Consider the following 57,671-nt stretch of genomic DNA (forward strand, 5'->3'; position numbering starts at 1 on the left):
TAGACTCTAATATCAATAGGTTGGTTTGAGTTTGACCAAAACTGCTGTCGTTATACATGCTGATTTCTGCTGTCACTGTATCCCCTGCAATGTCAGGGAAGAAGGCAACACGAACCGCACCAGTAAATGGCATACCAATCACAAAGATAAACAAGGCGATAAAACTAAGTACAACGGCATATCGGAAGTTAAGCGCCTGCTTGATCGCACGCTTGTACACTCGATGATTAATCCACTCTAGACCATTGTCTGCGCCCTGTTGAATTCGATTCCAGATGCCTTTTTTATCACTGCGCTGCGTGTTCACATGTGCCAAGTGTGAAGGCAGGATCAGCTTTGACTCCACCAGTGACAGCAACAAGCAGACCGCGACAACAGTACCAAACTGAGCGTAGATCTGACCCATTTTTCCGTCCACCATCGCAATTGATACGAAAGCCACAACGGTAGTCAAAACACCAAAGATGGTCGGCGCTGCAACCTTATGCGTGCCAACAATAGTGCTCTTTAACGAGTCACCTTCCGCGCGACGGGTGGAATAGATACTTTCCCCGACCACAACCGCGTCATCGACCACGATACCCAGTGCCATAATAAAACCAAACGTGGTCATCTCATTAATGGTGAGCCCCATGAACGAGTCGGTCATGAAAAAGAGTGTGCCGCAGAAAACAAATGGCAGGCTCGCTGCAACCCAAAAGGCAACGCGAATATTCAGAAACAACGCCAGTACGATGAAGACCAGAGCAATACCCGTCAGTGCATTTTTTGCTAGCAGAGATAGGCGTTCTTTGATCATAGTACTCTTGTCATACCAGCTTTCAATCTCTACATTTTCTGGCAGTAAGTTGCTGCTTTTCCACGTTTCAACAACCTGCTCTGCCTGCTCAACAATACTGATGACATCACTATACTCATCCATCACGATCTGGATGCCCATTGAGTTGTGCTGGTTGTAGCGAGATAAGCTGAATGTGTCCTCTTCAAACACATCACTGACCTCAGCGATATCGCCCAGCACCACTTGGCTACCATTAGTCGTGGTGAGAATCGGAATGGCACGGAAATCTTCGATGTCGTAAGCCTGCTCTGACACCTTCAATCGAACCGTCTTATCGCCGTTACGCAGACTGGTTGCGATACTGGTGGAAGACTCAGCATTAATCGCGTTAGAGACATCCGTCAGCGTGAGGCTATAAGCTTGCAGTTTTGCCTCATTAACCTCAACAGAGATCATCGGGTCAATCTTAGCTTTTATCTCTAAATCGCGAATCTGGCTTTGACTCAATAAGTCTGCTTTTAGCTGCTCGGCTAAATCCTGTAAGGTCGCGCGGTCGGTATCGCCATACAGCTGAACCCACAGCGCGTGCTCTTGCATTCGCGCTTTATCAATCACTGGGTTGTCCGCTTCGGCTGGTAGGTTATTGATCGCGTCAACCTTGGTTTTCACGTCATCCAACAGTGTATCAAGGCTGTAGTTCGTCTCTTTTTCAATGGAAACATGACTGCCCGACGCGTCTGAAGTCGACGTAATATGTTTTATACCTGAGACCGTCTCTAAAGCCTCTTCGATCTTTATTGCGATCCCCTCTTCGGCTTGAACGGGATCACCACTGTCGTAAGTGACCGACACGGTGACAATGTCCGGTTCAAGGCTCGGAAACGCCTCTTTACGCAGATTGTTCACAGAGAACAAGCCAACAAGAATCACACCAAGCATCAATAGGTTAGCGGCGACTGAGTTTTGTGCGAACCAAGCAATGATGCCTTTAAGCTGGTAGCTCGATGTCTTAGCTTGAGTATCTTTACGACTCGAGTTGGTTTGGTCACTCATATTACCCTTCCTCTGATTCCGCTAGTACTGAAGCTTGCTGGTCATTCGCCGCGTTTTGAGCAACGTTTGACGTTTCCGTTGTTGTCGGTTGAACCTTCATGCCTACCTTGAAGTTACTCAACGGACGCATCACCACTTGCACAGCGTCTTGTGATTGAGTTGGTTGAACATAGATGTGCTGCTGACGCTCAAACAGAGTGATTGCCGCTTCTTTTGCCAATAGACCATGCTCATCGACCGTCCAAACTTCGCCTTGCTGTGAGAGCGCCGAAGCAGGCAACTGCCAAACATTGTCGACTTCTGTGCCTTCAATGGTGGCAGTAACAAAAGTACCGGGAAATAGCGGGTGTTCTTGCTCAAGCGGATTCTCAACCACTAATACGATCGAGCGTTGACGCGTCTCTTGGGCTACATATTGGTAACTGCGCTCTACTTTGGCTTTCCACTCAACACTGCCTGTACTGTCGGTAATGGTTGCACTCCATGCTGCCTGTTGGTCAAACTTCGGAAGGTTTGCCCACTGATTTTCAGACAAGGGAATCTCTACCTCGATGCGATCAATGCTGTATAGCGTAGCCACACCACCACCCGCATTGAGGTAGCTGCCTGGCTGAATATCACGGCTGACCACGACGCTATCGAAAGGCGCGCGAATCTCAGTGTTGGCTAGATCTTCCTGAGCTTTAATCAGAGCTTGCTTGGCGTTGTCTAACTTAGCTTGTGCGCTGGCTAACTGCGGTTCACGTAAAACCAGAGGCGAGCTTGGCTCACCGGATAGTCCGGAACGAGCCCACTCAGAGCGAGCTTGCTCACCCTGCCTTTGCTCTTCCAATAACTCTTGGTTCGCTGTTGCAACATCAGATTTGGCTTGTGCGACCGCTTGTTCGTATGCGATCGCATCCAATCTTGCTAAAAGCTCACCCTGTTTAACCGTTGAACCTGCATCAAACGTATTTGAAAGCCACTCAACGCGGCCGCTTACTTCACTCGCAAACGTAAGTTCGTATCTAGGCTTAGTCTCACCATAGCCCACTACCTGCGCTCGATAGCTGCCCGCATCGGTCACTTGAACACCCACCTGTGGCAGAGCAAGGTTGTGTGTTGCTTTATCTGCAACCTGTTCCGTTTTTTGATTTGGCTTGGCCTGCGCAGCTTGTGCTATCTGGCTGCCGTTGTATGCCACTACAGCAAAGATTGAACCTGCTGCCGCTAAGGTGATAGCGAGTGAAATCGCATTCTTTTTTAATGTGTTTTTCATGCTTTATTCCCTAGATTTTCAACACCTAGGCCCAGAGCTAAGCCTAAATCAATTCGGTTAAGTAAACGTTGGTAAGTGGTGCTAGTTAGCTGAGACTCGACATCGTAGGCTTGCTGCTGAACTGTGAGTAGGTCAAAAATATCCACCAGCCCTTGTCGGTATTTCTCTTCATAGCTGACCACGCTGCGTTTCGCGCTGGTTAGCGAGGCCTTTAAGTGAGTTTGTTGCTGAGCCAATGAACTCTCTTGGCCTATAGCGTTTTCCACCTCGTTGACCGCTGTCAGCAAGGTCTCTTGATACGCCCAGTAGCTTTGTTCGGTAGTAAGCTCTGCAATCTCTGCCGTCGCTTTTAGACGACCGCCTTGAAACAAAGGGGCAGACACTTGACCAAGAGCGCTCCACAAGGGATTAGTAAACAGCGCTTCACTCGGTGTTTCAGCCATATCTTTTAAGCTCGCAGAGAGGCTAAACGACGGAAGCATCGCTTTATAAGCGGCGTCAGTTCGCAGACTCTCGGCTTCAATATTGAAGAAGGCTTGTTGCAGATCTGGACGACCTGCTAGGTTTTGAACCGACATACTTTCAAGTGGATTTAAGACTTCAGGAAATGCTTGCGCGACATTGACGTCAGTGACATTGGTATTCAGCTCGCCTGTTAGCAGCAATAGGCTTCGTTTGCTCTGTGCTAGGTTTTCTTGATACTGAGCGACAGTAGCGCGAGTAGAAGCTGTGCTGGTTTTGGCATTGTCGAGCTCTTCTAGCGTTCCTAACCCAACTTGATAGCGATCTAAAACCAGCGTTTCATTGTTTTCGAGGATCGCTAAACGTCGCTCCTCAACCTCTAACAGCTGTTGGTTCACACTGATTTCAAGCCAGCCACGCATAATGTTTGCAGCTAAAAGGTTAGTCGCGTTTTGTAGGCTCGCTTGAGTTGCGGCAACGTCTTTACGAGAAGCTGCTGTGACATCTGCTAATCGCTGCCACAAGTCCAGCTCCCAGCTCACCGTCACATCGGCGGTATAGCTCTCTTCGCTGCCTTCTGTTTTCTCACCCGACACGTTAGCGTTAACCGTTGGTAGTTGATCAGCAAAGCTCACGCCCTCATTGGCATAAGCAATTTTCAGCGCCACAATACTCTGCTGAAGGCTCGGGTTATTGCTCATAGCCGTTGATAAATACGTATCCAGCTCCGGTACATTAACCAGATCGGTAATAAGGTTGGTTTGCTGCTCTACTTGGCTATTTTCATTGGCTTCTACTCGTTCAAGCAGTTGCTGAATAGACTCATTTTGTTGCTGTGTGGCTTGTGATGAAAAGTCCGTCTCACCGGTTGTCGCACAACCCATAAGACCGGATAACATTATCGCAAGCACTGAATATCGAAACGTCATTGGCGCTCTCTCCCACTTAGATGCGCCAAAGATAAAGTAAGCAGGGTTAAGGCGGGGTTAACGTGTCACAACCATTGATAAAACAAATGAAAAAAGAGCCCACGCTGAGAGGGGACGTTGGGCTCTTGGAGTGATTAAACCATGCTAGAACTGGTCAAATATCAACCTAACTTATAATGCTAGCATATAGGCAGTTTGAACTAATATGCGAAGTCCCTGAGATTAACTGGCAATCTCTAACTCTCCTGCCCCTTGAATGGAGCGCTGGCTGTTTTCCACTAAGATGGCCGTGGCTGTCTCTTTTAGCATCTGCCATTCAGAATCTTCCACTTCAATACCATCTCGCCATGCGCTATCTAGTTTCTCCGTCAAAGAGTCGGATGTTATATGAGTCTCGTAACCTTGGCTCAAGCTATCGATATCGAAATCTCGTACCGACAATTCAATCGTCATCTCATGGTGTGAACCAATATCGTCTAAGACTTGTTCCGACAAGAACAGCTCGGGGGCAACACAGCCCTTATTGAGTACATACAGTGTGCGTTTAGGGTTTGAACCATTACTCCAACTCGCGGAGCACGCGACGCCTTTAGCAGCAAGTTTCACCAGTTCGCTGTATGCCAGCCAGCGGTTGTGGCAGTTGCTCAGTTCAATCATCAACGCCTTTTGTCCGACCATTTTCTCTAGCGCGTAGTCCAGAACCACAGGTAAATGGCACGCGACACTGCTTTTATGAAGATCGACCTGAATGACGTTATCTTGTGTGGTACTAATTTGTGCCGGTTCATCTAACTCTAAGCCGATGAAGCTAGACGCGTTGTTGAAATGCCTTACCCCATCAAGACCCACCATTTGAAGATCAGCCACCATATTAGCGATCACATCAGCTTCACCACAGCAACGTCGCATACCCAGAAAAGCTTTGTTCACCGCCGCGACTAGTTCATTATGAGAAACGATCATCAGTGATTCCCTCCTTGGTTTTCAATTGAATTGCGTTCTTGGTTCACTATTTGTGGTGCTTGCTCTTGGTGTGATGCCTGCTCTTGCGGTGCGGTGTTCTCTTCGGGCAACAAAGGGAATAACCACTCATCGGTACTGATCTCATCAAGTAGCGGTGCCCCTTGGAAGAAAGTCACGCGAACCCAGCGATCAGAGCGAGGGTCAAACTTGGTCGCACCAAACACCGCCAGTTTGCATCGCAACAGATGCATAGGAAGCGATGATTTGTGCAATACGTTCATTTGGATATCACCCATGTCACGATTGCCTAGTGTCCATACACGTCTAGCAATCGCTCGGTATTGTGGCTGTTGGACCAAAAATTCAGCCAAAGACATCTCTGGTGGAAATTGCAGCAATGCATGATAAAGGCGATACGCTTGTCTTCCGATATCAAGGGGCAACTCACGCTCTTCTCCCGGTTCTTCGCCGCGCACTCCTAGCCTTGGTTCTTCTTTATCTTGCGAACGATACCAAAACCAGTAGTTATTCTCGGCAAGCGTATAGTCAGTGCTAATGGCCCAGCGATATTTCGCCTCTAATACCACCAAAATATCTTGCAGCTTCTTACCACTTGGAAGTGACAGTGTCTCGTTACAGTTCATCTTGTCTTGATAAGCGTCTACGACCTCTGGATAAAGCTCCATTACGCATGAGATCAGGATTTCTTGGGCTTCCAAACTCATGCTATGCGTGCTGTTTACCACTTGCTGCCACGTTGAGTGTCGCTCAACAGTATCGTTCAAGGTTTTATTAAATTGGCGTAGTTCGTCAATCGCCACTCGATTAAGGCAGTCTTGATGCTGGTTAATGGTGATCACTTGTTGTAGATGCAATACACCTTTGTTCAACAAGTTTGCAAGAGGCTTAACCAGCTGAGGATCGGTTGATAGCGCCAATACTTGTGCCAACGCTTGCTCTCGTGTTGTCATCCATTGATCAACAATACACGGATGGTTAATTAGGTAAGGCGCCATACCTAAACCTGTCGCATTGCCGACGCCAAGATAACGCTGAAGGCCTCTGTCTAACTCTACAGCTTGTCCGCCACCCTGTTGCTGCGCCAAGTAATGAACCCAATCAAGGCTGAATTCACGTAACAGGTAAACAGCGCACATTTGAGCACTAAATGACTGATTAAAATCTGGGTTTTCTTCTAACACCTTAAAATCAGCAATACCAAACTTACCGTTGCCGTAGACTGCTGTGGTGCGCAAAATGTATCCGACTTCCGCTAACTCCTTAGCGGTTGGTTGAACGCCTTTAGAAAGATGGCTCACGATATGCTCAAACACTCGTACGCTCTTGTTGGCACGCGCTAACACCAGCACATTGTTAGGATTTCTTCCCGCTTCTTGGAGAGGGACATTAGCACGAAGCTGCTCGAGCAGAGTGACATCTACGTCCCCTAAAACCAAGGCAAAGGTGACATCCCATTTCTCAGCAATCACGCGGTCATTGCGCTCTTCATCTGCGATCTCATCACAGAAAACAACCAAGTGATAAACATGAGTTGGGGTCGTCAATTTGTATATCACATGACCAAAGCCTCTCGGACACAGTTGCCAATCATGCTTAGTGACCTGCCATTGCTGTTGTGCCATTTTTCGAATCAGTGTTCTCACAAAGCTGATACGTGTTTGGTGCATCGCGCCTAGCCTTTCTGGCGCCATAACACACTCTGCGTTACGTAGTTCGGATTCAGTGTAGGTTGAACGATGTGCATCCATTTTGCTCACCACCTTTATAGTTATTTAGTATCACTAACCGTTCCCAGCCGAGGGTTAGTTTTCACGTTATTGAATGAATGGGGCGAGTTTTCCGCCCCTAATTATTATTATTTTGCTTATAGCCCTAGTTATTTCGCTAATAACCCTAGCTGTTGCGCTTATAACCCTTGCTCTTTTGCCATCTTGATCGCGATTTGAGGCGCATTCCAAAGCGAAGGTAAAAGAATCAGCGAAACCGGTACTGCAGTGATGACAATGAATGATTGCAGTGCCGATATACCGCCAGAGCCCAGCGAAATGAGGATCAAGGCAGTCACACCCATCGCCACACCCCAGAAGGTACGGATGATGGCATTTGGCTCTGTCTCACCACTGATCACCACACTGATGGTGTAAGTCATTGAGTCACCCGTCGTCACAATGAAAATCGTGGTTAGAATCAGGAACAAGATGGACACCAACATTGGCATTGGTAGCTGTTGCGTTACCGCCAGCAGAGCCCCCGGCAAGTTAAACCCTTCAAATGCCTTACTGACACTGCCTGGGTCAGCAATTTCAAACGCTAGACCAGAACCACCGACGATGGTGAACCAGAAACAAGTGACAAGCGGAGCAATAACACTGATTGTGGTGACAATTTGGCGAATATTACGGCCTCGAGAGATACGAGCGATAAAGATTGCCATCATTGGTCCATAACCTAGGAACCACCCCCAGAAGAATACCGTCCACCAGCTCAACCAGCCTTCATCACCACGATATGTCGCCATCGGAATGAAGTTATCTAGCATGCTGCCCACACCCTGAATGTAACCATTGAAGATGAAGTTCGTTGGGCCAAACAATAGGATGTAAATCATCAGCGCCATCGCCAAAATCACGTTGTAGCGACTCAGCATTTGCATACCACGGTTGAGGCCACTCAAAGCAGAAAGTGTGTATAGAGCAATAGCAAACAGAATGATGATCAGTTGTGTCGTGAAGCCATCAGGGATCTCAAACAAAACGTTCAATGCATAGCTCACTTGCAAGCCCAAGAACCCGATCGGACCTATGGTTCCCGCGGCAACCGCAACGATACAACAAGCGTCAATCAGTGCTCCTGTGTGACCTTTTAGCGCTCGCTCACCCAACACCGGGTAAAGTAAGATGCGTGGTTTCAGCGGTAAGCCTTTATCGTAATGAAGGTGCATCACCACAATTGAGGTCAAACTGCCGACAATTGCCCACGCTAAGAAACCCCAGTGCATGAAAGATTGCGATAGTGCGTTAACCGCACCTTGCTGTGCGCTCTCTTGCGCGCCGTATAAAGGCGGAGGACTCACATAGTGCGCGATAGGCTCTGCAGCTGCCCAGAACACACCACCACCGGCAAGCAGAGTACAGAAGATGATTGCCATCCAGCGGAAGCCGTCCATTTCAGGCTTATCCGCTCCCCCAAGAACGACCTTGCCTGTTCGCCCTGCCGCCAAGCCAAGACCAATAAGAAAAGTAAGCAGAAGAAGCAGCTGCCAATATGGGCCAAAGACTTTCACTGACCACGCAAAGCCGCTATTTACAAGGCTAGATAGAAGCTCTCCATCATAAAGCGCCAGTGCAACAAACAGTGCGATGAACCCGCCGCTGTACCATAGAGCGGGGTTACTCAGCCCCAGTTTGTCGTTGTTTACGTCCTTACTATTGTTCGCTGTATTCGAATCTGACTTCTGTTTGTCTTTCTTCGACGAAGCATTCATGCTCGCCGCTTCCAGACCATTCGGTTTCACGCTATTGGTTAAATCAGACATACTCTGACTCCAGAGGTTTCTTTGCAGCTGTCATAACAATGATGACTGCAAGAGGTGTATTTAACACCTGCCCTGTTATTCTTTTAGTGGGCAGGTTAGTCCATGTTTAGGTCTATCTGGTATAGGGTTTCCTTTGTCTTCGTCCTACTCTTTAACAAGTGGCTCTAGTCCGTCTTGTAAAAAGTTAAACCAGTTTTCGCCTAGTACTTTTCCTGCCTCGGCTTCACTAAAGCCGTGGCCGATCAAACCGTTGTAGATGTTTTCCATGCCGGTGCTGCCACAGAACCATGGCAGTGCATCGGGCCAACCAGAATTGCTAGCAGAGCCTTCGCCGTAATCCATCGCCTTTGACCAACGCCCATTACGCATCCACTCCAGCACCGACTGAGGTTGGTTCAAGCACAGGTCACTACCGATACCCAAGTGCTCAACGCCCACCATGTCTGCTGTTTTCGCGACCATTTGGCAAAAGTCATCAAGCGTACATTGGCTTCCGTTTGGTAAGTGGAATGGATAGAGGCTGAAGCCAATCAAGCCACCGCGAGCGGCTAGCGCTTTGATCACTTCGTTGGATTTGTTTCGCAATGCATCGTGCGCAAACGTTGGATTGGCATGGCTGATACAGATGGGACGCGAAGAGAGATCGATCGCTTCAAGCGTTGAGCGCTCCGCGCTGTGTGACATGTCGATGATCATACCGACACGGTTCATCTCTTCTATCGCCTGCTTACCGAAGCGAGTCACGCCCGTATCATGCTGCTCATAACAACCGGTCGCTAATAGACTCTGGTTGTTGTAGGTGAGCTGCATGATCAAAAGCCCTTGCTGGCGCATGACTTCGATCAAACCGATCTCGTCATCAATTGGTGAACAGTTCTGCGCGCCCATGAAGATGCCAACCTTGCCGAGCTGTTTGGCTTTTTCGACATCCGCCATTGAGTGGATTGGCATGATGAGGTCAGCATTTTGTTCAAACCTAAGATTCCATTCGGCAAAGCGAGTCAGAGTTTCACGCGCGTTCTCGTGATAGACAATCGTTGCGTGTACCGCAGTAATGCCGCTGGCTTTCAATGTTTGAAAATATTCTCGATCCCAATTGCAGTACTGTAATCCATCGATAACTATTCGTTGCTGGTACATAACCACTCCTGTTGAATAACTCAAAATCGAACGTTTGACTCAGCCCGAGCCACTCTCGGGCTTCATCCTTGTTCAGTGACACACACGTTAGTAAGGGCGCTGATACGCAGTTTTAACTACTGTGTAGAACTCTTTAGCGTACTGACCTTGCTCACGAGGACCAAAGCTAGATTCTTTACGCCCACCAAATGGCACGTGGTAATCCGTACCCGCTGTTGGTAGGTTGACCATCACACACCCGGTTTGCGCCTGCTCTTTGAACATCGCGCTAGTACGTAGACTTTGAGTAATGATGCCGCCAGTTAGGCCAAAGCGTGTATCGTTGGTCGTAGCGATCGCTTCTTCTAAATCTGCTACGCGAATAACGCTAGCCATCGGAGCAAACACCTCTTCTTGGTTCACTTCCCAGCTGTTTTGTGTGTTTAAGAAAAGCGTTGGCGACATGTAGTAGCCTTCGTGTTCTAGGTTTAAGCGCTCTCCGCCAAAGGCCAACTCCGCGCCGCTTTGACGTGCCTTTTCTATCCACTCGAAGTTCGCTTCCAGCTGTTTTCCATCAACCACAGGGCCCATGAAAATGCCATCTTGAAGTGCGTGGCCTACTTTAAGTTCACTCATACGCTTGATTAGCGCTTCAACGTATTGATCGTGAATGCTATCCATCACCACAAGACGAGAAGAAGCCGTACATTTCTGACCTGCACCAGAGAATGAACCAGCAATGGTTGCTTCAACCGCCGTCTGGATATCGGCATCGTCTGCGATAACCAGCGCATTCTTTGAGCCCATTTCTAGCTGGCAACGTACGAAGTTTGGCGCTGTCGCAGCAGCAACTTTACGGCCTGTATCAACCGAACCGGTGAAGCTCACACCGTTTACATCTTTCGAATGAATCAGTGCGTCACCTACTGTTGAACCACTGCCCAGTACAAGGTTGAACGTACCTGCTGGAATGCCTTGGCGATGGATGATCTCGGTTAATGCCACTGCACTTGCCGGTGTTAGATTCGCAGGCTTCCATATAACGCTGTTACCAAAAGCCAATGCTGGCGCAATTTTCCAAGCCGCCGTCGCGGTTGGGAAATTCCAAGGAGAGATAATGGCGATAACGCCTACGGCTTCACGAGTCACTTCAACGGAGACCCCTGGACGGACGGAAGCTGCGTTATCACCAATTTGACGAAGTACTTCAGCGGCGAAGTACTGGAAGAATTGACCTGCACGATAGATTTCACCACGGCCTTCAGCAAATGGCTTACCCTCTTCACGAGAAAGTAGCGTGCCTAATTCATCACAACGTGCAATCAGCTCATCACCAATCGCTTGTAGCACAGCTTGCTTACGCTCAATCGGTGTTTTTTCCCACTCAGGTTGGGCGTGTTTTGCTGCCGAGATAGCCTGCTGCACTTGCTCTGAGCTTGCTTGCGCGAAATCACCTAGATTCTCTGAAATGTCAGAAGGGTTAATATTCGAAACAGTACTCACGCCCGCTTGCCATTCACCACCAATATAGAGTGCGTTTTCTGCTTGAACATTGTTTAGTTGAGTCATCATTCTATCCTTGTCACGTCTTAGCGACTGTTGAGTCTGGTCGCTCTGTATTGATTCAATAATTGAGTTGTGTTCGGTTTACTTACTCATGACCTATGCTTTACGCCTGCTGCGGAGCTGACGCATAGACTACAAATTCCACTAACATCTCTTCTCTTGCGAGCCCTGCCACAACCATTGCTGCGCGGTTTGGGTATGGCGCTTCGAAATGCTCAGCGTAAACAGCGTTAACTGTTTTCAGGTATTCACGGTCGGTAACGTAGATCAGCACCTGAAGCACAGAGTCCATCGATGTGCCTGCGCACTCCAAGGTATGCTTCAAATTGTTAAAAGTTTGTCGCGTTTGAGCTTCAACGCCCCCTTCAACTACCGCACCCGTATCATCAATTGGGATCTGAGCAGTATAGAGAGTACCGTTGTTAACAATCGCCCACTCCAAAGGGGCTTTAGAGGCAAAAAGTTCGGTTTTTACTGGCTGTTTTTTAGTTTGTACGTTCACGTTTCAATCCAACTTTGTAACAATTTTGTTTCAAGATGGTTAAATACTGCACCTTGACGCCTGATAAATCTAACGGTAAATTTCGTGCATTTGATAAAAAAAACTTATCACCTTACGCAAAGTAAGGTGAAACAAGGGATTGAGAAGGATTCAAACGGATGAGTATTAAATTGCAGCAGCTAAAACATTTCGTTTTTGTGATAGAGGAAGGGGGATTTCGAGCCGCAGCGAACCGTGCCAACCGTTCTCAAGCCGCTCTATCGACATCAATCAAAGAGCTAGAAAAGATACTTGGTCAGCCTCTGTTTGAAACAGGCAACAAGTCAACGCTGACGCCATTTGGAGAAATATGTCTACCTAAGATCATACAATTTCTGAATGTTTACAAAGCACTAGATAATGACTTACGCGCCGCGGCGGCAGGTCAACAAGGAAGAGTAAGGATTGCCAGCGTTCCCTCCGTAGCCGCAAAATTAATCCCGAGTGTGCTGGGAGCCTTCTGTGAGCAATACCCAAATGTAGAAGTGAGTTTAATTGATGATAATGCGGCTGGCGTAGAAGCAAGACTATTGTCTGGAGAGGTTGATGTCGCGCTAGGCAACAGCTCAAGCCTCGATGAAGACACTATCGATTTTACTCCATTGATCTCAGACCCGATCGGTGTCGTCTGTTTGAAAGACAATCCAATCGCCAGTCAACCAGAAGGTATAGAGTGGCAAACCTTACTCCAACAACCCTTTATTCGTAATGGGACCTGTACCCTACTCGACCCAACGCCAGCTCGCACGCTCAGTGAACAAGCTCTCTATTCGGTAGAGAACATCACATCCCTATTTTCAGTACTCGAGCTCGGGATTGGAGTGACAACCCTGCCAAAACTGGCCTTCCCGACCAACGAAACCCGTTTAACTTGGATTCCGTTAATTGACCCGCCGTTAAAGCGTCAGATTGGTATATTCAGATTGTCAGACAGGACTATTTCACCGCAAGCACAAGCTTTTCATGACCTGTGCGTGCAGTATTTGAAGATAAACCAATAACGGTTTGCTTATTGGAAAGGTTGATGGACTGAAACGATTCGCTTAATCGCGGTTCAACCAATCGCCTGAAATAGAAATAGAGTGCTGATCGAAATCTATCTTACAATCTGAGCCTAATGGCAGCGTGAACATTGGGTGCGTATGACAACAATCAAAGCCCGACAAAATTGGCACATCTTGACCATTTAACACCTCTAACAATACGTCTAGTGGTGTGCGGCCTGTTCCTCTGTCATTAAACAGCTCATGCTTACCGAGCACAATAGCAGACACACGGTCGAAAATGCCACACGCCTTGAGTAGTGAGAAAGAGCGCTCAACTGTTTCAATTCCGAGCATGCAGTCTTCAACCAACAGGATATCGCCCTGCTTAATCTCTGGCATGTATTCGCTGCCCCAAATCGCTCCCATAGTATTCAGGTTACCACCGATAATACGCCCTTCAACAACACCAGTGCCTAGGTATTGCCATTCGTTCTGATAGACAGGTTTTGCTTTATCTTGGGTTTCCCACTCGGCGCGGAAATCTGTCCATACTGCAGGCATGGTGTAAGTATGTGTGTCGAGATCTTGGCAGAGAATTTGATGGAAGGAAGAGAAAGTCTCATCCACCAGTGGTGCAAACTCACCAAACGAAGCAACAAGCGCTGGACCATAGAAAGTTGGGATACCCGTTTGAGCATAGATCCCCATGAGAAGTGCCGTCACATCGGAATAGCCAATGATGATTTTAGGGTCGTTACGCAGAGCTTGGTAATCAATGTAAGGCAACAGCGCATTACTGTTATTACCGCCAATCGTTGACATAATACAACGCACACTAGGGTCTCGAATCAAGGCATTCAGTTCAGCCGCGCGCTCTTGAATCGACCCAGAACGATAACCGTCTGATTTACCTGTGAGCTCCCCTGCCACAAGCTCAAAGCCTTTACTCTCTAGATACTGTTTAGCTCTCGCGAAACGTTTTGGGGCAAAAACCGTTGCAGGAGACGATGGCGAGAAGAACGCAATCTTATCGCCGCGTTTTAGAGGTTTTGGTAATAACATGCCGATATCCTTATTCTTTTATTGACTAGCCAACCATTTAAGCTATTGAAATATAATCATAATTGCAACAGCTAACTCTTAATTCAATAGACGAAGTCACGTGTAAATATAAGCGGACATTGTCGAGTAATAACGTAAAAACCGCGCTACATAAACTTGAACAAAAAAACCGCAGATTTACCGCTCACATTTTGTACAATAGATATACTTCTGTACTACAATGTATATACATCAACAATACAGAAGAGAGAGATTTATATGAAACAAACACATACATTCAATCACACGGTTGAACAACCAGTATTTGGTTTACTAGAACGTATTGGTATTGTCGCATTAGTGATTGTCGCGACTCTATTTACCATGGCTTAAGCGCTGCTCGTTACCCCAAAAGACGAAGCTTTCAAAAGACTGTGCTCTCAAAAGACAGTTTTCTAAAAAGACAGCGCTCTAAAAACAGTGAAGATTGAGTAAGCTTTAATCAATCATAGTCAAAACGAAGTCGCTAGTTGACCAAATGTGGCAAAGCGTAGGTCGGATAGAAGTAACTGGTTGGTAGAACAGCTTAGATAAAGAATGAGAGGATAAGGATATTCTCGTTGAATTCGAGAACATCACCGATGTTTAAAGAATAAAATGAACGACTGAAGATGGGCTTAACAGTTAACTGCAAAATCGATACTGGCGCGACGTTACTACTGTTATCACTGTTTTGCCGTTAGTAATTATTGTTCCGAGCTTTCATCGCTGTTGGTTTGATTCTCGGCCACGAATTTCTTTATGAACTGGCGAATCTCACGCGCCGCAGACGTATCCATATCATCACACAGCGATATAAAGCTGTCTTTCAACTCGCTATTTATCCGGATGATCAATTGGCTATCTTTCGCGTTTGCTTTGTTCTTTTTGGCGGCCATTACTGCATACCTTAGATACTCAAACTTTTAATAGTTCGATTCTATGACACACAAGCCAAGAGAGCCAATGCGAATCGTATATTCGATGTATATACATGATCCGGCTCTATAATTGGTTACAAATTTAGAAGAGAAAAGCGTTTAAAAATCAACGCTAAATCACAAAAAGTGTTTTCTAACCATACATGTATCGTGACATAAAGAAGTTCACGTTCTCGATTACGGCATCATATTCGTTTTCCGTCTTCTCTACATCCCAAAACAATAATTTGTCGTAGGTTGGCATCGGAGAGACCATTTGAATGGCATTCAAGCTCACCGTGATCAGCAGGTCATAGTGCCCTGCCGTAAAATCACCATCCAATTTATCCCCCCGACCGAATGTCTGCACATTGGCACGATCGCCCACAGCAGAGGTTGGAATCGAGTAACAAATAATATCGAAATGACCATAGCACTTGATATCAAGCTGCTGCGCAGCAAACAAAGCCAGATCATTGCTCGAGTCCCCTAACACGAAAATACGCTTTCGTTTTAGAGGTGCGGTTGTGCGGCGAGTGAAAGCAGAGCCCTTAGCCCTGCTTTCCAATTTGTTGCCTCGCCCAATAGAATTACCCAAAGCGGCCACTGATATAGTCCCTAGTCAAACGGTGTTGTGGGTTATGAAACACTTCCTTGGTTTCATTCACTTCGATCAAGTCACCCAAGTGAAAGTAAGCGGTACGGTCAGAAACACGCAAAGCTTGCTGCATCGAGTGCGTGACAATCACAATACTGAATTGCTTTTTAAGATCATGAATCAACTCTTCAATCACTTCAGTCGCAATCGGGTCAAGCGCAGAACAGGGCTCATCCATCAGAATCACTTCAGGGCTAATGGCGATAGTACGTGCGATACACAAACGTTGTTGTTGCCCGCCTGAAAGCCCTGTCGCTGGATGGTCAAGACGATCTTTCACTTCGTCCCACAAACCCGCTTTGGTCAGAGACTCTTCAACCACTAAGTCCATGTCCGACTTCTTCTCTACCAAACCATGCAAACGCGGGCCGTAGATAATGTTGTCATAGATGGACTTCGGGAATGGGTTTGGTCTTTGAAACACCATCCCCACTTGCGAGCGTAGCTCAACAATTTCTTGATCTTTAGAGTAGATATCTTGGTTATCCAACGTGATGCTGCCGTTGATGACACAACCATCGACGGTATCGTTCATGCGGTTCAAACAACGCAAGAACGTCGATTTACCACAACCAGACGGACCAATCATCGATAGCACTTCGCGCTCACCAATGTCTAAGCTGACGTTTTTGATCGCTTGCTTTTCGCCATGGTCATAAAACACATCCACATGGCGAGCTGACATACGCGCTTGCTCAATGAATGGCAGACCTACTGTATCTCGTGATTCGTCAGCACGGTGATGGACAGAGTTGGTCGCTTGGGCTTCAACTTGCAGTTGGCCAGATAAAGTTTGAATATTTTCAGTCATTTGAGAACCTCTCCTACCAACGGCGTTCTAAGCGTTTACGCAGCATTACCGCGCATGAATTCATAAAGGCTAAGAAGAAAAGCAAAACCATGATTGCGCCAGAAGTATTCTCAGCGAAACCTTTCTCTGGGTTTTCAGCCCACAAGTAAATTTGTACAGGCAGTGCACTTGCTGCGTCGAATGGCCCTTGCGGAACATCAACGATGAAAGCCACCATACCAATCATAATCAGCGGCGCAGTTTCACCCAGAGCTTGCGCCATACCGATAATCGTACCTGTCAGCATCCCCGGCATCGCCAAAGGCAATACGTGATGCGTAACAGACTGCATTTTGGATGCCCCTACTCCCAATGCCGCGTCCTTAATCGAGGGCGGCACTGCTTTAATCGCGGCTCGACTTGAAATGATGATTGTAGGTAGAGTCATCAGCGATAAAACTAAACCACCGACAATTGGCGCTGAGCGAGGCAGTTCCGCTACATTCAGGAAGATCGCCAAACCAAGCAAACCGAACACGATCGATGGAACAGCCGCTAAGTTATTGATGTTAATCTCGATCAGGTCGGTGATCTTATTCTTAGGTGCGAACTCTTCTAAGTAAGTTGCGGCAGCAACGCCAATTGGGAAACTGATACAGAAACAGACCAATAAGGTGTAGAAAGATCCAACCATAGCGCCCCAAATACCAGCAAGTTCAGCATCTCGGCTGTCGCCATTGGTAAAGAAGTTCTGATTAAACACCGTTCTCACTTTGCCTTGATTATCTAACTGCTCGAACCAAGCGACTTGATTGTCTTTAAACTTGCGCGAATCTTCCGGAATCGACGCATCGACATTGCCTTTGTTGAACTGGTTGAACAGATCGCCCGTTAACGCCCAATAAGTGATCTCTGTGCCGACCAAGGATGGATTAGCAACCACCATGTCACGCAAGTCGTACTCCGCACCTCGAGAGATAAACGAGTACAGAGCTTTTCGCTCTTTGCGGCCATTGACTTCAATCTCTTCTTTAAGGGCATTACGCAGTGCTTTCATATAGTTAGCACTAAATAGCTCTGTTTCATTGGGTGATTCATTGATCAAACCAAGCGTTTCATGATCTAAGCTCACTTCAAGCTTGAGCTCCGTCGTCATGAACGCGGTATAGCCCTGAGAAGTGATCGAAGCAATCAACACAACCAAAAATAGGATTGCTGAACTGATTGATACAATGCCATACCAACGAAAACGACCTTCTTTGGATTTCCTTTTCGCTAAACTCGCCTGTACTTTGGCTTTTTTAGTCTTTGATATTTCGTTTAAGACACTAGTCATACTGTTCTCGATATTTCTTCACAATGCGTAGTGCGACAAAGTTAAGCGCCAGAGTCACAACAAACAGTGATAGACCCAAGGCAAACGCGGCCAATGTTTTCGGACTATCGAACTCTTGGTCACCTACTAATAAAGTCACGATTTGGACGGTAATCGTCGTCACCGACTCCAATGGGTTCGCGGTTAGGTTGGCAGACAAACCTGCCGCCATCACAACAATCATGGTTTCACCGATAGCACGAGACACCGCAAGCAATAAGCCCCCGACAATGCCCGGCAATGCAGCAGGCAACACCACATTTTTGATGGTTTCAGATTCGGTGGCACCTAGGCTCAGCGACCCATCACGCAGCGACTGAGGCACCGCAGTAATCACGTCGTCCGACAAAGAGGAAACGAAAGGAATGATCATGATGCCCATGATAAGGCCCGCCGCTAATGCACTTTCTGACGATGCCGAAGTTAAGCCCACAGCATGCGCGGTATCACGAATCAAAGGCGCAACAACTAAAGCGGCAAAGAAACCGTAAACCACCGTTGGAATACCCGCTAGAACTTCAAGTACTGGCTTTGCCACACTGCGAACGCGTGGAGAGGCGTATTCCGCGAGATAAATGGCGCTCATCAAACCAACCGGCGCAGCAATGCACATCGCGATGGCTGAGATCATTAAGGTGCCGACAAACAAAGGAATAAAGCCAAAGGCGCCACTTGCCCCTTGCTGATCTGCGCGCAGAGCTACTTGCGGAGACCACTCCAAACCAAAGATGAAGTCAGTCACCGGAACAATATTGAAAAAACGAATCGCTTCGAACAGCACCGAAAGAACAATACCCAAGGTCGTTAAAATCGCGATCACTGAACAGATGACTAAGAACATCTGCAGTATGTTTTCGACATAAACACGTGCTTTGACTTTTGGTCGCACTAACTTCAAGCCCACGGCCAAGCCAGCGAACGAGATGGCGATCAAGGTAGCGAAGCGAAGGTTGTTACCCGACTCAATCACATGAATGTAATTTTGAGACGCATTGTTTAACCATTCTTGGTCTGTTGTCGTGATGCCATCAGCAACGTGTTTTATTTGACTGAATAACAGTGAAGGATTCGTACCACCCGATAGCACACTGCTCGGCAGGTTTGACATCACCATTGACTCAACAATGGAAGGATAGAAAGCGCTCCAGACAGCAAAAATGAGCAACGCGGGGATAGCAGCTAAAATTGCGGCTAACGTTGCGTAGTAGGAAGGTCTGGAGTGAAGGTATCTTAATCCGCCGTTTGAATGAGCCAGCTGTTTGGAACGGTTTTTAGTTACCACATAGGCAACCGTCGAGATACCAAGCAGCAAGATCATAAGCAAAGAATTCATAGGACCTCTGAAACTAATAACGGGGTAACCTAAAAAAGGCTCCCCGTTCATTCACTATGGATTATAGGTTTGGCTTAAGCTCTGTGCCTGCAGCGCGAACCAGTTTCCAATCTCTTGCAGAAAGTGGGATAAGACCACGGTCAGCTAGGTAACCTTCGTCACCGATAGCTTGTTCAGAAGTGAACGCAGCAACGTACTCTTTAAGACCAGGAATTGTGTCTTTGTGCGCTTCTTTCACGTAGAAGTACAGAGAGCGAGATACTGGGTATTCACCAGAACCAATCGCCTCAAATGTTGGCTCAACACCATTTACGATTGATGGTTGAACCTTGTCTGCGTTTTCTTCAAGGAAAGAGTAACCAAATACGCCGACAGCATTCGGGTTTGCAGCCAGCTTCTGAACGATTAGGTTATCGTTCTCACCCGCTTCGATGTAGCCGCCGTCTTCACGTACAGAGTGACAAACTGCTTTGTATTTCTTCTTGTCAGTCTTTTTAAGTGCTTTGATTTCAGGGAAAGTCTTACACCCGCCTTCAAGTGCAAGCTCAGCAAATGCATCACGCGTACCTGACGTTGGTGGTGGACCAAGAACTTCAATCTTGATGTTTGGAAGAGCTGGGTTCACCTCTTTCCATGTTTTGTATGGGTTCTCTACTAGGTTGCCGTTTGCATCAGGCACCATTTTCGCTACGCCTTTGTAAACGTCTTGTAGAGACAGTTCAAATTGCTCAGCTTTTTTAGAGTTAGCTAAAACGATGCCGTCAAAGCCAATCTTAATTTCAACAATGTCGTTAACACCGTTTTTAGCACACAATTCAACTTCTGAAGATTTAATCTTACGAGAAGCATTGGTGATATCTGGTGTATTTTCACCGATACCCGCACAAAATAGTTTTAAACCGCCGCCTGAACCTGTTGATTCAATTTTTGGAACCGGATAAGAAGAAGTACGGCCAAATCGCTCTGCAACAACAGTCGCGAATGGGAATACAGTCGATGAACCAACAATACTGATATAGTCACGAGATGCAGCATTAGCAACACCACCTGTAGCCATTGTCAGAGCAACCGTTGTAGTAGCAATAAGCGCTTTAATTTTCACATCAACCTCCAAGTTGATAAATGAATTAATGGAGTTAAACATCTGTAATCATTAAGATGCTGAATAATCAGTTCGATTTATGTTTTGAACTGCAATAATTCAACCAAAGGCTTGTGACACATTTATTGCACAAAAATTAATCATAAGTTACACATCTATAAATCATCAAACACATTCATAAAACCAAACACACCCAACACCAACGAAAAAATAAACTATTGATTTTAAAGATAAAAACAAAATGCTCAGTAACAAAACCTAACATTTACCATTTACTTTTGACGATTAAACACCAACAAAAAGTTTGCGTAACGATAGTTCATCAGAATGATTACCTAGAAACATTTAAATAAAGAAAGCAATCTAACAAAAATAAACAACAGAATTTCGATTAAATACATTGAACAACTATATGCATTCATTAAAGGTTCATATACTCCGACTAACCTCCTGAATTTGTGAATGAATAACCTGCGAATAATAATTAAAAAATCGCCATATTATTCATACCTTCAATTTAAAGTTAAATGGAACTAACTATTGAGGTCCTAATGCATTTATCCATTATTCAACGAATTATCATTGGCTTTGGTATCGTTATAACTTTTGTTGTGGCCATTAGCGTTTTTGCTTATTTCAATCAGAGTAAAATGGCACAACAACTTGAACTCGCTTCCGTAAAAATGACTAACCTTCTAGCTCAGTCAAATCTATTAGGTCAGAACTTACAGAATGTAAATCGTGCTGTATTGGTACATGCAAATACTGACTCGGTTGCTAATCGTAATAAGTTGGAGCAAGAGTTTTATGAAGAGAAACAGAGGTATTTGAGTAACTATCAAGAGTTCGACAATCAGATAAGCCCGTTCCCTGCCCTTCAAGCTCACCTCTCTGAACTCGATACCATCGCTCAGCGTATATTCATAGGGGCAGAACAACAGATAGACGTGAAAAACGGGCGCATGAATGCCCGCCTCAAAACCTCGCAAGAACTCAATCAGTTTGATGAAAAATGGAAGTTCTTCGAACAGGACATCAGTGACCTTGCAGCGATAGCCAAATCGAACAATCAGCGTACCAATAATCGCAACCTCAACTATATCGTGGCACAAGGCACAGGTGCAGACCGTTATTTGCAGAAGATTTACGCGATGGAAGATGTGGAAGATGCCGAGGTCGTACGGCAAGAACTCGTCACCCATATCGAACGATTTAAAGACAAGGCAAAGCGCGTGCCTCAATCAATGCCAGAAAGTAAAGACAGCATCACCTTCTACCTAGATCAGCTTAAACGCGCGATAGAGCAACCCGAGGGTGTGTTACAGCAACACTTAACTTACATTCAATTGACCGCTACCAGCGACCAGTTACTTGGGCAACTCGCGGTCGATATGGACGAGGCTATAAACAGCTTTGAGATGATGGGCAACGACATTGGTATCTTGGTGAGCCAAACCGCCGATGAAGCACAAGCCGATTCGGACAAAGCCCTGCTCTTGAACGCTTCGCTGGCCGCGATCTCAACGGTCATCGCTCTTGCGCTCTCTTCAACCATCGTATTTTCAATCAAGCGACCACTGAGAAAGATAGTCGAAGCACTCGATAAGATGACATCTGGTGACCTCACCCATCGTATTGAGACTGGCTTTCAATCCGAGCTTGGTGCAATTGCTATGAATATCAATGCCCTCGGTACTCAATTAAGCGACGTTATTACTCAAGTGCAACAATCCGCCGATACGCTAAGTGATGTTGCTAACGAGAGTCATATTCTAAGTAACAAAACCAACATTGATGTCGCCAAACAGCAAAAGCAGACCGATTCAATTCGTCAGTCAGTGACGGAGATGAAGCTTGCTATCGATACCGTAGCGAGTTCAGCCAAAGAAACCAGTGACGAAGTTGATAAAATCACCGTATTGGCGCACAACAATATGGATAGCATGCAGCAGAACTTAGTCTTCGTTAACCAACTACAAAGCTCACTGGTTGAAGCAACCGACGTAATCCACCAGCTTTCTAACGAGTCTCGACAAATAGGCGATATATTAACTGTGATCCAGTCTATATCAGAGCAGACGAACTTGTTGGCATTGAACGCTGCCATTGAAGCCGCCCGTGCCGGTGAGCAAGGTCGAGGCTTTGCCGTGGTCGCAGATGAAGTACGCTCGTTGGCGACTCGAACACAGAGCTCTGCCAATGATATAGATGGCATGATCAGTAATCTGCAGTCTCAAGCAGAGCGAGCGGTAACTCTCGTTGAAAATAACCTAGAGAAAGCCGCAGCCTCGGTCAATCAAACCAATGTTAGCAATCAGTCGTTAAACTCTATGGTTAAGAGGCTCTCTACCATTAATGATATGAGTCGCCACATTGCAGAAGATTCGATTAAGCAGAGCGCCGTGGCACAAGAAGTGATGAACAACATCGCTTACATATCCAAGAAAGCGGTCAGTATTGCAGAAGAGGTGAATGAGTCAGCGCGCAATAGTGAGTCACTCAATGCCCTATCAAGTCGTCAAAGTGAACTGATTTCGCACTTTGTGATTCGTTAAGTTAGGGAACATCTTCTCTCCGAACACCCTAGAAACATAAAAAGCGGGCTTTTATTATAAAGTCCGCTTTTTGTTTCAATTGCATCAAGTATGACAGCACGAATCTCGGCAAACCTGTCAACGAAACGCAGTCATAGCTTCACAAATCTGTCATACCCCGCCTGTAAATTACCCATCGAACTTCACTTAGCCCTTGATTAGAGTAGATATGTCACAGGCAAAACACCCTTTAGATAGTCAAATCATTGTCTTGCTTCAACAGCGCGGCATGATCAAAAGCGAAGCGAAATCGCAGCTCAAGAAACAGGTTTATAAGTTGCAGGCTTCGGAAGTGAATCAAATCAACAACTATTCCAATCACTTTGGTTTAAATGCGAAACAGAAGTTGATTGATGAGATCTTAGATATTCGACGCGAAGCGATGATTTCAAGCCTCACGTCTGCAGAGCGTAGGATTTAGTTTAAACGAAGACTGAAGTGTTAGGTCTCGTCGAAACTAGTACAAGTTAGAACGGTCTCGTTAGAAAAAGTCGATCGAGTTACGACCACTTTTCTCATCACGTTGTGGTTTTGGCTTGTCTGCCTTATTTGCCGCAGCTTTACCCTTGTTCGCTTTGGCTTTATTACCAGCAGTCTGGTTCTTTTGTTTACGCGGCTCAGCGGAAGCGCTCAAGTTGTGGCCTGAGTTTTGATTTTGACTTGCCGTCTTACCTTTTGATTTGCCGCCACGCTTAGATTTAGTCTGCTGTTTAGGCTCTTCTTTTTTCTTTGGTTTCTCAACCACTTCTTGAACAGGTTGGTCACAACAAACCACGTAGTACTCTTGGTTGAACTCAAAGAAGTCACCATCGTACATCTTGCGACGCTTACGAGTCTCTAGCTCACCATTTACCGCAACGTAACCCTCAGAGATCACATGCTTAGCTTCACCGCCACCACCAACTAGGTTAGCGATCTTAAAGACTTTATACAGCTCGATAGGTTGTGATGAGACGTCAACGCCAATCGCTTCAATCTCAATCTCTTCGCCTTCTTCGCCATACTGATCCACTTCTTCGTAATCAGCGCCTTCGTAGTATTCTTGGTCCATGATGAACTTACCTAAAACTTGTTCTTTATCGTATGCAGCGCAGTGTAATGGCAAACCAACAAAATAACCATCTTCTATTTACCCTTCAACGCGAGGGAAAGAGAGCGCAAAGCAGGCACCATCAAGGTAACTTTCACCTACCGTTACATGCGCCTGATGACGTTCACACACCTGTTTTACTATCGCAAGACCCAACCCATGCCCGGTCTTACCTTTGTTCCTTGCAGCATTCGCGCTATAAAAAGGATCAAACAGGAATGGCCAATGCTCAGATTCGACGCCTTTGCCATCATCATGCACTTCAACCACCACTTCACCATCGTTGTACCACAATTCAATCACAATCTTTGAATCAGCGAATTTAAAGGCATTACGGACGATGTTATCTACCGCACGATTAAACAGCTTAAGATCGACGTGCAAAGGTACGGATTCTTTAAGAGGCACCTTGACGAGATCAAGCGTGGTCTCTTTCTCCCATATAGCGCAGCGCTCATCCAGCCAGTTATTCATATCGACAGGCTGCAACTGCAGCTCAGAGCCACCACGCTCCAGTCGCGAGTAGTAAAGCAGCTCATCGACCATGTCTTCCATCTCTTCGGTGTCAGCGAGAATACGTGCGATCGCTTTCGACTGCTTATCCGTAGGATCTAAATCACTCAGTAGCTCAGCTTGCCACTGAATGCGGAAGATTGGTGTTCTCAATTCATGGGCAACTGCATTGGTCAGTGATTTGTTACTGTTGATCAAATCGCGAATCTTATCCGCCATCACATTAAAACTTCGGTTAAGCGTTCCAAGCTTAATACTGTTTTTCTCAGAGGCACGCTGCATCAGTTCGCCGTTAGAAAACGCAACAGTAACCAGCTCTAAATTCTTCAAGCGACGTTTGATTCGCCAAACTAAGAACAGGCCGCTAAAGGCGAAGCCAGTGATGGCAAATACCCAAATGAATCGGTTCTCTGTCTTTATCTGTTTCCTTAATTCCGACTCTTTATTATCCGATAATTCGTACACACTTTGACTCCCAGGCAACCGCAACCAAAGAAAGTCTTCTTCATGGTAATACACGTTTATATCTGAGTTACTAAACGCTTTCTGAACCAATTTGGGTGCGGCTTCAAACGCCACAATACGAAGATTTTGGCGCGTTTTATCTGCATAGTTCGCCAAAATGGTTTCGGTTTCAGTAATGCCCTTCTCAGCCGCAATGGTGCTAATCAGCTCTTGGTAAGCTTCTGCTTGATGGTCTCGCAGGATGTACTCGTAGTCGGTACCCAACTTAAAAACGACAAAAGCATAGGAATAGATACTGATGAGGAAGATGACCGTTAGGCCCACCAAGTATTCAAAATAGATTCTTCTCATTGAGAAAAGTTGCCTTTACCAGCGTTCAGGAACAAATAGATAGCCTTTACCACGAACCGTAATGATCTTTTTCGGTGGCATCGTGATGTCGTTCAGTTTCTTACGAAGAATCACAATTTTGTTATCGATAAAGCGATCAACACCGTCGTATTCAATGCCTCGAATCTCTTGAGTCAAAAAGTTACGCGATAAGACCTGTTCCGGCGATGACGCCAATAACCAAAGTAGCTCAAACTCGCTCTCTGCTATTGGGATATCTTGACCAGCATGAACGCACGCTTTGGTCGCTTTATTGAGAGATAACTTGCCAAAGCTCAGCTCGTTACCCGCAGTATTTGGCTGCAGGTCTTGAGCTCGGCGAAGCAACATACGCACTCGTGCTAGCAGGACGCGTTGGCGTACAGGTTTACTAATAAAATCGTCGGCACCCGTTTCTAACGCCGCTACATGGTCAAAATCATCGTCACTGGCGGTTAGAATTAGAATTTTGCCATTGAATTGGCTTCGTACCTGACGACAAATTGTGAGTCCATCAACCTCTGGCAACATTAAATCCAGAAGTACAATGTCAGGTTGGATAGTTAAAATTTGCTCACAGGCAGTCGCCCCATCAGATATGGTGACAACATCAAATGATTGGCTCTCGAAATACTCTTGCAGCATTTCTCTTAGGACTGGATCGTCTTCCACGATCACTAATTTAGGGTTGGTCATAAATCCTTCTTACCGTGTTTCTTGCTACCCTTGTGAACCGCTTCCTTGAGTTTGAATTCAGCACATTCTTCTTACATAGCTCTGATTTTTAAAAAATAAGTGTGGTTTCATAAAATGATAGAACTATCTGTATAACATATAAATAACAGATAATGCAGCTAAAAATTCAATATAAAGCATTAACTTGATGAATAAAAAAGCCGGTTAGACTAGAAAGAATAACCGGCTCCAATTAACGACTGAGTTTATGGCTTCCTAGTAGGTATGGCGACGAGGAAACTGTTCGAAGGCACGGCGGTATGTTACATACTCATTCGAACTCCATAGCCTTAGCTCTTCAGGGTCGTAGTTGTACACTTCTTTATGAGCTGCATTGAGAGAACTTGTGTTGTTATCAGCAATTTGGTCACCAAAGATCTGTGCCACATCAAACATATTGTCTAACTCGTCATCTTCAAATTTACCCATTGCACTGTTTTGAGCGGTTTGTAGACGATCTTGAGAGTTACACTTACGCTTCATGTGGTCTTCATCAGACTCACCATCGACTTTAAAGCGCAGACACTTGTTGCCGTCTTCTTCATACTCCTCGAACATGTTGTCAAACATTGTCCAGCGTGCGAAACCAGTCGTATCACGAAGCGCAACCAACGCATCTTTGTCGCCTATCGCAATAATACGAGCTTCATTACGGTCACGTGTGTTTCTAAATACAGACAGTGCATTTCGAACTCGATATGGCAAGCCGTTTAGCTTCTCAACACGGGCTTTTTGATCTTCTTGGTACAAGGCACGTGAAGCAACAGCATTCGCAAGCGAATTACGTGAGTTCAGCGAGTAGTTCACCCCTTTCCATGTAAAGTTAATACCATCTGGGTCAGCAGTTGCACCGTTAGCTAAGTTAATCGCGATAGAGTCACTCAGTCCACCAACAGAGTCACCAAGGCCATATTCATTAGCACGGTTATACTTAGATAAATTCGCTAACAGCGTACCAAAATAAGGAACCACAGTGTCTTGTGCCGAACCTTCAGTCCAATATTCAAAGGCATCTTGACCACCCAATACGAAGTAGCGTTTCATTGGCCATAAGTATGAAGGCACTGCTTCAATCGTTTGAGTTAGACTCGGCTGGTAACGAAGTACGGTTTCAACATAATCACCATTACCATCAACAAAGATCGCTTGGCGCGCTTCAGGTCGGCCCGCTAAATCAGACAGATGTGTGTACAACCCGGTGATCTTATCTGACAGATCAATCAACGCTAGACTTGAGTTTTCTGTCGCGATGTATGGTGAGTCGCGACGAACCAACATTTGCGCAGCAAGCAGTTTATCTGGCCACACACCCAGTAGATCAACTGAATTAGACGCAGTTTGGTACGGGTTGTTAGCCTTCAAGCTTGACCAAATATGACCGTCACGCGTCTCAGAGCGCATCACAATCTCGTTAGCTTGGTTCTTCAGCAGTTGAACAAGTTCCTCATCGAAACAGCTCGTTGGAACGTCTCGGTTTAGAGACATACCACTTTGGTACGTTAGCCAAAGATCAGACAGTTTTGCAAAGCGATAACGGTTCGGCACACCGTCTACACCACTTAGTTCTTCCAACTCACACACTTTGTCTGGCGCTGTAAGTACATCTAAGAAGAAGTCAGCTGCTAGATTTGCCGCATTGTACGTGTCACAGATAGGGCGTAAGCCTGCAGACATATTATCCAGTGATACTGGATTACCACGCCAATCTAAACAGTTATTCTCTGCGATCTCTTCAAACACCTGCCCTTTGTTATTGGTTGTATCAGCACCTATGTAACGTGCGAAAACAAAGTCGATTTCACCAACATTTTCTACAATGTCACGTATCTTCTGGAATTCATGCATACGCTGCCAGAAGTATTCATACTGTTGGAATTGAGTGAACCGATCACGACCATTTCGACGGTTTGCCGTTTCGTAGCTGTCGTAATAACGCTGAATACGGAACTCCGTAATCTCGGTTAGCGATGTACCTTCGTCAAAACGATCACAACTTAAGCTGGTGTAAGTGTGCTCATCGGTACAGAAGCGGTAGCTCGCCAACTCAGGGATACCATCAGTACCTGCGTTGGCACGCAAGTGAGCAATTACGCCCGTAGGATACGCATTGTAATCCTCTGTCATCTGGCGATCGTATTCTGCCAATGAGTATGTCTTGCGAACTTGAGCACCTGTTTTATCACGCACTGATTCACCAACAAATTCGTTGGTCTCAATTTCACGAGCATAAGCAAATTTAAGGGCTGCCTTGTCATACTTACCAAAGACCAACAACTCATCAAAAATTGATGCACCGTAATCCATGATCGAGCTGTATGCTGCAGGTTTGCCTTGGTGACCAAGTTCACTTTTGCCCACCTCTTCGGCAGTGTAAAAGTGCGTCTTATCCACTGAGCCCATAAAGTTGTGGCGTAAGCCTAAGTTATGACCTAATTCATGAATCAAAGTAGACTTAAACATGTGCTCTGAAATCGCTTCACTTGCGAACTTCTGTTGACCCAAGCTCAACTCATTCCATTTTTTCATGGTGTTTTGTTCAGCATCAGCAAAGTAACCACCGTCAGCGTAGTCGATACCAGCGATCAAACCTTTTGCATTGGTACTTAGCCACATCGCGTCTTCACTGTAGACGTTCTGCTCGGAGAAACGCTTTAGCATATCCTGGCGCTTATAAAATGCTTTCAACGCGGCATCTTGATTAGTTACATCGAATTGATGGTTTAGATCAGCCTTCGGTAGTTCATTGATGAACTTACCCTGACCAACAAATTCCATCTCACCTTCGGTCACTTGTGGAACGAATTGGTCTGGGCCACGATCAGCCGCAATCATGTCGTTAAATACATCAACGTCAGTGCGCTCAGCAACAACAGGTGCTGCGTCACCATCAGCTTCGCCACTATCTGTTGCGCTATCTTCTTTTGGTACGTATTTAGCGATTTCTTGACGGTTATAGCGCATCGCCAAGTCGTCCCAGTAGCGACGAGTAGTGGTGCGAATAACGCCTAAGTACTGGTTAACATGAGCATGAATGATCTCACCCGTTAAAGGGTTAGTCGCAGACGGGCCATAACCCAACAAACCATTATCTACCGGCTCATCAATCAAATTGAAAACGTTGTAACGTAAGTCACCAGATTGAATTCCCGCTTTCTCTTTGGGGTTCATAATCTTAATTGGTGGCACGCCAGTGCCTTCAAGTGACTCATTGACCTCATTCATCGTATCGATAGTCAGTTGACGGTAAACTTCGTTACCCTCTTTAAAATAGCTATCGCTTAGGTAGTAATCGATCGACTCAAGATTCGGGTTAAAACGATTGATGTAAGCGAAGCGCGAACCTTGTACATCACTCTCACCTGTGTGGGTTTTTACCGCTTTACTGTCATTAAAAAAGCCGTAGTAAGCACTGTCTTGACCTTGATAGTAAACAGGCTCGTAGTTTGCGCTCGCCAGCTTATCTAGTTTGACTAGAGAGTAGAAAAAGCGAGTCTTGAATGACAATTGTTCTAAGCCGCCAAACTCATACTGATCCTCGGGATCTGCGGTGAATGTGCGCTCCAGCTCAACGTTAATCACGCCTTCTTCCGGATTATATTCGTATGAGATAACACGAGGGTCAGCACTTTCAGACACGTTACTCGCTGTATACCAGGTAGTAAGCGCATCTTCTGATAGTGATTCGATGTTTTCGTAATCAGGAATGAAGTGTGTCGCGGTTGTCCAGTCGACGCTCTCATCCGTGTTGATCTCTTCTTTATTGATACATTCGCCATAGGCATTTTCAGCACAGCGGTATTGTCTGAATTCACCTGGAATTTTCAGTACCGGTATACGGTTGATTTCAGAGTCCCAACGGCTAGGTTCTAGAGAATCAACTTTATCGCGGTCTAGCGCTTCAACGTATATACCATTGGTTTCGTCAAAACGTAGCTTAACTAATTTCGGGTCGCCCTGGAAAAAACCACGCTGCGTTAACGCGTAACGTGGAGCTTCACCCGTTGAAGGCATGTACATCCACAATGATTCTGTATCCAGAGATTGAACGGTCACCTCTTTTGCGGATCTTTCGACTGTGTCATAGGCACGATCCTCGGCCCCACACCCACTGAGTACAGCGGCGATACTCGCTGCAATTATTGCTTTTCTAAACATAATGTCCCTGTATTTATAGTTATATCGTTTAGTAGATAACGATGTTTTTATTAATTAGCTCTCTCGCTAGAACTGATAATTAACCACTGCGTAATAGGTCATCTTTTTTAAATCAATCAGATCGTTAAGCGGATTTTGCCCTTTATCTGGGTTGTAATAATTCACACTGTTAGTCATACCAACTGACATCGAAATACTCTCTGTCATTTGGTAACCAATTTCTTCTCCATGTAAAAGGGTCGGATCAAGTGAGTTACCCAGATAATTCCATGACTGCCTCGGCATAAAGAAAATATTTAGATAAAAGTCGTCTGCAAACGCATAATCCATGGAAACTTGATTGCTCAATCGGTACTCAATCAGTTGATGCCCACCAGCGGTTTTATATTCATGAAAGTTCTTTCTTAGTAGCAGCGTATTGCTCAGCGTTAGACCATCTAACACCTCATCAAATGCAGCACTCCAACGAAGTTTCACACGTGTTCCAAACTGCAGGTCCTCTCTTTCAGAAGTGTCTGAAGTCGGAAATATCGCCCTAATTTCACCACTTACCGAGGACCCTTCAGTCGGATTAAATAATCCGTTACGAGCCCAAGACAAGGAAGTGTCATTCAAGAACTGGCCGCGTGTACCATAAACATCACCGTCTTGTTGGTGATATCCAGATACCACGAGTTGCAATCGAGATTTTTCAGTAACGGCATAACGCAAAACACCCGTTGCTGACGCTACACGACTTGCTAAATAAGCACTGTCTTCAAAACCATTACGTGAGTAATCGGCGCTCACATAACCTGACCATGCACTCTTTTCATCACCTTCGGCCCACTCATCTTGCAAGTTATTTGCGAGCACAAGCGAGGGCGTTGCCAACAATAGAATTGGCAATACTTTTGTTTTATTCATACTGTCCTTCTGCTATTTAAATCCGTCTGCCCTTTTAATAGTTATTCGCCGCCTGAGTTGTTTTGTTTTTTATTCTTTGTGAAGGGTGCGTAATGGGAATCGCGGATAATAACTCCTTGGTATATTCATTCTTTGGTGATGAATACACCTCTTTTGCAGTTCCCATTTCGACAATTTTCCCTTTTTTCATTACCGCTACGTGGTCTGAAATATGTTTAACCACCGATAAATCGTGTGAGATAAATATGATGGATAGATTCATCTCCTTTTGTATCTTGAGCAGTAAATTCAATATCTGAGCTTGTACTGATACATCCAACGCCGAGACTGACTCATCACAAATAAGTAGCTTCGGTTTCAACGCAATAGCTCTAGCAATACCAATGCGCTGCCTTTGACCACCGGAAAACTCATGGGGGTAGCGGTTTATCGCCGTGTGCGGCAAACCTATCTTGTCGAGTAGTTCCAATACCCACTGTTTTCGCTCGGCTGGAGTGCCAATACCATGAATCTTATAAGGTTCTTCGAGGATGCCACCTACTGTATGTCTTTGATTCAAAGACTCTAATGGATCTTGAAACACAATCTGCATGTCACGGCGAAGCGGTCTCATCTGCTTTGAGTTCAAAGGCGTAATCTCTTTACCCTCGAAGAAGATCTTTCCTTCCGTCGGTTCATACAACTTGAGTATGGTACGCCCAAGTGTGCTCTTACCGCAGCCAGACTCGCCCACCAGCCCCAAGGTTTGACCTTGTTCTAAACTGAACGAGACACCATCTACCGCTTTGATCACATAGCCTTTTTTAAAGACACCCTTACCCGTTAGGTAATACTGTTTTAACCCTTCGATTCTCAGTATCTCTGCCATTACGATGCCCCTTGGTATTCAGGAAAAAATGACAGATCAATAGGGTCAATCTGTATGGCTTGCTTGGGTTCTGAATCTAAACCGGGAATCAGGCCAAGCAATCTCTTGGTATAAGGGTGTTTCGGGTAATCAAAAAGCTCAAAAACATCTGCGTTTTCAACGATACGTCCGTCATACATCACCGCAACGTCATCACAGATCTCAGCAACCACACCCAAATCATGAGTAATGAAGATCATCGCCATACCCGTCTCTTCTTGAAGCTCTTTCATCAACTTAAGAATCGAAGCTTGTACTGTTACATCCAACGCTGTGGTTGGTTCGTCACAGATAAGCACATCCGGCTTGCAAGCCAACGCCATTGCGATCATCACGCGCTGCCTCATACCGCCAGAAAGGTTATGTGGGTACTCTTGAAACCTAAGCTCAGGCATCGGAATTTTTACTTTTTCAAGCAAGCCGATTGCGTAGTCCACCTTTTCACCCTTCGACATCTGGCGATGGTGTAGGTCGAGCACTTCCACTAACTGGTTGCCAACGGTTTGAACCGGATTCAGCGCCGTCATTGGGTCTTGGAAGATGATGGAGATACGGTTACCACGCATTTGGTACAGATCCTGCTCCGCCATCTTGGTTAGATCCGTCTCGCGATACCAAATCTCACCCGCTGTTACCTGCCCATATGGTTTCGGTAACAGCCCCATAATCGACATTGATGTCACGCTTTTGCCGCTGCCCGATTCACCCACTAAGCCCAAGGTTCTACCCGCTTTAACGTCAAACGAGACACCTTTTAGGATCTTAACTGCGCCTTCATCGGTGCTGAATTCCACCTCTAAATCGCGTACTTTTAGTACTGTTTGTTGCTTCATTTAATATTGCGCCCTATAGCCTGTAACGGTCGTCAATCACAGTGACAGGTTCGAACGTTTCGCCCTCTTTGTAAGCCAACTGAGTTTGTTGTTTTAATTCGGTATCAATCCAGAAGTTACTGGTGCCCAGAATGTTGAACATCGCACCGGTTTTCTTCGTCATTGGGTTATTTGGAAACTTAACCCAACGCCAGTGTGCATCGCGCGTATAGGGCACCATGTAGCCCGGTACAATCACGTAGGCGTTTGAGATTGCTTTTTGGATCTCTTTAGAAAGTTGATGTTTTTTGTCAGCATCAAATTCAGATTTGAATGCTTCAATCTTGCGGTCCAACTCTGGCGAGCTGTAGTTAGTGTGGTTATTGGTCTGTACTCGATTTGCATTGCTAGAATGGAAGTACTCCTTGTATGCCGGAAGCTCACCACCACCCATATTCAGAAATGCCAATTGATGCTTTTTCTCTAAGATGTACTTGAATGCAGCTGAGCCATCGACCAAGTTCAGGTTAAGCTCTAAGCCCGCCAGCTTGGCTTGCTCTTTGAGATATGCAATACGAGGCGTCCAGATGTTGTAGCCATAGGTAACCTTAAAGCTGAGGCGCTCACCGTTTTTGTTCACTCGAATGCCATCAGGGCCAATGTTGGAAAAACCGGCCGCTTCGAAATAACCGATCGCTAGCTCAGGTTCAAACGCTGGCGCTTTAGCATCTGGCAGGTCGTAATCACCATGGCCAAAACCCATAGCATGAGGCTTACGTGAGTAGTCACCGCGAAGTACATTCTTGATCATGCCGTCGAAGTCAGTCGCGAAGGTGATGCCTTTACGCACGTTGATATCATTGAGTAGCGGCATTGAAGTGTTCATCCACAGGCCGCCCGCACCTTGTGGTGTCTGGTTAAAGCCCCAAAACTTTTGAATGTAGCCTTTTGTGAAAGGTTCTGAGTCCGTCTTTTCGTGCCACATCTGAGGCTGCACCATAGCGAAAGTATCAAGCTTCCCTTTTTCGAAATGCTTACGTGCAATGTCGGAATCGCGAATCACCTTAATACGCAGTTTGTCGACGTTGAAACGATTCTGGTAATACTTGTTACTGTATCCCCACCAATCGTCACCAACATGCTTAAAGGTAATGCTACGACCTTTGTTGATCTTTGAGATGTAGTAAGGCGACGTCGTCGGCTCAGCTTTGAAGTTGTATTTACGAACAAAGTTGTCGTCCATACCATCGCCGTTCTGGTCTTTGATATTGGCAAAATAGTGCTGCGGACGTGGCTGCAGACCGTGACTTGGTGTATTGAGTAACACCATCAGCTCATCACTACTCTTTGGCTCAGAGACAGTGATAGAGATGGTGTAGTCATCAAACTTCTCGACACTTTCGATGCTGTTTCTGAAGAAGTCGTTGTACCAAGGGTCAATAATGTCCTTAGAACGGTAGTACGTCAGCATGAACAGGTAATCATCTGCCGTCACCGCTTCACCGTCAGACCATTTCGCTTTTGGGTTTAACTTAAAGTAAGCCGTTTTGTAGTCATCCGAGAACGCCCACTCATCAGCAAGTTGAGGTATCCACTTACCCGTATTTGGGTGGCGTTGAGCAAGCTTTGGCGTGCCATCCATAATGTAAAAGCGAATACCCGAGTTCGCGTCAGGGCCGACAGAACGTAGAGTTTGCGGGAAACTCAGCATGAAGCTGCGCAAAGTCCCGCCGCGCTTGGCCTCATCAGATGCAAAAACAGGGTCTTGCCAATTGCTTTGCCATTGCAGATCAGCAGGTAGTGTTGATGCCTGTGCTAAGCCACTAAACAGCAGTGAAATAAGTGCAAATCTATACATGATTACTTCCTTGTTTCTATCTATATAGAGTGTATTTTTTCGGGTCGAAGGCGGTACGAATCGCTTCACCAATAAAGGTCACCATGACCAATACCGAGACAATCGCAGTCACTACAGATACAACAATCCAAGGTGAATCCAAGTTCGACTTCCCTTGCTGCAAAAGCTCTCCCCAGCTAGGTGTTGGTGGAACAAGGCCAAGGCCGAGATAATCCAACGCCGTTAGCGCAGTAATGTTCGCTGCAATAGTGAAAGGTGCTAGCGTCACTATCATCACCATGGTATTGGGCAAGATATGGTGGAAGATGATCCTTGCAGTGGAAGCACCTAAAGCTTTGGCAGCCAACACGTACTCTCGCGCTGACTCCTTGTAAGTCATGGTTCGCATGTACCAGGTAATACCCATCCAGCTGAATGCCACGTTGATCAGCACGAACAACATAAAGGTGGGTTGGGCTATGGAGACCAAAATCATGATCACGTAGAGGAATGGCACCATTGACCACGTTTCAATCAGCCTTTGCACCACTAAATCGAATTTCCCACCAAAGAATCCCATTGCACAGCCAACCGTGACACCAATGACGTAGGCGATACTCATCGTCAGCAAGGCAAAGCCCATCGCCGTGCGAAAGCCGTAGACTAAACGGGCAAGAATGTCGCGACCGATTACGTCGGTACCTAAGTAGTGTTGTGCTTGAAAATCCGGAGCATTAGGTGGAAAGTTGCCTGAAAAGTCCTGCTCAAACGCATTCCAAGGAACCAATGGCAACAACACAAAGTCGCCATTGTTCTCATATTCGAAGTTCTGTTGCAGATCGCGATAGTTGGTTTCTGCCGCATAGTCCAAACCAAAGGTGCTACCTGAATACACGTCCGAGAATATTGGGAAAAAGTACTCACCTTGGTAACGCACAACCAGCGCCTTGCTGTTAATCAGCACCTCTGCACACAGAGACAAAATCAGCAACGTAGACAACAACATCAACGACCAGTAGCCACGCTTGATCTCTTTGAAGCGTTTGATCTGCTTTCTCGTTAATGGGTTGATTGTGAATAGGTTTAATCTAGACATGATTACGCTCCAAACTTCACACGAGGATCGACAAGCGCAACGCACACATCAGATAAAATATTACCGAGTAGCAGCACCAATGCGTTAATCGCAACAATGCCCATCACCACTGGGTAATCCCGCTCTACAATCGATTCGTAACCTAGCAGACCGATGCCATTGATATCGAAGATCACTTCAATCAAGAATGAGCCCGTCATGAAAAACAGTAGTGAGTTACCAAAGTGGCTCGCGATGGGAATCAAGCTATTACGAAGTGCATGCTTACGAATGGCTTGTCTAAATGGCAGACCTTTCGCAATCGCGGTTCGAATGTAATCCGACGATAGGTTTTCCATAAGGTTGTTCTTCATCGTCATGGTTAACGTAGCGAAATCACCGATTAGGTAACAAATCAGAGGCAGCACTGCATGCCAAAGGATGTCGGTCACCTGCTCCGACAGTGTGGTGAAGTCATCAAAATCATCATCGACAAACCCTCCCATCGGGAACCACTCTAAGTGATAACTGAACAAGGTGATGAGCAGAACACCGACGACATAACCCGGCAACGCGTATCCAACAAAAATCATGATTGATGAAGCGGAATCAAACACACTGCCGTGCTTTAGCGCTTTGTAATAGCCCAATGGGATCGAAATGAAGTAACTGATGAAGAAAGTGATGCCGCCATACATCGCAGACACCGGTAACCTCTCGGAGATCATCTCAGTCACTGGCTCGTAATAACGGGTCGATTCACCCAAGTCGAATTGAACCAAGCGCGATAACCAATCTAGGTAAGCTTCTGTTACAGGTTTATCCAAACCGTAAAACTTATTTAGGTCTGCCAGCTGTTCTTCTGAAAGTGCGGAGTTTTGGCCCACTACAGCGCTCGCTGAAGCGCCATCACCTTGTGGCTGCATATTTGCTAGCATGCGCTCCACTGGACCACCCGGCACAAAGCGGGTAATCGCGAAGATGAGTATTGTGATCCCTAGAAACGTCGGTACAACTAACGCGAAACGCTTCAATAAATATGCAACCATTTTATTTTGCCAAACTCCATTTATAACAACTGAGCATCAATATAATTAATGATAAAAAGTAGTCAAATGGTTACATTCGTGTACATAAGGTTACAAAACGGCTTACCAAATCACAGTTAAAAACAATTTAAATCCAATAAGTTAGAATGGAATGAAAACTCAACCCAAACGTTTGCTTTTTATTTAGCTACAAACAAAGAATTTGAGAATTGCGCTATTAGCTACAAAACCAGCTTATGTATTAGCCAGTTTGCTCGGTTCACAATTGGTTAAAACGCGAACTAAGTAATTGAAAGAGAATAAAAATGGGGAAAAGAAAAAGCCCGATATCTTTAAATATCGGGCTAGACAAACAAATACGATAATGGGATTTTGACTAAGAACCTACATTAGACAAAGAAACCAACTGCTGGGTGTACTCATGTCGAGGGTTGGAAAACAGCTGTTCCGTCTCGCCCTTTTCAATCACCTCTCCCGCCTTCATCACAATCGTATAGTGACAGAGTGATTTAACGACGTTCAAATCGTGGCTGATGAATAGATACGTCAGCTGATACTTTTCCTGTAACGACTTCAAAAGCTCCAGCACTTGTGCTTGAACCGTTCTATCCAAAGAGGAAGTCGGCTCATCCAGTAGAATAAACTCAGGCTTGAGTACCAAGGCTCTCGCTATCGCAATGCGCTGCCTCTGCCCGCCAGAAAACTCATTCGGGTAACGGTGACGTGTTTCAGGATCGAGATCGACCTCTTTCATCACCTCACAGATACGTTGGTCAAGCGCGGTTTCATCAAGCTCTTGGTGGACTCGTAGTCCTTCACCAATCACCTGTGCGACTGACATTCTTGGGTTAAGTGCCGAGAATGGGTCTTGAAACACCACCTGCATGCGGCTTCGATACGGCAGCATCTCTTGACGATTCAACCCTTGGATTTGATTGCCATCGTATTGAATCGAACCTTCGCTCTCTACAAGCTTCAAGATCGCCATACCCGTGGTCGATTTACCTGAGCCACTCTCGCCGACTAAACCGATAGAGTGCCCTTGTTTGAGGTCAAACTGCATATCGGTGACGGCTTTAACATGAGAGATGGTACGTTTAAAGAGACCGCCAGTAATAGGGAACCAGACTTTAAGTTGCTCGACATTCAGAAGAGAGCCTGCATTATCTGCAACTGGAACAGGCAAGCCTTTTGGATCAGAATCAATCAGCTTTTTGGTATACGGGTGCTTTGGTGTAGTAAACAGCGAAGCACACTCGCCCTCTTCAACCAACTCACCGTCTTTCATTACGGCGACTCGGTCAGCAATCTTGCGTACGATACTCAAGTCATGGGTGATGAATAACATCGCCATGCCGAGCTCTTGCTGAAGATCTTTAAGCAAGTCCAGTATCTGAGCTTGAACAGACACGTCCAGTGCTGTTGTCGGTTCGTCAGCAATTAACAGCTCTGGCTCGTTGATCAGCGCCATTGCAATCATCACACGTTGACGTTCGCCTCCAGACAGCTCATGAGGATAGGCATTGATCTTCTGCTCAGGGTGACGAATACCGACTTTCGACAACCATTCAATGGCCAGAGACTGTGCTTTATTGGTACGCATTCCACGGTGAATCGCTAAGGTTTCCACCAGCTGCTTACCCACTTTATGCAGTGGATTCAGCGACACCATCGGTTCTTGGAAAATCATACCGATTCGCCCACCACGAATACCGCGCAGCTCACGCTCTGAACAGCTGAGAATATCGGTACCAGCAAAGTTCACTCGACCATTCAAGTAGTGAGAAGAGCCTTTAGGTAGAAGCTTGAGCACCGAATTGGCAGTCACTGATTTACCCGAACCACTCTCCCCTACCAAGGCTAATGTTTCCCCTTTCTTGATCGAGAGAGAAACATTACTGGTCACCTGTTCTATCGAATTTTTGCGACCAAAACCAACCGAGAGGTTTTCAATAGTAAGAACTGTATTATTCATTGGTTATTGCTACCTCTGTTGATGTGGGTCGAAGGCATCACGAACCGCTTCGCCAACAAACACTAACAGTGTCAGCATTAGCGACAGCACGACAAATGCAGAGATACCAAGCCATGGCGCTTGAAGGTTGGCTTTACCTTGAGCAAGCAGTTCACCCAAAGAAGGCGAGCCCGCCGGCAAACCAAAGCCAAGGAAGTCGAGCGACGTCAGTGTCGTCACTGAACCAGATAAGATAAAGGGCATCATAGTCAAAGAGGCAACCATGGCATTCGGCAACATATGACGCAGCATGATGCGTTTATCTTCCACACCCATCGCCTGCGCTGCTCTTACATAGTCGAAGTTACGGCAGCGTAAGAACTCTGCTCGCACAATGCCAACCAAGCTCATCCAGCTAAACAGCACCATGATACCGAGTAGCCACCAGAAGTTAGGCTCAATGAAACTTGAAAGAATAATCAGCAAGAATAGAGTCGGCATCCCCGACCACACTTCAATAAAGCGCTGCCCGAACAGATCAACCCAGCCACCGTAGTAGCCCTGTGTTGCACCGACCGCCACGCCTATCAAGCTCGATACGATGGTCAGTACAAAGCCAAACAACACCGAAATGCGAAAGCCGTAAATAATACGCGCCAGCACGTCGCGCCCTTTGTCATCGGTTCCTAACCAGTTTACGGAATCTGGCTTTGATGGCACCGCACCTGAAATCTCAAAGTTAATCGTGTCGTAACTAAAGCGAATCACAGGCCAGATCATATAGCCTTTCTCTTCAATCAGTTCGATCACATAAGGGTCTTTGTAATCCGCTTCGGTTTCAAACTCACCACCAAACTCAGTTTCTGCGTACTCTGCTGCTACTGGAAAGAACCACTGGTCGTCATAAGACACAACCAGCGGTTTATCGTTAGCAATTATCTCAGCAAATAGGCTCAACACGAACAGAATGGAAAAGATCCACAGAGAGATAAAACCGCGTTTATTCGCTTTAAAGCGTAACCATCTTGCTTCTGCTAAAGGGTTTTTAAACATCATTTAGAATTCACCATTAACGCGCTTCAAAGTCGATTCGAGGATCAACCCAGGTATAGGTCAAATCGGAGATAATACTGAGCACCAGCCCAAGTAACGTCATGATATAGAGTGAACTGAACACCACTGGGTAGTCTCGCTGAATGGTCGACTCAAACCCAAGTAAGCCAATCCCCTCTAGAGAGAACATCACCTCAATCAGCATCGAACCAGTGAAGAAGATGCTGATAAATGCACTTGGGAAACCGGCAATGATGATCAACATGGCGTTACGGAAAACATGACGATACAAGATGCTATTTTCATCTAAGCCTTTAGCGCGAGCCGTGACAACGTATTGCTTGTTTATCTCATCAAGGAAGGAGTTCTTGGTCAGCATACTCAGGGTCGCAAAGCCGCCAATCACCATAGCAAAAATAGGCAACGCTAGGTGCCAGAAGTAATCAATGATCTGCTGATACCAGTTGAGCTGGTCAAAGTTACTGGAGACTAAACCACGCAGTGGGAACCAACTAAAGTAGTTGCCACTTGCGAACAGAATAATAAGAATAATCGCAAACAAGAAACCGGGCACCGCGTAGCCCACAATCACCACCGCACTCGACCAGATATCAAATCGCGAACCGTGATGAATCGCCTTCATGATACCGAGTGGAATCGAGATGATGTAGATGATCAACGTACTCCACAGCCCTAAAGAGATAGAGACAGGCAGACGTTCAACAATCAAATCGATGACATTGCCCCCCTTAAACAGGCTTTCACCAAAGTTAAAGGTGGCGTAGTTTTTCAGCATATCGAAATAGCGGACATGAATCGGCTTATCGAAACCAAACTGCTTTTTGATCTCTTCAACGACTTCAGGGTCTAAGCCTCGTGAGCCTTTATAACCGCTCGCAGAAGCTTGCTCTGAATCACTCAAGTCGACCTCTTGGCCGCCACCGGAAAAGCGCTCCATGATCCCAGAGTTGTGCCCTTCTAGCTGAGCAACCGCTTGTTCCACTGGCCCACCGGGCGCAATCTGAATGATGAAGAAGTTAATGGTGATGATCGCCCACAACGTGGGGATCACCAACAATAAACGTCTAAATATATACGCAGCCATGAGACTCCCTAACGACGTTTTTCAGGCAGTAGTTTCGCCTTGTCTTGCGAAATCCACCATGTGTCGATACCTAGGTCGTATTTTGGCAAGGTATCTGGACGCTCAAACTTGTCCCACATCGCAACGCGATATTTACCTAGGTGCCACTGCGGAATGGTGTAGAAATTCCATTGCAATACACGGTCAAGGGCACGACCTAAGGTGAGAAGTTTCTCAGGGTCTTGCTGACTCTTCGAAATCTGCTCAGTCAGAGAGTCAATAACAGGATCGATAACACCAGCGGTATTGTACGTGGAGTCGATGTAGTTCGAGTTCCAAACAATCATCAAGTTCGGGCTTGGGTAAGCATTTGCCGAGTAAGCAGACGAGACCATATCGAAATCACGATCGCGTAAGCGCTTGATGTATTGCGTGGTATCAATCGTTCGGATCTTCATATCGATCCCCATTCGTTTCAGGTTTTTCTGAAGTGGAATAGAGATACGTTCAGTGGTTGGGCTGTAAATTAGCAATTCGAAAGAGAGCGTCTGCCCCGTTTTCTCATTGGTCATCACTTTATCTTTCAATACCCAGCCCGCTTCTTTCAGGAGCTTGAATGCCGTTCTCATCTCACTACGAATTCGGCCACTGCCATCGGTGACTGGCGGCTGGAACTCTTCAGTAAACACACGTGGTGGGATCTGGTCTTTAAACTCAGAAAGTACCGCCACTTCTGCATCAGACGGCAAGCCTGTTGCTTCGTATTCTGTGTTTTGGAAATAACTGCGGGTACGATCGTATTGGTTGTAGAACATGTTCTTGTTCATCCACTCAAAGTCCATAGCATAAGTTAATGCCTCACGAACCTTAGGATCTTTGAACACTTCAGATTGCGTATTAAACACAAAGCCTTGCGCAGACTCTGGTCGCTCGTGCGCTATCTCTTCTTTTACGATGTAGCCCTTATCAAAATTGCTACCCGTATAGGAGTTCGCCCAAAACTTCGCGGAGTTTTCCATACGCAGATCAAACTCACCCGCTTTGAAGGCTTCGAGCATCACGGTATCGTCTCGGTAGTAATCGTACTGCACCTGCTCAAAGTTATTGCGGCCCACGTTTACAGGTAACTCTGCCGCCCAGTAGTTCTCATCTAACCCATAAGTGACGCTTTGACCCGACTTATAGTTGATGACTTTATAAGGCCCGCTGCCGACAGGTGGCTCGCTTAACGGCTCAGACAGTTTCTTGTCTTGCCAATAGTGCTTTGGAAGTACGCGAGTGCTCTGTGCAAAGCTGAATAATTTCTCACGGTTTGGTGTTTCCATCTCAATACGAACTACTAAGTCAGACACTGCGGTTACCGACTTAATGTCTTTGTAGTAGACGCGATACTGAGGCACGCCCTCTTTGGAAAACTTATCAAACGTAAAAGCAACGTCATGAGCAGTGATTGGCTTGCCATCGTGGAAGCGTGCGTTCGGGTTGATGTCTATCTCAAGCCATGAGAAATCACTGGCGTAACGTACCTTAGAGGCGATCAACGGATAATAAGCGTCAATTTCATCTGCGGGTGAAAACATCAAGGTGTCGTAGAGTTCACCACTGTAACTCGCGGAAACACCGCGTGAACCAAAGCGGTTAAAGCTATCAAACGTGCCGATCGCGCCATAGGTGATCTTGCCTTGCTTAGGCGCATCTGGATTCACATAATCGAAATGGGTGAAATCTACAGGATACTTAGCTTCGCCAAACCCAACCAACTGGGTCGTTTCGATGACTTGCACGCCATCTTCAGAAGCAAAAGAAGCAATTGGTAAGAGTGCCATGAGAGGCAGCGCTAGTGCGCGGTGGGTGAATTGAAAAAATGTCGACCGTTTAATTGGATTAACTCGGCAATCTGTTCCCATTTGACTCTCCCTTCAAATGATAAAAATACGGTGTGTGATTTAATACGCCACAAGCTGGACACACGACAATAAAAATAAGTATAGAGAAAAATCTAACGCCATGTAATAACTAATAAAACACTTAATGCGCTACGCCGCCGATTTCGCAAACAAACTTTCAATAAACAACCTGTCAACAAACAAGCTTCCCACAGGCGAGCTTCCAACAGACAAGTTTTCAACAAACAAGCTTTTAGCAGACAAGTTTTTAACAAACATAGCCGCAACCGAGCTCCCGTCAGACACAGAGATGACATGCAAATCTAATGTAAGCGAGTTTAAATATTGTAAGTTATTGATTTTAATTTGTTGCGCTTCCTTTACTCTTTTGGTTCAACATACTATTCTATTTTTACCGTATACAGATACACTAAGAGAGTATTATGAACCTCAAAAGGGAAGGCACGACATTCAATCAACGCAACATTGAGCGTTACTTTGAGTTAGTCAACCTAACACCTGAACAAGTTCAAACTCTCTGCCACAACTTAGCGCAGTTGAACATTAATCATGCAGACTTCGCTGACCGCTATTTACACCAACTGAGAGTAAAAACACGCTTCTCTCACCCTCATGTACAAGAGTGCCTGTCACATGGGCCATTATGTCATGCGATCTATCATCACATTTACACATGGCTGAGCGGCACTCACTCCGAAGCTGATTTCAACAACCGTGTTCGCTTAGTAACGGAGCTTAATGCTCATGACATTTCTGTCGCTGAATTTCTATTGTGTGGCACCAAAACTAGAGCTAGCCTGCTCGCACAACTCAAGCGTGTGCTTCACACCCATGACATCAACTCAGCAAGACTGATCCGAGACTTTGAAAAGTGGCTGACCATTGATGAACACATATTGAGAGACATAGAACTCAACCACCAATTAGAAAAGCTGCGCCAAGCCACCAGCTTTAAAGATGAGCTCACCAATGCCTACAGCAAAGCCGTCTTTTTGGAGGAGCTCGACCGAGCCTTCGCGCTTTGCGATAGAACCAATCAAACCGTGACTATCCTGCATTTTGATTTCAACCACCTCAGTGCGATTAATCACAACTACGGTTTTCAGATAGGTGATGACGTGCTCAAACAGTTTGCCAACGTCTGTATTGAACAACTCAGAAAGACAGAAACCATCGCCCGTGATGACGACGAGTTCTTTATCTTGTTACCCAACACCTCTGTCCAAGACGTTCAAACCATTTTTGACAGATTGATACAAGATTTCGACTGTTCTGTAGAAGTTCCGGTCACCCTATCGGCTGGTGCATCCAGTTATCATCCCGATTCAGAGCTCACCTTAGAACAGGTGTTAGAACACACCGGCCTCCAATTAGCCAATGCAAAAATGCAATCAGGAGCAACGGATAGCCACCAGCTGTGCCTTGATACAAACGAAATACAAAACAACGTGTTACCTTTTACTCGTTAAGCTAAATCGTCATCAAAAGTCACACCCAAAGCCTAGATGTCGTATACTGAACTTAGTATTTTGCTATCAGTGATTATTCAATAAGCTGATAATGCCTGACATTTAGGGATCCACTTTGAACACACCAAGTCGCTTAACCATAACGACATTCAACCTGTTTAATTATCTAGAGCCGCCCAACGCCTATTACGACTTTGAAAACATCTACAGCTATGATGAATGGTCGAAAAAACAGGGCTGGATTAAAAACGCCATCAAAACAGCCGACAGCGACATCATTGGGTTTCAAGAAGTATTCAGTCCTGCCTCACTCGAAGCCTTGGTCAATGAAATGGGCTACCCGTTCTTCTGCGTGGTTGATGCGCCAAATGTGGAGAGCGATTATCTGTTTAGAGACCCCGTGGTCGCGATTGCTTCACGCTATCCCATCAAACAAACTCAAGCCGTTGCTATGTCTCCTCAGCTACTTGAGCAGTTTCCAAAACCGCTTTTGCAGGAGTTTGGTTTTAACCGTTTGCCTGTGCACGCCACCATCGACCTTCCCCACCTTGGGCTGACCGATTGTTATGTGGTGCACTTTAAGTCGCAGCGCCCTATTGATGCGCAAAAACCAGAGACGAATGTACATAGCTCAGCAACGCCGAACCATAGTGATACGCTCACGCAGTTCCATCAACAAGAGCTTGGTTGGTGGCTGTCGAGTGTACAAAGGGGAATGGAAGTTCAGGTGTTGCATGAATACATAACCCGTCAGCGTCATCAATCAGACCGCCCTGTGATTATGATGGGTGATTTCAATAAGCCCTTAACCAGCGACGAATTTAGAGGATTACTCAATTATTCACTAAATAGAAACGAAGAGAGCTGCCATTGGCTATCCCATTTTCGATTAAGAGACAGCTGGACGCTTTATCATCAACTACACCAAGAAGATTTATTGGTTCAGCGCGCCCCTACCCACTATTACGGCGCATCGGGTTCAGTGCTAGATTACATCCTGCTTTCTAATGAGTTCGACTGTCAAAACTCCTCGAGCTTGATGGAGATTATCGATTATCAAGTGCAAGATCAGCACCTTATCAACCCAAGCTTCGAAGTCGACCAGTTCAGTACCGACCACGGCGTTGTGAGTATTACCGCTCAGATTCGCTCTGCCTAGTTGGGCACTGGTAATTCCCTCGGCTATCTTTCGGCTAAGACTAGCCCACACGAAATCGCCACCGCTTACATCTGATTACATTTAACTCATGTAAGCGAGGCATAATTGGCGACAACAAAAGAATGGGCGCACGATCCAGAGCAATACTGAAGCACACCGACTATGAAGCACAACCACATCCTCTCCAACTTGGTCATAAACACCAAGAATAGAACGCTCGCTAATCAAGATGAAAAACAAGTGACGCTGCGCCCTCTCTCTTATGAAGTTCTGCAGGTACTGATCAAAAATGATGGCCATGCAGTATCACGCGAGGAACTGTTCGCACAATGCTGGATGGGAAGCCCTGTATCGGACCAAGCCCTCACCAATGTCATCTCAAACATTCGACAAACACTGCTCCGCTTACGAGCAAATGGCATAGAAGTTCACACTGTAAACAAAGTGGGATATCGCCTTTCAATCACAGAGCCACAACACCCCACTTTGGTTGAGAAATTCAGTGCTAATGACGCAGAGGATAAAACACATCCGCTAGAGAAGGCGGTTCAGAAAGAAGTACCTGAACAGTTAACATGTGACACCGTCACTCAGTCAAATTGGGATAGTCAGGATGCAAACAATAAAGACTCACAGGATAAAGATCCAAGCCAGATCGAAGAACTTAAGCATACTCGCGCGCAAACTGACGCACCATCACTTTGGCAGGGTGTAAAAAATTCGATAAGTGTGGTTATTGAGAAATGGTCTAACAGCAACATGGATAACAACCAGAAAGCAGGTGTGTTTCAGACACTCGGGTTTATCGTCGCAATGAGCCTTCTCGTCGTCACCGCGTATTACTCTTGGGTAGGTCAATCAGACGATGATTTGGCACAACAGCATTTTCAAAAACTGACGAACAGCAATCAAACGCTCTACGTCAATGATGAGTCAGAATATCTACTGGCTTTGCAGATTCTAACCAATGCGATTTATGCCGGAGAATTGCTCGAAACCGAATGCCCTGTTTCACTGTTGATCCAGCTCTATGAGTCCACCACTTACGCCAATCAATATAGCTTGAGCGCGCAGATTTTTGATCGAGGGGATTTAGACGACTTAAAATTCAGTTACTCGTCCTTGAGTCAAAATGAGCTTGTCCCTGCAATTAACACCATGATTAAAAACAGCTTGTCATTGTGTTCTTACTGAGGCTATCAAGAGAAGCCAGCCTGATAATGGAAACCTGTTTTATCACTTTCGCCAAATGAGACCTCAGCAGTCCCTTGGTTGGAGATAAACAACTCCGGTAGCAGCATGTAATCACTTGAATCATCGTTGTGCGTACAGCTAAACCTTGCTTGCAAGTGATAACCACTAAAGAACTCCTGACTCGGGCCGGAATAGCTCTCAGTGACCTTACTAAAGTAAGTGCAGTTTCCTTTTTGCGTCGTCTGCCACTCACCCAATTGATGAATCTTAATGCCCAGTTCAAATCGAGTTTGAGCATTCAAGATTCGTACGTTTAGGGTAGATGCAGATGCCAAGAAAGAGAGCGTGCAAAGTATGCTCGCGGTGACAATGTAGACAATGGTACTCTTCATTCGCCAATCTCCGTCAGTTAGAAATTAACGCTTGTCCCAAGATAAACACTAGCAACACCCAATGACGTACTCTGCCCATGAGACGACACATCGAAGTCGTCTTTTTCATACGCCAAACGGAACGTCACCCTTCTGAGTGCTGGGTGTGTATATTCCACGCCACCGCCTAACCGCACTAACACTTCTTGATCTTCATAGGACCCGGCTGGTCCTTTGGATGTGAAGTCCATCATACCTAAACCTACAGTCACAAATGGTCGTAGGCCCATATCAAATTGATAACCAACATTCGCTGCTAATGAGTAACTAGCAAGCTCAACGGTTCCTTTACCCTTTTGCACGGGTGAGCGATACACAGTGTCAGCGTAGCGTGTATATTGACCTTCGAAGCCAATATGTTGATTCAAGCGGAAGCCGCCAAACAGTTTATAAGTTTGCCCGTCGGTATCAGATGAAATAGGTATTAGTGCGCTTTCTGATGCTCCGCCATCATCAAAATCGGTTTCGCCAATACCAGCACCAAGATAGAACGGTGACTCGTAGGCATGAGCATTGAACGACAACAGACCAACAGCGATTAACAAGTGAGACTTCATTTGGGTTCCTTCATAGGTTTTGTTTAGTCCGCCCACCCTAGCGCCTCTGCCATTCCAAAACTAAACCGCAACCTAATGGTTTTAAAACCAAACACCAATCAAAAACACACAGATCTACAACCTATTGAATTAAATGGATTTATATTTATTTACCCTTAAGTGCATGAGGGACATAGAGAAAACAAACCTGTTTGAATACCGTTGAGATCACTGCATTGAACGCTTACTTTTCAGGCCGAATCTCGTACTGATACAACTATCAACGGTGTGACCCGTTTCACTTTTTTTAGCCACATCGAAACGTTTCGATGATCGTTATCACACTCTTTTAGAATGATTCGTGCAATTAATCAATCAAACACTATTATCTTCATCGAAACGTTTCGATGCTATTTTCTTATCTCTGTTCCAGCATCGAGAAATTGCCCAATAGGTAGTGTTATGAAAAAAAGTACTCTAATTAATTCCGATCTGTCTTATCTGGTGGCGACTCTAGGCCACACTGACGAAATCACTATCTGTGACGCGGGCCTTCCGATCCCAGACCATGTTCGCCGTATCGATTTAGCGCTGACACATGGCGTACCAAGCTTCGAGCAAACCGTCAAAACCATGCTTGAAGAGTCTCAAATCGAAGGTGTCATCATTGCTGAAGAGTTTGCTCAAGTAAGCCCTGAACATCACGCGGTTCTCATTGACCAACTCAAAACGGAAGAAGCGCGCTGCGGCAAAAACATCACAATCAAATACATCAGCCATGAAGAGTTCAAGCAACGCACCAACGAAAGCCGCGCTGTCATTCGCACAGGTGAATGCACGCCATATGCGAATGTTATCTTCCAAGCTGGCGTCACTTTTTAAGCTGGCGTGACCGTTTAAGTATTCGAACAACCTGGCCCCGAGTAAAGGAACCGACATGACTCAAGCCATTTTAGAACTTAACTCTATTGAGAAAGCCTTCCCCGGTGTAAAAGCACTGGATAAGGCGAGCCTCAACGTTTACCCAGGACGCGTGATGGCGTTAATGGGCGAAAACGGTGCGGGTAAATCAACGCTGATGAAAGTGCTGACAGGTATTTATCACCTAGATGGCGGCACTATCGCCTATCAAGGTAAACCTGCTGCGTTTAAAGGCCCACGCGATTCTCAACAGGCAGGAATCAGCATCATTCACCAAGAATTGAACCTGATTCCTGAGCTGACCATCGCCGAGAACATCTTCTTAGGACGTGAAATCACCGGTGCTATGGGTCGCATCTTGTGGAACGAGATGTACCAAGAAGCCGACAAACTGCTTAAACGTCTGAACGTAAAACACAGCTCTAAGACACCACTTGGCGAACTCAGCCTAGGTGAACAACAAATGGTAGAGATTGCGAAAGCCCTATCGTTTGAATCTAAGGTCATCATCATGGATGAACCAACAGATGCCCTAACCGATACTGAAACCGAGTCTTTGTTCAAGGTAATCAACGAGCTGCGTGATGAAGGCTGCGGCATTGTTTACATCTCTCACCGCTTGAAAGAGATCTTTGAGATTTGTGACGACATCACTGTGCTTCGTGACGGCAAATTCATCGGTCAGTGTGAAGTAAAAGACACAGATGAAGATGGCCTTATCGAAATGATGGTAGGTCGTAAGCTCGACGAACAATACCCTCGCATTGCCCAAAGTCACGGTGAAACCTGCCTAGAAGTGATTGGCTTAACTGGCTCTGGCGTGCACGACGTTAGCTTCACTCTCAAACGCGGCGAAATCCTTGGGGTTTCAGGCCTAATGGGTGCTGGCCGTACTGAGTTGATGAAAGTGCTTTATGGTGCCCTTCCAAGTGAGCGCGGCGTGATCAACCTAGAGAACAAAACCATCAACCCGGTGAGCCCGAAAGATGGCCTAGCCAATGGCATTGCGTATATCTCGGAAGACCGTAAAGGCGACGGCCTAGTGCTTGGGCTTTCAGTGAAAGAGAACATGTCTCTTTGTTCACTAGACCTACTGACTAAAAGCGGTCAAATCCAACACAAAGACGAAGTGATCGCAGTGGATGACTTCATCAAGCTATTCAACATCAAGACCCCGACTCGCGAGCAAATCATTGGCAACCTTTCTGGTGGTAACCAACAGAAAGTGGCTATCGCTAAAGGCTTGATGACCAAACCAAAAGTACTGATTCTCGACGAGCCAACCCGTGGTGTCGATGTCGGTGCGAAAAAAGAGATTTACCAACTCATTAATAAGTTTAAAGCCGACGGCATGAGCATCATTTTGGTGTCCTCTGAAATGCCAGAAGTATTAGGAATGAGTGACCGCATCATGGTGATGCATGAAGGCCGCATCAGCGGTGAATTTGACGCTAAAGAAGCAAACCAAGAATTATTACTGGCGTGTGCGGTCGGTAAAAAGATTAACGAGGACGCAGCATGAGTACCAAAACCATGAGCAAAACAACTGAAACTGAAGCGCCGAAGAAAAAGCCGTTAATCAGCAAAGAGTGGCTGATTGATCAAAAGTCATTGATTGCTTTGATCTTCTTGATTGTTGTCGTTTCTTTCTTGAACCCGAACTTCTTTACTGTCGATAACATTCTAAACATCCTGCGCCAAACCTCAGTGAACGCAATCATCGCTGTGGGTATGACGCTAGTTATCTTAACCGCAGGTATCGACTTGAGTGTCGGCTCTGTACTGGCTCTGTGTGGTGCATTTGCTGCCAGCATGATTGGTATGGAAGTCCCTGTTCTTGTCGCTGTTCCAACGGCTCTTGTAGCAGGTGCGGCATTGGGTGCAATCAGTGGTGTGATCATCGCAAAAGGTAAGGTTCAAGCCTTCATCGCAACGCTTGTAACCATGACACTACTTCGTGGTGTAACCATGGTTTACACCGACGGTCGTCCTATCTCTACTGGCTTCACTGACACAGCAGACGCGTTCGCTTGGTTCGGTACAGGCTACGCAATGGGTATCCCAGTACCAGTATGGATCATGACTGTGGTATTCGCAGCGGTATGGTACCTACTTAACCACACACGCTTTGGTCGCTACGTCTACGCACTAGGTGGTAACGAATCAGCAACTCGCCTATCAGGTATCGACGTAGACAAAGTAAAAATCGGTGTTTACGCAATCTGTGGTCTGTTAGCAGCAGTAGCGGGCATCATCGTAGCGTCTCGTCTATCTTCAGCGCAGCCGACTGCGGGTATGGGTTACGAGCTAGACGCTATCGCAGCGGTAGTACTGGGCGGTACAAGCCTAGCCGGTGGCCGTGGTCGCATCATGGGCACACTGATTGGTGCACTGATTATCGGCTTCCTAAACAACGCATTGAACCTATTAGACGTTTCTTCTTACTACCAGATGATTGCAAAAGCAGTGGTTATTCTTCTGGCGGTATTGGTTGATAACAAAAACAAGTAACACCTTGAATGGCTCTAGTTTGAGTCAAGGTAACACCTTAATAAATTAATAATATAACAACGAGCTAGGACTCACCTTCTAGCTCACCCTACACAAAGGACTTACACCATGAAAAAATTAGCAACTCTAATTTCTGCTGCTCTACTTTCAACAACAGTTTCTGTGTCTGCTCAAGCGCAAGACACAATGGCTATCGTACTGTCTACACTGAACAACCCGTTCTTCGTGACAATGAAAGATGGCGCGGAAGCGAAAGCAGAAGAGCTAGGCTACAAGCTTATCGTTCTTGATTCTCAAAACGACCCAAGCAAAGAGCTATCGAACATTGAAGATCTAACCATTCGTGGTGTTAAGGCAATCCTGATCAACCCAACAGATTCTGACGCAGTATCGAACGCAATTCGCATGGCTAACCGTTCAAGCATCCCAGTACTGACTCTTGACCGTGGTGCAAGCCGTGGTGACGTAGTGAGCCACATCGCTTCAGATAACGTAATCGGTGGTGAAATGGCGGGTCACTTCATCATGGAAAAAGTGGGCGAGAAAGCAAAAGTAATCCAACTTGAAGGTATTGCGGGTACTTCAGCAGCTCGTGAACGTGGTGAAGGCTTCATGAACGCGGTAGACAGCAGCGGCCTTGAGCTTCTTGCTAGCCAACCAGCAGATTTCGACCGTACTAAAGGTCTGAACGTAATGGAAAACCTACTGGCTGCTAACCCAGACGTTGAAGCAGTATTCGCTCAGAACGATGAAATGGCTCTAGGTGCACTACGCGCAGTTCAAGCATCTGGTAAAGATGTCATGATCGTTGGCTTCGACGGCACAGACGACGGCATCGCTGCTGTAAACCGCGGCCTACTAGGCGCAACCGTTGCACAACAACCTGACCTAATCGGTTCTCTTGGTATCGAAATGGCAGACAAAGTACTGAAAGGCGAGAAAGTAGACGAGTACGTACCAGTACCACTAAAAATCATCGCTAAGTAATCGGTGCTAAACGAGTAATACCAAGCAGGGAGTCCCCTATCTCCCTGCTTTCTTTACTCAACCACGAATCGACTCACTCAAAACAACAAGCAAAACCGACAGTGCATCGCTGTTTCTCATTCCTATATCGCGACTTGACGACTCTCTCGCGACTGAATAGCTAACCATGAGAAAGACCCATGCATTTTCAAATACGATATATCATAAGGCTCGTATCATGACTCAACTGATTGTTTTAGGCAGCGTAAACGCTGACCACGTACTGCAAGTACCTTCTTTCCCTCGTCCGGGTGAAACATTGATTGGTGGAAACTATCAGGTCATTCCGGGTGGCAAAGGCGCTAACCAAGCCGTAGCGGCGGCACGTCTAAACGCAGACATTGGCTTTATCGCGTGCGTTGGTGACGACCCATTTGGCATCAACATCCGTCAAGACTTTGCGAACGATGGAATCAATATCGATGGTGTCATTGTGGCTGACAATACCCCAACGGGTATCGCAATGATCCAAGTCTCTGCCACGGGTGAAAACAGCATCTGTCTATCGGCAGAAGCAAACGACAAACTCGACTGCGCGCAGATCGAACCGCATTTAGACAAAATCCGTGCGGCGAAATACCTACTGACTCAGCTAGAAACGCCAATCGAAGGCATCGAGTACGCAGCAAAAGTTGCGAAGGAATCTGGCACCAAGGTGATCCTTAACCCAGCCCCGGCTCGCCCTCTTTCGAACGAGCTGCTGGCTTGTGTCGACGTGATTACACCAAACGAAACTGAAGCTGAAGTGCTAACTGGCATCACCGTGACCGACAATGCATCTGCACACCAAGCTGCACAGGCATTGCATGAGAAAGGCATTGAGACAGTGATGATCACACTTGGCGCGAAAGGTGTATGGGTAAGCCATCAAACACGAGGCAACGAAGCTTGTGAGGGTGAGTTGATTGCAGGTTTCCGCGTTGAAGCAACGGACACAACCGCCGCAGGTGACACCTTTAACGGTGCATTAGTTACCGGCTTACTGGAAGAGATGCCATTAGAGCACGCGATTAAGTTTGCTCATGCCGCTGCGGCTATTTCTGTGACTCGATTTGGCGCACAAACGTCCATTCCATCACGCCAAGAAACCGATGCATTCCTTGCTGAGCAATTAGGGTAATCAAACAAAAGTTAGCGCATTAATGTATCGAGCTATGCGTAATAATTTCTCAATAAATTGTTGCGCATAAACCTCTGTTTTAAGGCAGAATATCGCCCAAAGTGGAACGAACAGCACCACAAGGAATTATTATGGCAACAATGAAAGACATCGCTAAACTTGCCAAGGTTTCGACCTCGACCGTTAGCCATGTGATCAACAAGTCTCGATTTGTCAGTGACGAAATCGCAGAGCGTGTTAACAACGCCGCCAAAGAGCTCAATTACGCCCCTTCTGCGCTTGCTCGCAGTCTTAAAATGAAGCAGACCAAAACCGTTGGCATGCTGGTGACCACATCCACCAACCCTTTCTTTGGTGAAGTGGTAAAAGGTGTTGAGCGACGTTGTTACGAGAAGGGCTATAACCTGATCCTGTGTAATACAGAGGGCGATAGCGAACGCATGAAGTCATCCATTGATACCTTGCTGCAAAAGCGTGTCGACGGCTTAATGTTGATGTGCTCGACTTTGGAAGGCGAACACCTAGACGTATTCGAGCGCTACCCAGAACTGCCTGTGGTGGTCATGGACTGGGGTCCAATGCTGTTCGCAAGCGATAAGATTCAAGACAACTCCCATCAAGGGGGTTACATGGCAACGCAACACCTCATTGATAACGGCCATACCGAGATTGGCTGTATTACAGGCCCTCTTCACCGCAATCAAGCCTCTTCACGGTACGAAGGCTTTAAACAAGCAATGAGTGAAGCCAACCTCAATGTGAATGCGGATTGGATTGTTGAGTCTAACTTCGAGTGTGATGGTGGTTTTGATGCATTCCAGACGCTAAAGAGCCGTGGTAGATTACCAAGCGCACTGTTCGTATGTAATGACATGATGGCAATGGGCGTGATTCACGCAGCGGCACAAGATGGGCTATCGATCCCTCAAGATCTTTCGCTGATCGGCTACGATGATATTCATCTATCAAAATACATGACGCCAGCTCTAACCACGATCCACCAGCCTAAACACAGATTAGGAAAAGCCGCGGTCGATACCTTACTAAGTCGTTTAGAATCGCCGGAGGTGTACCCTCAAGTTGTCGAACTAGAGCCCACTCTCGTTGAAAGAAGCAGTGTCTGCCCCGCTTAATCGTTCTAAATTGACTTAAATTACCTAGCCTAGGCAAAGTGAATCACACTTTGCCTTTTTTATAACCTCTACCCCTCTTTGTAAAATGCGCTTCACCTCTTTCCCACACAAATTGCCCCCTATTTACCTCAAAAGGAGTAATTTGACCCTCTTGTCAACAAATCCATCACAATATGCACCTTAGCACCTAACATTGTCGTCTATGTTGTCTACAATGTTTCAAGACAGTAAGACGTTTAAGGTACACACCTTTATGATTGCAGGTTGGTTCGACAACATATCCCTCCAAAAGAAGTTATTCGTTAGTTTCTTCATTCCCATCATATTTATGCTAGTGGTCTCCCTTTCGGTTTATCAAAATACCCAATCTATGGTGAAAGATAACCACTGGGTGGTGCATACTCATAAAGCAATTGCTCGCGCTCAAGAGCTGCTGAGCTTGGTGGTAGATATGGAAACAGGTCAACGCGGCTACCTGCTTACCGGAGATACCGACTTCCTTGAACCCTACAATCTCGCTTTAGCTGTTTGGAAAGACAAACTACTAACTCTTGCCAAGCAGGTTGATGACAACCCACCTCAAGTAGAACGCTTGCACCGTATAGATGGCTTGCTTGGGAAATGGCTAGAAGAATCAGGCGAGAAAGAGATTGCTCGACGCCGACTTGTTGACCAAGGTGAAGCGACCATGCTTAGCGTGATCACCTTTGCCCAAAAACAAACCGGTAAAACAATTGTCGATGAAATAAGACGAGAGATCGCGCAATTCATAGCAATAGAAAGCAAACTCATTGAAATCCGTGTTGTGAAATCAGACAACAGCGCTACTCAGACCACCTATGTGTTGATTGGTGGTGCACTCTTTACTGTAACCATATCACTGCTCGTCGCTATTTGGTCTTCAGACCGAATTAGAAAGAGAATCAAGCTACTACTTGAAGCCACACATCTAGTTTCAGAGGGAGACTTAACCAAAGGGGCAACCACACTCCGCCTGAGTCCTACCCTTTATGGCAAAGACGAGATAGCGCAGCTGACGCGAAGCTTCCAAATGATGGCGGATAATCTCATCAAGAGTGATAACAAAATGCGCGCGTCAAACGATGAATTGATCGAAGAGCGTAAAAAAGCCGAGGCCGCCGTCAAAGCCAAAAGTGAATTCCTCTCGACAATGAGTCACGAAATCCGAACACCGATGAACGGAGTATTAGGGATATCGCAAATCATCGCTAATCAAACCAAAGAGCCCGCGACCAAAGAGAACATCAATATCATTCTCGACTCTGGTCAGCACCTAATGACGATTCTCAACGATATCTTGGACTTCTCTAAGGTAGAAGAGAACAAACTCGAACTCGAAGTCGCGCCGTTTAATTTCAATCAAGTTTTGCAACCGGTATGCAGTGCGATTCAACCAATGGCTGATGAAAAAGGGATTAGACTGCTTACCGAAAATGAAATTCCCAATAACATTGAGTTACTTGGTGACCGTGCTCGCTTGCGCCAAATCCTGTTTAACTTAGGGGGTAACGCATCCAAGTTCACCAACGAAGGGCATATCCTGATTCAAGCACGTTTGGATCAAGCCAAAGCTCAATTAGAATTAACCGTCACAGACACAGGGATTGGCATCCCTCACGACAAGCATGAGCATATCTTCAATTCATTTGAACAAGCGGACACCTCCACAACTCGCCAATTTGGTGGTACAGGGCTTGGGCTAGCAATCGTTAAAAACTTAGTCGACCTAATGAATGGCGAGATCATCTTAAACAGCGCACCGGGATTAGGCACTCGTTTCCATATATCTTTACCGATAACGTGGCGTGAACAGGAACTCGTCGAAGAAACGCAAACAAGCTCACCAACGAATACCATAGACACCAGAACGCTGAATATTTTGTTGGTAGAGGACAACCGAGTGAACGCTATTGTTGCCAAAGGTTTTTGTGAGAATTACGGTCATCACGTAGAACTGGCAGAGAATGGCTTAATTGCGACTAAGCGTCTGCAAAACGAATCATTTGATTTGGTGTTGATGGACAACCACATGCCAGAGATGAACGGTGTGCAAGCCACTCGTTATATTCGTGAGATTCTAGAGCTCAACGTCCTCATTTTTGCCTACACCGCGGATGTTTTCCGTGAAGCACACGATAGCTTTATAGAGGCAGGCGCCGATCATGTTCTCACCAAGCCTCTTCAAAAAGAGAGCTTCGTCGATGCCCTACATCATTTCGCCGGTCGATTACCGACAAACAATGACAATAGCCACGGCAACGAGTTTTCTGAGAATAACCATGCCGAAGCCTATGACAATGTCATAGAGCTTCACCGAGAACCGATAGAGAAATTACGACTGACTGAAGAAGAGATCAGTCGTTCCGAAATCGTTCAGCTACTGCAAGATGATCGTGAAGAGTTAACGACTCTGATCGACTCAACTATCGTCGAGTTTGAAGAGTCAATTGACCAACTTATTGGCTTCTATGTCGCCAAAGAACTGGAGCCTCTAAGAAAAACGCTGCATTCAATCAAGGGCATGTCTTTAAACTTAGGGCTGAATACCCTTTCGAAACAAGCTCTCGATCTTGAAACTCAGGCTAAGAACCAACAGCTGCCAGACATTGAACCGTTACAAAAGCTGATCAACCGACTGCTCGTCAATGTTCATCAAGCACAGCGTATCAAAGCGGCCTACTCTACCTCAGACAGCAATACGGAATGGAATCAAAAGGGCCAAGTCTAGTCAGCCGAAAATTGAGTATCCATTAACACTTATCGAGACCTAAGCCATGAGGTAAATACAAGCCATTAGCTAAATACAAACGATGAGCTAAACGCCTAAGAAGGGAACACACTTAGGCTTGGCTAAAGTCGAACTTCTTAGGTTTTGATACATCTACAACGATTGAACCTGCCAACCTGTCATGCAGGCAACGCCTCTCTTTACCAAAAATGAAGAGGATATTCACAAGCCCCAGTAAAAGCGCCACCAGCGCCAGAAGCATAAGTACGCCAATACCCGGCATCATTTCATTAAGGATAGAAGGAACGTAGACCATAAGATAAAACGGTGCCCATCTCATCAAAAAGATCTTCGACAAGCTGATTGGCTTGTTATCAACAGAAACAATCGCGATTTCAAAGACATTTTTGCCAATGGTTTGCCCATACTTATGTAGTAAATAGCC

The 57,671-nt window shown here is 46.0% G+C and carries 44 protein-coding genes and 3 pseudogenes (2 of these 47 only partly in view); 13 read left to right on the plus strand and 34 right to left on the minus strand.

The genetic code is table 11. The features are described from left to right. The 10 genes and pseudogenes from KI655_RS12955 to KI655_RS12995 all read right to left on the minus strand — a co-directional run. Positions 1–1,834 carry the 5' portion of an efflux RND transporter permease subunit gene (locus KI655_RS12955; protein ID WP_285405555.1) on the minus strand. Its footprint begins 1,358 nt before the window's first position, so only the first 1,834 of its 3,192 coding nucleotides appear in the window; it begins with the start codon at positions 1,832–1,834; its stop codon lies beyond the left edge, outside the window. A gap of 1 nt (position 1,835) precedes the next feature. Further along, positions 1,836–3,092 carry an efflux RND transporter periplasmic adaptor subunit gene (locus KI655_RS12960; RefSeq protein ID WP_285405557.1) on the minus strand — a complete coding sequence of 419 codons (1,257 nt, stop codon included), beginning with the start codon at positions 3,090–3,092 and terminating at the stop codon, positions 1,836–1,838. Further along, positions 3,089–4,483, minus strand: a complete 1,395-nt coding sequence (locus KI655_RS12965; RefSeq protein WP_285405559.1) for a TolC family protein — start codon at positions 4,481–4,483, stop codon at positions 3,089–3,091. Before KI655_RS12965 ends, KI655_RS12960 begins: the two co-directional genes overlap by 4 nt. A 222-nt stretch (positions 4,484–4,705) precedes the next feature. After that, entirely contained in the window at positions 4,706–5,446 is a 741-nt protein-coding gene (locus KI655_RS12970; RefSeq protein WP_285405561.1) for a DUF3726 domain-containing protein, read from the minus strand. Beyond that, positions 5,446–6,171, minus strand: a pseudogene (locus KI655_RS24170) (hypothetical protein); the annotation flags it as partial. The gene KI655_RS12970 and the pseudogene KI655_RS24170, both read right to left, overlap by 1 nt. A 77-nt stretch (positions 6,172–6,248) precedes the next feature. Further along, a pseudogene (locus KI655_RS24175) lies at positions 6,249–7,215 on the minus strand (hypothetical protein); the annotation flags it as partial. A gap of 158 nt (positions 7,216–7,373) precedes the next feature. Further along, positions 7,374–8,879: pseudogene (locus KI655_RS12980) on the minus strand (BCCT family transporter); the annotation flags it as partial. 267 nt (positions 8,880–9,146) lie between these two features. Further along, positions 9,147–10,142, minus strand: a complete 996-nt coding sequence (locus tag KI655_RS12985) for a membrane dipeptidase (RefSeq protein ID WP_285405565.1) — start codon at positions 10,140–10,142, stop codon at positions 9,147–9,149. Between the two features lie 87 nt (positions 10,143–10,229). Continuing rightward, entirely contained in the window at positions 10,230–11,690 is a 1,461-nt protein-coding gene (locus KI655_RS12990; RefSeq protein WP_285405567.1) for an aldehyde dehydrogenase family protein, read from the minus strand. A 100-nt stretch (positions 11,691–11,790) separates the two neighbouring features. Further along, positions 11,791–12,189 carry a RidA family protein gene (locus tag KI655_RS12995; RefSeq protein ID WP_285405568.1) on the minus strand — a complete coding sequence of 133 codons (399 nt, stop codon included), beginning with the start codon at positions 12,187–12,189 and terminating at the stop codon, positions 11,791–11,793. 158 nt (positions 12,190–12,347) lie between these two features. Between KI655_RS12995 and KI655_RS13000 the strand changes: the two genes are divergently transcribed. Continuing rightward, entirely contained in the window at positions 12,348–13,229 is an 882-nt protein-coding gene (locus KI655_RS13000; RefSeq protein WP_285405570.1) for a LysR family transcriptional regulator, read from the plus strand. Between the two features lie 42 nt (positions 13,230–13,271). Here KI655_RS13000 and KI655_RS13005 read toward each other — a convergent pair whose 3' ends face one another. From KI655_RS13005 to KI655_RS13035, 7 genes are all read right to left on the minus strand, one after another. Beyond that, the gene (locus tag KI655_RS13005; RefSeq protein ID WP_285405572.1) at positions 13,272–14,276 is read right to left on the minus strand and encodes a S66 peptidase family protein; all 1,005 of its coding nucleotides are present in this window, start codon (positions 14,274–14,276) and stop codon (positions 13,272–13,274) included. Positions 14,277–15,001: 725 nt separating this feature from the next. Next, entirely contained in the window at positions 15,002–15,193 is a 192-nt protein-coding gene (locus KI655_RS13010) for a hypothetical protein (RefSeq protein ID WP_285405574.1), read from the minus strand. 175 nt (positions 15,194–15,368) lie between these two features. After that, positions 15,369–15,782 carry a hypothetical protein gene (locus KI655_RS13015; RefSeq protein ID WP_285405576.1) on the minus strand — a complete coding sequence of 138 codons (414 nt, stop codon included), beginning with the start codon at positions 15,780–15,782 and terminating at the stop codon, positions 15,369–15,371. 22 nt (positions 15,783–15,804) lie between these two features. Then, a complete protein-coding gene (pstB, locus tag KI655_RS13020; protein WP_373417267.1) occupies positions 15,805–16,572 on the minus strand; it encodes a phosphate ABC transporter ATP-binding protein PstB in 768 nt (255 codons plus the stop codon). Positions 16,573–16,696: 124 nt separating this feature from the next. Continuing rightward, on the minus strand, positions 16,697–17,998 hold the full coding sequence (pstA, locus tag KI655_RS13025; protein ID WP_285405579.1) for a phosphate ABC transporter permease PstA: 1,302 nt from the start codon (positions 17,996–17,998) through the stop codon (positions 16,697–16,699). Further along, entirely contained in the window at positions 17,991–19,370 is a 1,380-nt protein-coding gene (gene pstC, locus KI655_RS13030) for a phosphate ABC transporter permease subunit PstC (RefSeq protein WP_285405581.1), read from the minus strand. The genes pstA and pstC overlap by 8 nt, the downstream gene beginning before the upstream one ends. A 61-nt stretch (positions 19,371–19,431) precedes the next feature. Next, a complete protein-coding gene (locus tag KI655_RS13035; protein WP_285405583.1) occupies positions 19,432–20,472 on the minus strand; it encodes a PstS family phosphate ABC transporter substrate-binding protein in 1,041 nt (346 codons plus the stop codon). Positions 20,473–21,122: 650 nt separating this feature from the next. Here KI655_RS13035 and KI655_RS13040 point away from each other — a divergent pair. Further along, the gene (locus tag KI655_RS13040) at positions 21,123–23,027 is read left to right on the plus strand and encodes a methyl-accepting chemotaxis protein (RefSeq protein ID WP_285405585.1); all 1,905 of its coding nucleotides are present in this window, start codon (positions 21,123–21,125) and stop codon (positions 23,025–23,027) included. A gap of 208 nt (positions 23,028–23,235) precedes the next feature. After that, a complete protein-coding gene (locus KI655_RS13045; RefSeq protein ID WP_285405586.1) occupies positions 23,236–23,487 on the plus strand; it encodes a hypothetical protein in 252 nt (83 codons plus the stop codon). Between the two features lie 60 nt (positions 23,488–23,547). Here KI655_RS13045 and KI655_RS13050 read toward each other — a convergent pair whose 3' ends face one another. The 14 genes from KI655_RS13050 to KI655_RS13115 form a co-directional block, all read right to left on the minus strand. After that, positions 23,548–24,117: an RNA-binding S4 domain-containing protein gene (locus KI655_RS13050; RefSeq protein WP_285405588.1), complete on the minus strand. Its 570-nt coding sequence runs from the start codon at positions 24,115–24,117 to the stop codon at positions 23,548–23,550. Positions 24,118–24,195: 78 nt separating this feature from the next. Then, positions 24,196–25,485 (minus strand): ATP-binding protein, encoded by a 1,290-nt coding sequence (locus KI655_RS13055; RefSeq protein ID WP_285405590.1) that lies wholly within the window; start codon positions 25,483–25,485, stop codon positions 24,196–24,198. Positions 25,486–25,500: 15 nt separating this feature from the next. Continuing rightward, the gene (locus KI655_RS13060) at positions 25,501–26,199 is read right to left on the minus strand and encodes a response regulator transcription factor (protein ID WP_285405592.1); all 699 of its coding nucleotides are present in this window, start codon (positions 26,197–26,199) and stop codon (positions 25,501–25,503) included. Between the two features lie 255 nt (positions 26,200–26,454). Next, a complete protein-coding gene (locus tag KI655_RS13065) occupies positions 26,455–30,393 on the minus strand; it encodes a zinc-dependent metalloprotease (RefSeq protein WP_285405593.1) in 3,939 nt (1,312 codons plus the stop codon). A 66-nt stretch (positions 30,394–30,459) separates the two neighbouring features. Further along, positions 30,460–31,299 (minus strand): hypothetical protein, encoded by an 840-nt coding sequence (locus tag KI655_RS13070; protein WP_285405595.1) that lies wholly within the window; start codon positions 31,297–31,299, stop codon positions 30,460–30,462. 34 nt (positions 31,300–31,333) lie between these two features. Continuing rightward, a complete protein-coding gene (locus KI655_RS13075; protein ID WP_285405597.1) occupies positions 31,334–32,167 on the minus strand; it encodes an ABC transporter ATP-binding protein in 834 nt (277 codons plus the stop codon). Further along, positions 32,167–33,039, minus strand: a complete 873-nt coding sequence (locus tag KI655_RS13080) for an ABC transporter ATP-binding protein (protein WP_285405599.1) — start codon at positions 33,037–33,039, stop codon at positions 32,167–32,169. The genes KI655_RS13075 and KI655_RS13080 overlap by 1 nt, the downstream gene beginning before the upstream one ends. Positions 33,040–33,052: 13 nt before the next feature. Next, positions 33,053–34,876 (minus strand): extracellular solute-binding protein, encoded by a 1,824-nt coding sequence (locus KI655_RS13085; RefSeq protein WP_285405601.1) that lies wholly within the window; start codon positions 34,874–34,876, stop codon positions 33,053–33,055. 16 nt (positions 34,877–34,892) lie between these two features. Beyond that, positions 34,893–35,951, minus strand: a complete 1,059-nt coding sequence (locus KI655_RS13090; RefSeq protein ID WP_285405603.1) for an ABC transporter permease — start codon at positions 35,949–35,951, stop codon at positions 34,893–34,895. A 2-nt stretch (positions 35,952–35,953) separates the two neighbouring features. Next, a complete protein-coding gene (locus KI655_RS13095; protein WP_285405605.1) occupies positions 35,954–36,979 on the minus strand; it encodes an ABC transporter permease subunit in 1,026 nt (341 codons plus the stop codon). 376 nt (positions 36,980–37,355) lie between these two features. Continuing rightward, positions 37,356–38,954 carry a microcin C ABC transporter ATP-binding protein YejF gene (gene yejF, locus KI655_RS13100; RefSeq protein WP_285405607.1) on the minus strand — a complete coding sequence of 533 codons (1,599 nt, stop codon included), beginning with the start codon at positions 38,952–38,954 and terminating at the stop codon, positions 37,356–37,358. A 9-nt stretch (positions 38,955–38,963) separates the two neighbouring features. Next, the gene (locus tag KI655_RS13105) at positions 38,964–39,986 is read right to left on the minus strand and encodes an ABC transporter permease (protein ID WP_285405721.1); all 1,023 of its coding nucleotides are present in this window, start codon (positions 39,984–39,986) and stop codon (positions 38,964–38,966) included. 16 nt (positions 39,987–40,002) lie between these two features. After that, positions 40,003–41,091 carry a microcin C ABC transporter permease YejB gene (locus KI655_RS13110; protein ID WP_285405609.1) on the minus strand — a complete coding sequence of 363 codons (1,089 nt, stop codon included), beginning with the start codon at positions 41,089–41,091 and terminating at the stop codon, positions 40,003–40,005. An 8-nt stretch (positions 41,092–41,099) separates the two neighbouring features. After that, the gene (locus KI655_RS13115; protein WP_285405611.1) at positions 41,100–42,977 is read right to left on the minus strand and encodes an extracellular solute-binding protein; all 1,878 of its coding nucleotides are present in this window, start codon (positions 42,975–42,977) and stop codon (positions 41,100–41,102) included. Between the two features lie 422 nt (positions 42,978–43,399). On the opposite strand from KI655_RS13115, the gene KI655_RS13120 reads away from it, so the two are divergent. The 3 genes from KI655_RS13120 to KI655_RS13130 all read left to right on the plus strand — a co-directional run bounded on the left by KI655_RS13120 (position 43,400) and on the right by KI655_RS13130 (position 46,799). Next, positions 43,400–44,446 (plus strand): GGDEF domain-containing protein, encoded by a 1,047-nt coding sequence (locus tag KI655_RS13120; protein WP_285405613.1) that lies wholly within the window; start codon positions 43,400–43,402, stop codon positions 44,444–44,446. A gap of 115 nt (positions 44,447–44,561) precedes the next feature. After that, positions 44,562–45,605 carry an endonuclease/exonuclease/phosphatase family protein gene (locus KI655_RS13125; RefSeq protein WP_285405615.1) on the plus strand — a complete coding sequence of 348 codons (1,044 nt, stop codon included), beginning with the start codon at positions 44,562–44,564 and terminating at the stop codon, positions 45,603–45,605. A 162-nt stretch (positions 45,606–45,767) separates the two neighbouring features. Then, a complete protein-coding gene (locus KI655_RS13130; RefSeq protein WP_285405617.1) occupies positions 45,768–46,799 on the plus strand; it encodes a winged helix-turn-helix domain-containing protein in 1,032 nt (343 codons plus the stop codon). 5 nt (positions 46,800–46,804) lie between these two features. Here the strand turns inward: KI655_RS13130 and KI655_RS13135 are convergent, their stop codons facing one another. Both KI655_RS13135 and KI655_RS13140 read right to left on the minus strand, forming a co-directional pair. After that, the gene (locus KI655_RS13135; protein ID WP_285405619.1) at positions 46,805–47,191 is read right to left on the minus strand and encodes a hypothetical protein; all 387 of its coding nucleotides are present in this window, start codon (positions 47,189–47,191) and stop codon (positions 46,805–46,807) included. A 17-nt stretch (positions 47,192–47,208) separates the two neighbouring features. Then, positions 47,209–47,787, minus strand: coding sequence for a porin family protein (locus tag KI655_RS13140; protein WP_285405621.1), 579 nt, complete (start codon positions 47,785–47,787; stop codon positions 47,209–47,211). Between the two features lie 441 nt (positions 47,788–48,228). Between KI655_RS13140 and rbsD the strand changes: the two genes are divergently transcribed. From rbsD to KI655_RS13175, 7 genes are all read left to right on the plus strand, one after another. Further along, complete coding sequence (gene rbsD, locus KI655_RS13145) at positions 48,229–48,648, plus strand: D-ribose pyranase (RefSeq protein ID WP_285405622.1); 420 nt, start codon at positions 48,229–48,231, stop codon at positions 48,646–48,648. A 55-nt stretch (positions 48,649–48,703) separates the two neighbouring features. Then, complete coding sequence (gene rbsA, locus KI655_RS13150; RefSeq protein ID WP_285405623.1) at positions 48,704–50,209, plus strand: ribose ABC transporter ATP-binding protein RbsA; 1,506 nt, start codon at positions 48,704–48,706, stop codon at positions 50,207–50,209. Continuing rightward, positions 50,206–51,198: a ribose ABC transporter permease gene (gene rbsC, locus KI655_RS13155; protein ID WP_285405624.1), complete on the plus strand. Its 993-nt coding sequence runs from the start codon at positions 50,206–50,208 to the stop codon at positions 51,196–51,198. The genes rbsA and rbsC overlap by 4 nt, the downstream gene beginning before the upstream one ends. A gap of 108 nt (positions 51,199–51,306) precedes the next feature. Beyond that, a complete protein-coding gene (gene rbsB / locus KI655_RS13160; RefSeq protein ID WP_285405625.1) occupies positions 51,307–52,185 on the plus strand; it encodes a ribose ABC transporter substrate-binding protein RbsB in 879 nt (292 codons plus the stop codon). A gap of 217 nt (positions 52,186–52,402) precedes the next feature. After that, positions 52,403–53,344: a ribokinase gene (gene rbsK / locus KI655_RS13165; RefSeq protein WP_285405626.1), complete on the plus strand. Its 942-nt coding sequence runs from the start codon at positions 52,403–52,405 to the stop codon at positions 53,342–53,344. A gap of 131 nt (positions 53,345–53,475) precedes the next feature. Then, positions 53,476–54,477, plus strand: a complete 1,002-nt coding sequence (locus KI655_RS13170; protein ID WP_285405627.1) for a substrate-binding domain-containing protein — start codon at positions 53,476–53,478, stop codon at positions 54,475–54,477. A gap of 253 nt (positions 54,478–54,730) precedes the next feature. Then, positions 54,731–57,226, plus strand: a complete 2,496-nt coding sequence (locus KI655_RS13175; RefSeq protein ID WP_285405723.1) for a CHASE3 domain-containing protein — start codon at positions 54,731–54,733, stop codon at positions 57,224–57,226. A gap of 112 nt (positions 57,227–57,338) precedes the next feature. Here KI655_RS13175 and KI655_RS13180 read toward each other — a convergent pair whose 3' ends face one another. Next, positions 57,339–57,671, minus strand: the 3' portion of a protein-coding gene (locus KI655_RS13180; protein ID WP_285405629.1) for an RDD family protein. Its footprint extends 207 nt past the window's final position; the window shows 333 of its 540 coding nt (coding positions 208–540); its start codon lies beyond the right edge, outside the window — the gene reads right to left on this strand; it ends in the stop codon at positions 57,339–57,341.

Source organism: Vibrio sp. D404a, assembly GCF_030248535.1.
Lineage (GTDB): Bacteria > Pseudomonadota > Gammaproteobacteria > Enterobacterales > Vibrionaceae > Vibrio.

What these genes read in the sequence shown, in the direction of transcription:
- KI655_RS12960 (WP_285405557.1), bottom strand. Translation starts at nt 3,092, where the DNA reads ATGAAAAACACATTAAAAAAGAATGCGATTTCACTCGCTATCACCTTA.
- KI655_RS12965 (WP_285405559.1), bottom strand. Translation starts at nt 4,483, where the DNA reads ATGACGTTTCGATATTCAGTGCTTGCGATAATGTTATCCGGTCTTATG.
- KI655_RS12970 (WP_285405561.1), bottom strand. Translation starts at nt 5,446, where the DNA reads ATGATCGTTTCTCATAATGAACTAGTCGCGGCGGTGAACAAAGCTTTT.
- KI655_RS12985 (WP_285405565.1), bottom strand. Translation starts at nt 10,142, where the DNA reads ATGTACCAGCAACGAATAGTTATCGATGGATTACAGTACTGCAATTGG.
- KI655_RS12990 (WP_285405567.1), bottom strand. Translation starts at nt 11,690, where the DNA reads ATGACTCAACTAAACAATGTTCAAGCAGAAAACGCACTCTATATTGGT.
- KI655_RS13000 (WP_285405570.1), top strand. Translation starts at nt 12,348, where the DNA reads ATGAGTATTAAATTGCAGCAGCTAAAACATTTCGTTTTTGTGATAGAG.
- KI655_RS13005 (WP_285405572.1), bottom strand. Translation starts at nt 14,276, where the DNA reads ATGTTATTACCAAAACCTCTAAAACGCGGCGATAAGATTGCGTTCTTC.
- KI655_RS13010 (WP_285405574.1), bottom strand. Translation starts at nt 15,193, where the DNA reads ATGGCCGCCAAAAAGAACAAAGCAAACGCGAAAGATAGCCAATTGATC.
- pstA (WP_285405579.1), bottom strand. Translation starts at nt 17,998, where the DNA reads ATGACTAGTGTCTTAAACGAAATATCAAAGACTAAAAAAGCCAAAGTA.
- pstC (WP_285405581.1), bottom strand. Translation starts at nt 19,370, where the DNA reads ATGAATTCTTTGCTTATGATCTTGCTGCTTGGTATCTCGACGGTTGCC.
- KI655_RS13040 (WP_285405585.1), top strand. Translation starts at nt 21,123, where the DNA reads ATGGCACAACAACTTGAACTCGCTTCCGTAAAAATGACTAACCTTCTA.
- KI655_RS13045 (WP_285405586.1), top strand. Translation starts at nt 23,236, where the DNA reads ATGTCACAGGCAAAACACCCTTTAGATAGTCAAATCATTGTCTTGCTT.
- KI655_RS13050 (WP_285405588.1), bottom strand. Translation starts at nt 24,117, where the DNA reads ATGGACCAAGAATACTACGAAGGCGCTGATTACGAAGAAGTGGATCAG.
- KI655_RS13055 (WP_285405590.1), bottom strand. Translation starts at nt 25,485, where the DNA reads ATGAGAAGAATCTATTTTGAATACTTGGTGGGCCTAACGGTCATCTTC.
- KI655_RS13060 (WP_285405592.1), bottom strand. Translation starts at nt 26,199, where the DNA reads ATGACCAACCCTAAATTAGTGATCGTGGAAGACGATCCAGTCCTAAGA.
- KI655_RS13065 (WP_285405593.1), bottom strand. Translation starts at nt 30,393, where the DNA reads ATGTTTAGAAAAGCAATAATTGCAGCGAGTATCGCCGCTGTACTCAGT.
- KI655_RS13070 (WP_285405595.1), bottom strand. Translation starts at nt 31,299, where the DNA reads ATGAATAAAACAAAAGTATTGCCAATTCTATTGTTGGCAACGCCCTCG.
- KI655_RS13075 (WP_285405597.1), bottom strand. Translation starts at nt 32,167, where the DNA reads ATGGCAGAGATACTGAGAATCGAAGGGTTAAAACAGTATTACCTAACG.
- KI655_RS13080 (WP_285405599.1), bottom strand. Translation starts at nt 33,039, where the DNA reads ATGAAGCAACAAACAGTACTAAAAGTACGCGATTTAGAGGTGGAATTC.
- KI655_RS13085 (WP_285405601.1), bottom strand. Translation starts at nt 34,876, where the DNA reads ATGTATAGATTTGCACTTATTTCACTGCTGTTTAGTGGCTTAGCACAG.
- KI655_RS13090 (WP_285405603.1), bottom strand. Translation starts at nt 35,951, where the DNA reads ATGTCTAGATTAAACCTATTCACAATCAACCCATTAACGAGAAAGCAG.
- KI655_RS13095 (WP_285405605.1), bottom strand. Translation starts at nt 36,979, where the DNA reads ATGGTTGCATATTTATTGAAGCGTTTCGCGTTAGTTGTACCGACGTTT.
- yejF (WP_285405607.1), bottom strand. Translation starts at nt 38,954, where the DNA reads ATGAATAATACAGTTCTTACTATTGAAAACCTCTCGGTTGGTTTTGGT.
- KI655_RS13105 (WP_285405721.1), bottom strand. Translation starts at nt 39,986, where the DNA reads ATGTTTAAAAACCCTTTAGCAGAAGCAAGATGGTTACGCTTTAAAGCG.
- KI655_RS13110 (WP_285405609.1), bottom strand. Translation starts at nt 41,091, where the DNA reads ATGGCTGCGTATATATTTAGACGTTTATTGTTGGTGATCCCCACGTTG.
- KI655_RS13115 (WP_285405611.1), bottom strand. Translation starts at nt 42,977, where the DNA reads ATGGGAACAGATTGCCGAGTTAATCCAATTAAACGGTCGACATTTTTT.
- KI655_RS13120 (WP_285405613.1), top strand. Translation starts at nt 43,400, where the DNA reads ATGAACCTCAAAAGGGAAGGCACGACATTCAATCAACGCAACATTGAG.
- KI655_RS13130 (WP_285405617.1), top strand. Translation starts at nt 45,768, where the DNA reads ATGAAGCACAACCACATCCTCTCCAACTTGGTCATAAACACCAAGAAT.
- KI655_RS13135 (WP_285405619.1), bottom strand. Translation starts at nt 47,191, where the DNA reads ATGAAGAGTACCATTGTCTACATTGTCACCGCGAGCATACTTTGCACG.
- KI655_RS13140 (WP_285405621.1), bottom strand. Translation starts at nt 47,787, where the DNA reads ATGAAGTCTCACTTGTTAATCGCTGTTGGTCTGTTGTCGTTCAATGCT.
- rbsD (WP_285405622.1), top strand. Translation starts at nt 48,229, where the DNA reads ATGAAAAAAAGTACTCTAATTAATTCCGATCTGTCTTATCTGGTGGCG.
- rbsA (WP_285405623.1), top strand. Translation starts at nt 48,704, where the DNA reads ATGACTCAAGCCATTTTAGAACTTAACTCTATTGAGAAAGCCTTCCCC.
- rbsC (WP_285405624.1), top strand. Translation starts at nt 50,206, where the DNA reads ATGAGTACCAAAACCATGAGCAAAACAACTGAAACTGAAGCGCCGAAG.
- rbsB (WP_285405625.1), top strand. Translation starts at nt 51,307, where the DNA reads ATGAAAAAATTAGCAACTCTAATTTCTGCTGCTCTACTTTCAACAACA.
- rbsK (WP_285405626.1), top strand. Translation starts at nt 52,403, where the DNA reads ATGACTCAACTGATTGTTTTAGGCAGCGTAAACGCTGACCACGTACTG.
- KI655_RS13170 (WP_285405627.1), top strand. Translation starts at nt 53,476, where the DNA reads ATGGCAACAATGAAAGACATCGCTAAACTTGCCAAGGTTTCGACCTCG.
- KI655_RS13175 (WP_285405723.1), top strand. Translation starts at nt 54,731, where the DNA reads ATGATTGCAGGTTGGTTCGACAACATATCCCTCCAAAAGAAGTTATTC.